At 53.7% G+C, this 57671-nt stretch carries 52 protein-coding genes (2 of these 52 cut by a window edge); 20 read left to right on the top strand and 32 right to left on the bottom strand.

Translation table 11 applies throughout. The features are described 5' to 3' along the window. On the bottom strand, positions 1-696 hold the start of the coding sequence (cueO, locus tag ACPUC7_RS17265) for a multicopper oxidase CueO (RefSeq protein WP_494923827.1). The gene continues 894 nt to the left of window position 1, outside the view; only the first 696 of its 1590 coding nucleotides appear in the window; the start codon lies at positions 694-696; its stop codon lies beyond the left edge, outside the window. Between the two features lie 177 nt (positions 697-873). Here cueO and ACPUC7_RS17260 point away from each other — a divergent pair, with 177 nt between their 5' ends. The 3 genes from ACPUC7_RS17260 (at position 874) to speD (ending at position 3005) form a co-directional block, all read left to right on the top strand. Further along, positions 874-1221 carry a YacC family pilotin-like protein gene (locus ACPUC7_RS17260; RefSeq protein ID WP_007888732.1) on the top strand — a complete coding sequence of 116 codons (348 nt, stop codon included), beginning with the start codon at positions 874-876 and terminating at the stop codon, positions 1219-1221. 105 nt (positions 1222-1326) lie between these two features. Further along, positions 1327-2190: a polyamine aminopropyltransferase gene (gene speE / locus ACPUC7_RS17255; RefSeq protein WP_494923826.1), complete on the top strand. Its 864-nt coding sequence runs from the start codon at positions 1327-1329 to the stop codon at positions 2188-2190. Between the two features lie 5 nt (positions 2191-2195). After that, positions 2196-3005, top strand: coding sequence for an adenosylmethionine decarboxylase (speD, locus tag ACPUC7_RS17250; RefSeq protein ID WP_343553230.1), 810 nt, complete (start codon positions 2196-2198; stop codon positions 3003-3005). An 81-nt stretch (positions 3006-3086) separates the two neighbouring features. Here the strand turns inward: speD and ACPUC7_RS17245 are convergent, their stop codons facing one another. The 3 genes from ACPUC7_RS17245 to dtnK are packed head-to-tail and all read right to left on the bottom strand — an operon-like array spanning position 3087 to position 6099. Next, positions 3087-3848, bottom strand: coding sequence for a DeoR/GlpR family DNA-binding transcription regulator (locus ACPUC7_RS17245; RefSeq protein WP_343553228.1), 762 nt, complete (start codon positions 3846-3848; stop codon positions 3087-3089). 6 nt (positions 3849-3854) lie between these two features. Further along, positions 3855-4835 (bottom strand): D-threonate 4-phosphate dehydrogenase, encoded by a 981-nt coding sequence (locus tag ACPUC7_RS17240; RefSeq protein ID WP_494923825.1) that lies wholly within the window; start codon positions 4833-4835, stop codon positions 3855-3857. After that, entirely contained in the window at positions 4828-6099 is a 1272-nt protein-coding gene (gene dtnK / locus ACPUC7_RS17235; RefSeq protein ID WP_494923824.1) for a D-threonate kinase, read from the bottom strand. Before dtnK ends, ACPUC7_RS17240 begins: the two co-directional genes overlap by 8 nt. Before the next feature lie 188 nt (positions 6100-6287). Here dtnK and ACPUC7_RS17230 point away from each other — a divergent pair, with 188 nt between their 5' ends. After that, positions 6288-7436, top strand: coding sequence for an iron-containing alcohol dehydrogenase (locus ACPUC7_RS17230; RefSeq protein ID WP_494923823.1), 1149 nt, complete (start codon positions 6288-6290; stop codon positions 7434-7436). A gap of 17 nt (positions 7437-7453) precedes the next feature. Further along, positions 7454-8338 (top strand): dihydrodipicolinate synthase family protein, encoded by an 885-nt coding sequence (locus tag ACPUC7_RS17225; protein WP_494923822.1) that lies wholly within the window; start codon positions 7454-7456, stop codon positions 8336-8338. A gap of 42 nt (positions 8339-8380) precedes the next feature. On the opposite strand, the gene ACPUC7_RS17220 is transcribed toward ACPUC7_RS17225, so the two are convergent. Further along, positions 8381-8524: a hypothetical protein gene (locus ACPUC7_RS17220; RefSeq protein WP_494923821.1), complete on the bottom strand. Its 144-nt coding sequence runs from the start codon at positions 8522-8524 to the stop codon at positions 8381-8383. A gap of 65 nt (positions 8525-8589) precedes the next feature. On the opposite strand from ACPUC7_RS17220, the gene ACPUC7_RS17215 reads away from it, so the two are divergent. The 4 genes from ACPUC7_RS17215 (at position 8590) to ACPUC7_RS17200 (ending at position 13352) form a co-directional block, all read left to right on the top strand. Next, on the top strand, positions 8590-9543 hold the full coding sequence (locus ACPUC7_RS17215) for a phosphoglycerate dehydrogenase (RefSeq protein WP_494923820.1): 954 nt from the start codon (positions 8590-8592) through the stop codon (positions 9541-9543). A 39-nt stretch (positions 9544-9582) separates the two neighbouring features. Continuing rightward, positions 9583-10902: an MFS transporter gene (locus ACPUC7_RS17210; protein WP_343553222.1), complete on the top strand. Its 1320-nt coding sequence runs from the start codon at positions 9583-9585 to the stop codon at positions 10900-10902. 72 nt (positions 10903-10974) lie between these two features. Then, positions 10975-12312: an MFS transporter gene (locus tag ACPUC7_RS17205; protein WP_494923887.1), complete on the top strand. Its 1338-nt coding sequence runs from the start codon at positions 10975-10977 to the stop codon at positions 12310-12312. Beyond that, complete coding sequence (locus ACPUC7_RS17200; RefSeq protein ID WP_494923819.1) at positions 12309-13352, top strand: cyclase family protein; 1044 nt, start codon at positions 12309-12311, stop codon at positions 13350-13352. The genes ACPUC7_RS17205 and ACPUC7_RS17200 overlap by 4 nt, the downstream gene beginning before the upstream one ends. A gap of 106 nt (positions 13353-13458) precedes the next feature. On the opposite strand, the gene yacL is transcribed toward ACPUC7_RS17200, so the two are convergent. The 3 genes from yacL to ACPUC7_RS17185 all read right to left on the bottom strand — a co-directional run bounded on the left by yacL (position 13459) and on the right by ACPUC7_RS17185 (position 17827). Beyond that, positions 13459-13821 (bottom strand): protein YacL, encoded by a 363-nt coding sequence (yacL, locus tag ACPUC7_RS17195; RefSeq protein WP_343553219.1) that lies wholly within the window; start codon positions 13819-13821, stop codon positions 13459-13461. A gap of 173 nt (positions 13822-13994) precedes the next feature. Further along, a complete protein-coding gene (gene acnB, locus ACPUC7_RS17190; protein WP_343553218.1) occupies positions 13995-16592 on the bottom strand; it encodes a bifunctional aconitate hydratase 2/2-methylisocitrate dehydratase in 2598 nt (865 codons plus the stop codon). Positions 16593-16831: 239 nt separating this feature from the next. Beyond that, complete coding sequence (locus tag ACPUC7_RS17185) at positions 16832-17827, bottom strand: aldo/keto reductase (protein WP_494923818.1); 996 nt, start codon at positions 17825-17827, stop codon at positions 16832-16834. Positions 17828-17925: 98 nt separating this feature from the next. Here ACPUC7_RS17185 and ACPUC7_RS17180 point away from each other — a divergent pair, with 98 nt between their 5' ends. Further along, positions 17926-18825: a LysR family transcriptional regulator gene (locus ACPUC7_RS17180; RefSeq protein WP_494923817.1), complete on the top strand. Its 900-nt coding sequence runs from the start codon at positions 17926-17928 to the stop codon at positions 18823-18825. 278 nt (positions 18826-19103) lie between these two features. Next, on the top strand, positions 19104-19250 hold the full coding sequence (locus ACPUC7_RS17175; protein WP_154154165.1) for a Hok/Gef family protein: 147 nt from the start codon (positions 19104-19106) through the stop codon (positions 19248-19250). Between the two features lie 145 nt (positions 19251-19395). Here the strand turns inward: ACPUC7_RS17175 and lpdA are convergent, their stop codons facing one another. The 4 genes from lpdA to pdhR all read right to left on the bottom strand — a co-directional run bounded on the left by lpdA (position 19396) and on the right by pdhR (position 26460). Then, positions 19396-20820 carry a dihydrolipoyl dehydrogenase gene (lpdA, locus tag ACPUC7_RS17170; protein ID WP_343553215.1) on the bottom strand — a complete coding sequence of 475 codons (1425 nt, stop codon included), beginning with the start codon at positions 20818-20820 and terminating at the stop codon, positions 19396-19398. 174 nt (positions 20821-20994) lie between these two features. Further along, the gene (gene aceF, locus ACPUC7_RS17165) at positions 20995-22887 is read right to left on the bottom strand and encodes a pyruvate dehydrogenase complex dihydrolipoyllysine-residue acetyltransferase (protein ID WP_494923816.1); all 1893 of its coding nucleotides are present in this window, start codon (positions 22885-22887) and stop codon (positions 20995-20997) included. 14 nt (positions 22888-22901) lie between these two features. Then, positions 22902-25568 (bottom strand): pyruvate dehydrogenase (acetyl-transferring), homodimeric type, encoded by a 2667-nt coding sequence (aceE, locus tag ACPUC7_RS17160; protein ID WP_494923815.1) that lies wholly within the window; start codon positions 25566-25568, stop codon positions 22902-22904. A 127-nt stretch (positions 25569-25695) separates the two neighbouring features. Then, a complete protein-coding gene (gene pdhR, locus ACPUC7_RS17155; protein WP_008108566.1) occupies positions 25696-26460 on the bottom strand; it encodes a pyruvate dehydrogenase complex transcriptional repressor PdhR in 765 nt (254 codons plus the stop codon). Positions 26461-26973: 513 nt separating this feature from the next. Here pdhR and aroP point away from each other — a divergent pair. Continuing rightward, entirely contained in the window at positions 26974-28329 is a 1356-nt protein-coding gene (aroP, locus tag ACPUC7_RS17150) for an aromatic amino acid transporter AroP (RefSeq protein WP_343554651.1), read from the top strand. A 52-nt stretch (positions 28330-28381) separates the two neighbouring features. Here the strand turns inward: aroP and ampE are convergent, their stop codons facing one another. Both ampE and ampD read right to left on the bottom strand, forming a co-directional pair. Continuing rightward, positions 28382-29236, bottom strand: coding sequence for a beta-lactamase regulator AmpE (gene ampE, locus ACPUC7_RS17145; RefSeq protein WP_494923814.1), 855 nt, complete (start codon positions 29234-29236; stop codon positions 28382-28384). Positions 29237-29252: 16 nt separating this feature from the next. After that, on the bottom strand, positions 29253-29804 hold the full coding sequence (gene ampD / locus ACPUC7_RS17140; protein ID WP_343554649.1) for a 1,6-anhydro-N-acetylmuramyl-L-alanine amidase AmpD: 552 nt from the start codon (positions 29802-29804) through the stop codon (positions 29253-29255). Positions 29805-29985: 181 nt separating this feature from the next. On the opposite strand from ampD, the gene nadC reads away from it, so the two are divergent. The 4 genes from nadC to hofC all read left to right on the top strand — a co-directional run bounded on the left by nadC (position 29986) and on the right by hofC (position 34079). Then, entirely contained in the window at positions 29986-30882 is an 897-nt protein-coding gene (nadC, locus tag ACPUC7_RS17135; protein ID WP_494923813.1) for a carboxylating nicotinate-nucleotide diphosphorylase, read from the top strand. 173 nt (positions 30883-31055) lie between these two features. Beyond that, positions 31056-31499: a prepilin peptidase-dependent pilin gene (gene ppdD / locus ACPUC7_RS17130; protein WP_494923812.1), complete on the top strand. Its 444-nt coding sequence runs from the start codon at positions 31056-31058 to the stop codon at positions 31497-31499. Next, complete coding sequence (gene gspE / locus ACPUC7_RS17125) at positions 31499-32887, top strand: type II secretion system protein GspE (protein WP_494923811.1); 1389 nt, start codon at positions 31499-31501, stop codon at positions 32885-32887. Before ppdD ends, gspE begins: the two co-directional genes overlap by 1 nt. Further along, positions 32880-34079, top strand: coding sequence for a protein transport protein HofC (gene hofC, locus ACPUC7_RS17120; protein WP_494923810.1), 1200 nt, complete (start codon positions 32880-32882; stop codon positions 34077-34079). The genes gspE and hofC overlap by 8 nt, the downstream gene beginning before the upstream one ends. A 33-nt stretch (positions 34080-34112) precedes the next feature. Here hofC and ACPUC7_RS17115 read toward each other — a convergent pair whose 3' ends face one another. Beyond that, positions 34113-35153, bottom strand: a complete 1041-nt coding sequence (locus ACPUC7_RS17115) for a GMP reductase (protein WP_343554644.1) — start codon at positions 35151-35153, stop codon at positions 34113-34115. 218 nt (positions 35154-35371) lie between these two features. Between ACPUC7_RS17115 and coaE the strand changes: the two genes are divergently transcribed. From coaE to yacG, 3 genes are read left to right on the top strand one after another with little or no spacing between them, the layout of a single operon-like run. Beyond that, the gene (gene coaE / locus ACPUC7_RS17110; protein ID WP_494923809.1) at positions 35372-35980 is read left to right on the top strand and encodes a dephospho-CoA kinase; all 609 of its coding nucleotides are present in this window, start codon (positions 35372-35374) and stop codon (positions 35978-35980) included. 4 nt (positions 35981-35984) lie between these two features. Beyond that, positions 35985-36728, top strand: a complete 744-nt coding sequence (gene zapD / locus ACPUC7_RS17105; protein ID WP_494923808.1) for a cell division protein ZapD — start codon at positions 35985-35987, stop codon at positions 36726-36728. 8 nt (positions 36729-36736) lie between these two features. After that, positions 36737-36934 (top strand): DNA gyrase inhibitor YacG, encoded by a 198-nt coding sequence (gene yacG, locus ACPUC7_RS17100; RefSeq protein ID WP_343554641.1) that lies wholly within the window; start codon positions 36737-36739, stop codon positions 36932-36934. Between the two features lie 28 nt (positions 36935-36962). On the opposite strand, the gene mutT is transcribed toward yacG, so the two are convergent. Beyond that, positions 36963-37358: an 8-oxo-dGTP diphosphatase MutT gene (mutT, locus tag ACPUC7_RS17095; RefSeq protein ID WP_494923807.1), complete on the bottom strand. Its 396-nt coding sequence runs from the start codon at positions 37356-37358 to the stop codon at positions 36963-36965. Between the two features lie 186 nt (positions 37359-37544). Here mutT and ACPUC7_RS17090 point away from each other — a divergent pair, with 186 nt between their 5' ends. Beyond that, positions 37545-37931 (top strand): winged helix-turn-helix domain-containing protein, encoded by a 387-nt coding sequence (locus ACPUC7_RS17090; protein WP_494923806.1) that lies wholly within the window; start codon positions 37545-37547, stop codon positions 37929-37931. A gap of 48 nt (positions 37932-37979) precedes the next feature. Here the strand turns inward: ACPUC7_RS17090 and secA are convergent, their stop codons facing one another. The 16 genes from secA to ftsL form a co-directional block, all read right to left on the bottom strand. Continuing rightward, a complete protein-coding gene (gene secA, locus ACPUC7_RS17085; protein WP_494923805.1) occupies positions 37980-40685 on the bottom strand; it encodes a preprotein translocase subunit SecA in 2706 nt (901 codons plus the stop codon). 76 nt (positions 40686-40761) lie between these two features. Further along, positions 40762-41262, bottom strand: a complete 501-nt coding sequence (gene secM, locus ACPUC7_RS17080; RefSeq protein ID WP_494923804.1) for a secA translation cis-regulator SecM — start codon at positions 41260-41262, stop codon at positions 40762-40764. 272 nt (positions 41263-41534) lie between these two features. Then, the gene (lpxC, locus tag ACPUC7_RS17075) at positions 41535-42452 is read right to left on the bottom strand and encodes a UDP-3-O-acyl-N-acetylglucosamine deacetylase (RefSeq protein WP_343554636.1); all 918 of its coding nucleotides are present in this window, start codon (positions 42450-42452) and stop codon (positions 41535-41537) included. 101 nt (positions 42453-42553) lie between these two features. Further along, on the bottom strand, positions 42554-43708 hold the full coding sequence (gene ftsZ, locus ACPUC7_RS17070) for a cell division protein FtsZ (protein ID WP_008108602.1): 1155 nt from the start codon (positions 43706-43708) through the stop codon (positions 42554-42556). Between the two features lie 71 nt (positions 43709-43779). Further along, positions 43780-45036, bottom strand: a complete 1257-nt coding sequence (gene ftsA, locus ACPUC7_RS17065; protein ID WP_007888634.1) for a cell division protein FtsA — start codon at positions 45034-45036, stop codon at positions 43780-43782. Beyond that, complete coding sequence (gene ftsQ / locus ACPUC7_RS17060; protein ID WP_494923803.1) at positions 45033-45872, bottom strand: cell division protein FtsQ; 840 nt, start codon at positions 45870-45872, stop codon at positions 45033-45035. The genes ftsA and ftsQ overlap by 4 nt, the downstream gene beginning before the upstream one ends. Position 45873: 1 nt before the next feature. Beyond that, complete coding sequence (locus ACPUC7_RS17055; protein WP_494923802.1) at positions 45874-46794, bottom strand: D-alanine--D-alanine ligase; 921 nt, start codon at positions 46792-46794, stop codon at positions 45874-45876. After that, complete coding sequence (murC, locus tag ACPUC7_RS17050) at positions 46787-48262, bottom strand: UDP-N-acetylmuramate--L-alanine ligase (RefSeq protein WP_343554721.1); 1476 nt, start codon at positions 48260-48262, stop codon at positions 46787-46789. Before murC ends, ACPUC7_RS17055 begins: the two co-directional genes overlap by 8 nt. A gap of 69 nt (positions 48263-48331) precedes the next feature. Next, positions 48332-49390, bottom strand: a complete 1059-nt coding sequence (gene murG, locus ACPUC7_RS17045) for an undecaprenyldiphospho-muramoylpentapeptide beta-N-acetylglucosaminyltransferase (protein WP_494923801.1) — start codon at positions 49388-49390, stop codon at positions 48332-48334. Then, positions 49387-50601, bottom strand: coding sequence for a cell division protein FtsW (gene ftsW, locus ACPUC7_RS17040; protein ID WP_494923800.1), 1215 nt, complete (start codon positions 50599-50601; stop codon positions 49387-49389). The genes murG and ftsW overlap by 4 nt, the downstream gene beginning before the upstream one ends. Beyond that, positions 50601-51917, bottom strand: a complete 1317-nt coding sequence (murD, locus tag ACPUC7_RS17035) for a UDP-N-acetylmuramoyl-L-alanine--D-glutamate ligase (protein ID WP_494923799.1) — start codon at positions 51915-51917, stop codon at positions 50601-50603. Before murD ends, ftsW begins: the two co-directional genes overlap by 1 nt. Positions 51918-51919: 2 nt before the next feature. After that, complete coding sequence (gene mraY, locus ACPUC7_RS17030) at positions 51920-53002, bottom strand: phospho-N-acetylmuramoyl-pentapeptide-transferase (protein WP_343554725.1); 1083 nt, start codon at positions 53000-53002, stop codon at positions 51920-51922. Beyond that, positions 52996-54357 carry a UDP-N-acetylmuramoyl-tripeptide--D-alanyl-D-alanine ligase gene (gene murF, locus ACPUC7_RS17025; RefSeq protein WP_494923798.1) on the bottom strand — a complete coding sequence of 454 codons (1362 nt, stop codon included), beginning with the start codon at positions 54355-54357 and terminating at the stop codon, positions 52996-52998. The genes mraY and murF overlap by 7 nt, the downstream gene beginning before the upstream one ends. After that, positions 54354-55841 (bottom strand): UDP-N-acetylmuramoyl-L-alanyl-D-glutamate--2,6-diaminopimelate ligase, encoded by a 1488-nt coding sequence (gene murE, locus ACPUC7_RS17020; RefSeq protein ID WP_494923797.1) that lies wholly within the window; start codon positions 55839-55841, stop codon positions 54354-54356. The genes murF and murE overlap by 4 nt, the downstream gene beginning before the upstream one ends. Further along, a complete protein-coding gene (locus ACPUC7_RS17015; RefSeq protein WP_494923796.1) occupies positions 55828-57594 on the bottom strand; it encodes a peptidoglycan glycosyltransferase FtsI in 1767 nt (588 codons plus the stop codon). The genes murE and ACPUC7_RS17015 overlap by 14 nt, the downstream gene beginning before the upstream one ends. 16 nt (positions 57595-57610) lie before the next feature. Further along, positions 57611-57671 carry the final stretch of a cell division protein FtsL gene (gene ftsL / locus ACPUC7_RS17010; protein ID WP_256695601.1) on the bottom strand. Its footprint extends 260 nt past the window's final position, so the window shows 61 of its 321 coding nt (coding positions 261-321); its start codon lies off the right edge, out of view — the gene reads right to left on this strand; the stop codon is at positions 57611-57613.

Below are 57671 nucleotides of genomic sequence, written 5' to 3'. Positions count from 1 at the left end.
CAGCCAGCCACGCGGCACCGCATGTTGCGGATATTGCACGCCATTGGTCAGCATCATGTCGCCAAACCAGCCGACGGCGGCGCGCATCACATCCAACTGATAATCGATTTGCGTACCGGCTTTATTTAACTGTTTGTCCTGGAAAATCAGCGGCACATCATCTTCGCCCCACTGCATCGGCAGACGTAACTGGCCGGAGGCTTGATCTTCTAACAGCACTAAACCGGCGAGGCCTTGCGCCACTTGATAACCGGTTTTGCCATGTTGATGCGGATGGAACCAGCAGGTCGCCGCCGGTTGATCGGGAGTGAAACTCACCTGACGTGATGCGCCCGGCGCGATAATGCCCTGCGGGCCGCCATCGACATCACCGGGAATTTCTAAGCCGTGCCAATGCAGCGTCGTCGCTTCCGGCAGTTGATTGTGAATATTTACCGTAACAGCTTTTTCACGCTGCAAGCGCAGCGCCGGTCCAAGCAATCCGCCGTTGTAGCCCCAAGTCGGCACCGCTTTGCCATTCCATTGGCTGCTGCCGGTCATGGCGGTGAGCGTGTATTGTCCGCGCGCATCGGGCTCTAAAATAGAGGGAATCGGCAATAAAGGACGTGCGGCGGCCATTAATGAGCGGCTCCACAGCGGCAATGCGCCTGCGGCGCTGAGTGCGGCAGTCAACTTTAGAAAATGACGACGTTGCATATTCTTATCCTTGTCGTGAATAGGGGCACAGCGTAAACCTTTACCCTGCGGGAGGGTCAAGCCCTGAAACAGAATGCGCTGATAAAAACCGGCTCAAAGGCCCAAAAGGGCAAATTTAGCGGAATAGCGGCAATATCTGTGCTAACGTCAATAAATTGTCCCTTGTTGAGAATGATTATGACGAAAAGCATCAAGATCCTGCTGTTGGCGGGACTCCTTGGCTTCTCTTCCACCAGTTTTGCCCTGAGCGAATCCGAAGCAGAAGATCTGGCTGACTTGACCGCCGTGTTCGTTTATCTGAAGAACGATTGTGGTTATCAGGATTTGCCGGATGCGCAGATTCGTAAAGCGCTGGTGTTTTTCGCCCAACAAAATCGTTGGGATTTAAGCAATTACAGCAACTACAACATGAAGTCGCTGGGTGAAGAGAGCTACAAAGATTTAAGCGGCATCGCCATCACCAACGATAAAAAGTGTAAGTCGCTGGCGCGTGATTCGCTCAGTCTGCTCGCTTACGTCAAATAGCCCCGCCTCGCTTTACTGCTGAAGATTTGACCGTGCAACCACGGTCAGTTTTCGCTATCCTTTTTTCCCCTTTTCTTATCGATGTTATTCGAGGAGAGCCGCATCATGGCGCAAAAAGAAATGTGGTGTGAAACGCTGCATGATGGATTTGGACAGTATTTCACCGTCGATAAACAGCTTTACCGTGACAAAACCACCCATCAGGATTTGGTGATTTTTGAGAATGCCGCTTTTGGTCGGGTGATGGCGCTGGATGGCGTGGTGCAAACCACCGAGCGCGATGAATTCATCTATCACGAAATGATGACGCACGTGCCGATTCTGGCGCATGGCGCAGCCAAACGCGTGCTGATTATCGGCGGCGGCGATGGCGCAATGTTGCGTGAAGTGTCGCGCCACAAAACCATCGAGCACATCACCATGGTGGAAATCGATGCAGGCGTGGTGAGCTTCTGCCGCGAGTATTTGCCGAATCACAGCGCTGGCGCGTACGACGATCCGCGTCTCAATCTGGTCATCGACGACGGCGTTAACTTCGTCAATCAAACCACTGAACGCTTCGATGTGATCATCTCCGACTGCACCGATCCGATCGGGCCCGGCGAAAGCCTGTTCACCTCAGAATTCTATGCGGGCTGCAAACAAGCGCTGAATCCCGGCGGCATTTTTGTGGCGCAAAATGGCGTCTGCTTCCTGCAACAAGATGAAGCGATTAATAGCCATCGTAAACTGAGCCACTATTTTGCTGACGTCAGCTTCTATCAGGCGGCGATTCCCACCTATTACGGCGGCATCATGACCTTTGCCTGGGCCAGCGATAACACTGTGTTGCGTCAACTGGATGCAGCCACTTTGCAGTCGCGCTTTGCCGCCGCTGGATTGCGCTGCCGTTACTATAATCCCGCTATCCACACCGGCAGCTTTGCCTTGCCGCAATATCTGCTGGATGCCTTGTCGTTGAAGGAGTGACGAAATTGCAAAAGCTAAAACTACATGGCTTCAACAACCTGACGAAAAGCCTGAGTTTTTGTATTTACGATATTTGCTACGCGAACAGCGAAGCCGAGCGCGATGGCTATATCGCCTATATTGATGAGCAATATAACGCCAATCGCCTGACCGAAATCCTCACTGAAACCTGCTCGATTATTGGCGCGAACGTGCTGAACATCGCGCGTCAGGATTATGAACCACAAGGTGCCAGCGTGACCATTTTGGTCAGCGAGGAGCCGATCAATCCGCAGGATATCGACAAATCCGAACACCCTGGCCCGCTGCCGAATTCGGTGGTGGCGCACCTCGATAAAAGCCACATTTGCGTGCATACCTATCCGGAAAGTCATCCGGAAGGTGGATTATGTACTTTTCGCGCCGATATCGAAGTCTCAACCTGCGGCGTGATTTCACCGCTGAAAGCGCTGAACTATCTCATTCACCAGCTGGAATCGGATATCGTTACCATCGATTATCGCGTGCGCGGTTTTACCCGTGATGTAAATGGCGTGAAGCACTTTATCGATCATGAGATCAATTCAGTGCAGAACTTTATGTCCGAGGATATGAAGGCGATGTACGACATGGTGGATGTAAACGTCTATCAGGAAAATATCTTCCACACCAAGATGTTGCTGAAAGAGTTCGACCTAAAATACTACCTGTTCAACACCAAGCCGGAAGAACTCAGCCCGCAAGAACATAAGCGCATTACCAATTTGCTGTGGAAAGAGATGCGCGAGATTTATTACGGCCGCAATATTCCCGCGACCGGTTTGAAGATGTCGTAATGCTGCGGGCTGTCCCTCACCCCAACCCTCTCCCATAAATGGGAGAGGGAGCAGTCCGAGCGGTTCCTACCTAATCATCAGCTAAGCCGTTAACTCCAGCCCAATACCTCGCTCGCGCAAGTCGCGGCACACCGCTTCATCCAATCGCGCATCGGTCACCACATCGGTCAAACTGTCGATCGGCGCAGCACAATACAACGACCAGGAACCGTATTTGCTGCTGTCAGCCAGCAAAATGCGACGGCGCGCATTCGCCAGCAGATCCATCTTCAATCCGGCTTTATCTTCGGTTGGCGTGGTAATGCCGCGTTCGATACTCCACGAGTTGCAGCTCACAAACGCAATATCCGGGTTGATGCTGCGCAGTAAACGACGTCCATGTTCACCAATGCACGATTGGCTGGAATCGTCGATGCGCCCACCAATGATGGTGGTTTCGATTTGCTTAAACTCGGACAAAAACAGCGCAATGTGCAGGTCGGCGGTGATCACCCGCAGCTTGAGATGGGTTAACTGGCGCGCCAGCTCCAGCATAGTGGTGCCGGCATCCAACACCACTGCATCGCCGGATTGCACATAACTGGCAGCAAACTGGGCAATCGCCTGCTTTTCTGCCAGATTGCGCTGCATCTTCTCCAGCGTCGTCGGCTGCGTGGGGATAAAGCGATTCAGCGTAACGCCGCCATGACTGCGGCTAATCACGCCTTCCTTGTCTAGCTTGATCAGATCGCGGCGGATGGTGGCCGGCGAGGCCGAAATAGCGCTCACCAGTTGTTCAACAGTGACCAAATTATGGCTCTTCAGATAGTCCATAATCTGGTCGAGACGGCTTTGTCCCTTCATATTTCCCTATGCAAGCTGCATCGCGAGTTTAATGGAGATCGCCATGCTCGCAGAGTTCGCTTTTCCTGTCCAGGCGATATCAAACGCGGTGCCGTGGTCCGCTGAAGTACGGATAAATGGCAATCCGGCGGTAATATTCACACCATCATAAAAGCCCAATAATTTCAGCGGGATGTGTCCTTGATCGTGGTACATCGCCACCACCATATCGTACTGCCCTTCCTGGCATTGCAGGAACACGGTATCCGGCGGGCACGGGCCATACACATCAATGCCCTGCTCTTTCATCACCTTGATGGCAGGCGCGACGATTGTAATCTCTTCGTCGCCAAACAAACCGTTTTCACCTGCATGTGGATTGACGCCCGCTACGGCGATACGCGGTTTGTCGAAGCCAACGCGACGCAGGAAGCTATCGGCCATGCCGATCACCGTCTGAATACGATCGCCATTCAGCGTATCAAGGAACTTACGCAGCGCGATGTGCGTGGTGACGTGAATCACTTTCAGCTTATCGGTAAACAGCACCATGGCGTAATTCTTGGTGTTAGTCAGCTGAGCCAGCAGCTCGGTGTGCCCCGGATAAATATGGCCCGCTGAGTGCAGCGCTTCTTTATTCAGTGGCGCGGTCGCTATCGCTTGCACATCGCCCGCCATCGCCAGTTCGGTAGCGCGCTTTACGCAACGCCAGGCGAGATCGCCCGCTTCTTTCTGCACCACGCCCGGCTTCAGCGCGTCGGCATCAGCCAGCGGTTCATCAATCACGTTGATAATGCCCGGCGCAAAGTGGGCATCTTTGACCTGATCCAACACGCGCAATTCGGCTTGCGGCGTGACGTTCAACGCCATCACCCGACGCAGCGTATTCGCGCAGCCGACGACGACAGCAGGCACACCGGCCAACTCGCCTTCAGCCAGCGATTTGATGATGATCTCTGGGCCTATGCCCGCCGGATCGCCCATGGTAATCGCGATAATTTTATTCACTCGACTTCTCCTCAATAAAACGAATGGCTTCTACCAGGGTGTTTTCGTCGCCAAAGCCACCTGCTTTGGTCATCACCGGCAACTGTAATTCACTGTTAAGCAGAACCCCGTGCGGCACGCAGCCAGCCACCAGGCCCTGAATCTGAAATCCGCTGGCACCGAAGGCCTGCGCGATGGCAATCGCCACGTCACCGCCGGAAAGATACAATCCGGCGGGCTGCACCTGCTGGCAAACGCGGCGGGTTAACTGCGCCAGAAACTGGCAAATCTGCTCGCCCAATGCCTGACGTGACACTTGATGCGTGAGGCAAAGCCGATCGATTTCATGGCGCTGATCGGCATGTTGCGTGGTACGCACCACGCAATGTGCGCCATCGTGCAACGCTTGCTGCATCGCCTGTGCCCAATTGTCCTGATGCGGCCAGGCCGGTTCGGCAAACAGCTGGCGGATATCAATATCGATAACGCGGATATCACGCTGGCTGGCGAGACGCGTAATCTGCTGCTGCGCGATGGCGCTCATCGAGCCAACCACCGCCAGCACCGGACGCGCCACCTTGGCTGCTAGTAATTCGCCCAGCGCATCGCTCAAACCGGACGCCCCCGCTAACAGCGGACGGGTTTCCAGCGTGGCGGCAGCGGCCATCACTAAGCCGATGTCGGCGTCATGCTCGGCATCCACCACCAGCAAACCCTGTTTAGTTGCCAGCACCTGCGCCAGTTGCTCACTGCGTACGATGGAGAGATCAAGCGTTTCACCTGGCAACGCGCTCTGCATGTGCAACCGCGTCAGGACATGACTGCTGGTAACCGGCGTTTTCGGATCGCTGGCAAACTCGGTTTCGGTCAGACGCTGCTGATTGATCCACACTTCACCGTTGTGTGTGGTGCGTCCTAACTTGGGTACAGCGGGCAGTACCAAGGCTAAATGCTTGCCGCTGGCCTGCATCGCCGCCTCGATTTCCGCGCCGGGATTACCGCGCAATGTGGAATCGATCTTCTTGAATAACCAACCATCGTTAGCAATCGCCTGATGCTGCTGTACTGCGGCGCGGGTGCGGCGTGCCGCTTCTGCGCTATCAACCGCGCGGCTGTCGGTGCTGATCACCAGTACATCTGCCGCAGTGGCGTCGTGAGGCGTAGCACTATCAAACAGCACATGCACGCGCGCCCCGGCTCGCGCCAGCCCACTGCCCGGGTCATTGGCACCGGTAAAATCATCGGCAATCACCAACACTGGCGTTTTCCATGGCTGTGAAGTCATTCTCTCTCCTCGATCGGCTGTTGCCGCGATGTGATGATTATATTCAATCATGATTGATTATATGTGAGCAAGATCAAATTAATTGAAATCAATTTGTCCTATAAATTTAGCCACTGTAGTGACAGACCTCGCACTGTTTTGAGCAAAATTAATCATTCAGTACGAAAAAACCGCGATAAGGGTAAGAGATGAATATCAATAGCACCGTGATCAGTGGCTTTCAGGCGCTGAATGACCTCAGCTATTTACTGCAAGGCAAAGAAAAAGCGTTGCTGGTAACCGATAAGAATATTGAAGGCATTCCGGCGGTAAAGGCGCTGATTACGCAGTTGCAGCAGCAGATTAGCAGCCTGAGCATCGTCAACACGGTGCCGCCAGAGCCAAGCCAGCACGATGTGGCAGCAATTGTCGCGGCGCTGCCGAGCACCGAGGTGGATTTGGTGATTGGCGTCGGCGGCGGCAGCGTGCTGGATGTCGCCAAGCTGCTCTCTATTCTGTGCGTGAATGGCGCGCCAAGCCTGGATGCGCTGCTGGCCGGTGAGAAGCCGCAAACGCGCACCACCTCGCTGCTGATCCCGACGACTGCAGGTACCGGTTCAGAAGCCACACCGAATGCGATCCTGGCGATCCCTGAGAAAGAGACCAAAGTCGGCATTATTACGCCGGTGATGCTGCCCGATTATGTAGCGCTGATACCGGAGCTGACCACCAGCATGCCACCGCACATCGCCTCTTCAACCGGCATCGATGCGCTGTGCCATTTGATCGAGTGTTTCACTGCCACCGTGTCGAATCCAGTCAGCGACAACTATGCCTTGATCGGTATGAAAAAGCTGTTTGCCAGCCTGGAAAAAACCCTCGCAGAGCCGGGTAATCTTGAGGCGCGCCTGAATATGCTGTGGGCGTCTTATTATGGCGGCGCGTCGATTGCGCATGCCGGTACGCATCTGGTGCACGCCATGTCTTATCCGCTGGGCGGTAAATATCATCTGCCACACGGCGTGGCGAATGCCATTCTGCTGGCACCGTGCATGCGCTTTGTGCGTCCTGCGGCGGTGAGTAAATTCGCTCAGGCTTACGATCTGCTGCCTGATGCCGATACCTCGCTGGATGAAGAAGCGAAATCCCACGCGCTGGTCGAGTATTTCGCCGCGCTGGTACAACGTTTGAAGCTGCCTGCCAGCCTGGAAGAGTTGGGCATCGGCCCGGATCATCTGCCGTATTTGGTGGAAGCCGCGCTCGACGTGCAGCGCCTGATGAAGAATGTGCCGATGAAAGTCAGCGCCAATGACGTGCGCGACGTCTACCTGACGCTGTTTCCGGCTTTGAATCACTAAGGATTATCGAGGACATCATGAGCAAAAAAATTCAGGGCGTATTAACCGCTATCGTCACCACCTTTGATCGCGACGGTGCGTTCAATCCGGTTACACAACGCGAGCAGATTAAGCGTCAGTTGGCGGCGGGCAACGGCATCTTCTGCGGCGGCACCAACGGTGAATTCTTCGTGCTGAACGAGCAGGAGAAACTGGCGGTGACGGAAACCTGCGTCGATGAAGTGAACGGCAGCGCACCGGTGGTGGCGCACATTGGTGAGATTTCCACGCGTGAAACCATTCGCCTGGGTCAGCAAGTGGCGAAACTCGGGGTGGATGCAGTTTCGGTGATCACGCCCTATTTCGTGCCACTCAAGCAGGAAGAGTTGATTGCGCACTATCGCGCGGTGGCCGATGCCATCGACGTACCGCTGTTCCTTTATAACATTCCGGCGCGTACCGGCAACACACTGCAACCGGAAACCGTGCGCACGCTGGCGTCACATCCGAACATCATTGGCATTAAAGACAGCGCGGGTAGCTACGAAAGCCTGAGCGGTTTTCTCAAAGCTGCCGCAGGCATGGAAAACTTCAACGTGCTGACCGGGCCCGATTCGCTGATTCACCAGGGGTTTGTTGAGGGTTGCAGCGCCTGCATTTCCGGTCTCGCCAATGTGGCACCGAAAGAGATCAACGCCATTTGGGCGCATTTCCATGCGGGTGATATTGAAGGATCACGTCAAGCGCAGGAGAACATCACTGGCCTGCGTACCGATCTGTATAGCGTCGGTTTCCCGCCAGCGACGGTGAAGAAAGCCGTTTCACTGCTGGGTTCGGATGTCGGTAACAGCCGTTATGCGGTGAGTTTTACGGCTGAAGAAGAGCAGAAGATCCGCCAGATTGTGAACCAGTATTTGCAGTAATCGGCATGTGCGCTGCCGGTTTGGTCACCATAAATGGCGGCCCTACGGCGTACGAATGCGCACATGAATGCGGGTACGAACGCGCATATGAATGCGGGTACGAACGCGCATATGAATGCGGGTGCGAACGCGCACATGAATGCGGGTGCGAACGCGCATATGAATGCGGTTTTGTAGGGTCGCCATTTATGGTGACCTGGCGTGATGCACGCGCCTATTCATTTGTTCTTATTTCAATATCGGGAAGAATCATGAAAGTCATCTGTACTTCGCCGTCATTCGCCAAATACGACGCGGCACCGGTCAATGTGCTGCAACAGCACGGTTTTGAACTGATTACGCTACCGGCCGATGCGCCGCTCAGCGCGCTGGAACCGCATCTGGCTGAAACCGTGGCAATGATCGTCGCCTTCACCGACGTCAATGAAGAACTGCTGAACAAAGCGCCGCAGTTAAAAATCGTCTGTAAGCATGGCGTGGGCGTCGACAACATCAATTTGGATGCCACACGTGCGCGCGGCATTTATGTCACCAACGTGCCGGATGCCAATAAACATGCGGTGGCGGATTTCGCTTTCGCCTTAATCCTCAATAGCGCGCGCCAAATCACTCAGGCCGCCATTGAAACCCGCGCCGGTAACTGGCCGCGTATTTTTGCCACCGATGTGTACGGCAAAACACTGGGCATCATCGGCTTGGGTAACATCGGCAAGCAAGTGGCGTTGCGCGCTAAAGGCTTCAACATGCGCGTCATCGCCTTTGATTTCTATCCCGATGAAGCCTTTGCCGCCGAACACGGCATTGAGTTTGTCACGCTGGATCAACTGACTGAAAGCAGTGACTTCATTACCTTGCATAAACCGCTGACGGATAAAACCCGCAATCTGTTTGATGCTGCGCGTATCAAACAGATGAAAAAAAGCGCCTTCCTGATCAACGCCTCACGCGGCGGCGTCGTCAACGAACAGGATCTGTATCAGGCGCTGCTGGATAACGTGATTGCCGGTGCTGCTGCCGATGTGTTTGAGCAAGAACCACTGAATGAACATCCGCTGTTCACGCTGAGCAACTTTATTCCTACTTCGCATATCGCTGGGTATACCGACGGCGCAATCAGCGCCATTGGCGAACGTTGCGTGACGCAAATTGTGCAGTGCATCAAGCAGAGCCAACGCCCGGTTAACGTCATGAACGGGCTGGAATAACCTGCCATCCCTACAAAATAGAAAGGTGAAAATAAAATTATGCAGAACACCTTACGCTCTACCCGTATCCGTTGGTGGATTGCTGGCCTGATGTGGCTGGCGATCGCCATTAACTACATTGACCGTACCGTGCTGTCGGCGGCGGCACCGCATTTGATCAAAGAACTCGATATCAATCCGGAAATGATGGGCTTCATCATGGCGGCGTTCTTCTGGTCCTACGCGCTGTTGCAGATTCCCGCGGGCTGGTTTGCCGATCGCTTCGGCCAGAAAAAAGGCCTTGGGATTGCGGTCGGTTGGTGGTCCATCGCGACGATGGCGATGGGATTGGCGACCGGCTTTAAATCGCTGTTGGCGCTGCGTCTAGCGCTGGGCGTCGGCGAAGCGGCAGCTTATCCGAGCAACGCCGGTATCACTGCGCGCTGGTTCCCGGACCGCGAACGCGCCACGGTTTCTGGCCTGTTTGATAGCGCCTCCAAATTCGGCGGTGCGGTCGCCATGCCGCTGATCGTGTTTATGATCGCCATGTTTGACTGGCGTCTGACGTTCCTCGCGATCGGTGCGCTAGGCCTGTTTTGGGTGATTGCCTGGTACTTTATCTACGCGGAAAACCCAGAAGATCATAAATCGATCAGTACCGATGAAGTGCGCTTTATCCGTGACGGTCAGGCGCAGAAACACGGCGATAAAAGCGTGCGTCCGATGAAATGGTACAAGCTGCTGCGCTATCGCAACATCTGGGCGATGTGCATCGGTTTCTTCACCATCAACTACACCTCTTACTTCTTTATCACCTGGCTGCCGACCTATCTGGTGAAAGATAAAGGCATGGATTTCCTGAAAATGGGCATGGTGGCCGCGCTACCGCTGATTTGTGGCATGGTGATTGAAGTGCTGGCCGGTTGGGCCTCGGATCGTATGGTGCATAACAAAGTGCTGTCGCTGACCGCCACGCGCAAACTGTTCCTGACTATCGGCCTGCTGATGGCGTTGTGTATCGGCTTTGCACCGTTCACCGATTCGGTGTTCATGACCGTGCTGCTGCTGTGTATCGCCAAATCCGGTACCACCGTTGCAGCATCGCAAGTGTGGGCGCTGCCGGGCGATGTGGCACCGCAAAACAGCGTGTCAATTGTCGCTGGCCTGCAAAATACCGTGTCGAATATGGGGGGCGCAGTCGGTCCCATCATTACCGGCGCGATTGTCGGTGCCACTGGCCACTTTACCTGGGCGCTGGTGTTCTCGGCCGTATTGGTGGTGATTGGTATCCTTAACTATCTGTTCCTGATGGGGAAAGTAGAACCCATCGTCGATGAGGAACAGATGCAGCATACGCATTCCGTTGTAAGTCGCGCGTAAGCGTGAAACCCCGCCGCATCATTCCGATGCGGCGTTTCCCCTACAAAACATAAAAAACAATTGGAGGCGATGATGTCGCTGAATTCCAATGGATCACCTGCTGCAATTTCGGCAAGTAAAGCGAAAGGGAAATTTCGTTTCGTCATTCTAACGGTGCTGTCAGTCGGCATCGCCATCAACTACATCGATCGCGCGGCCATGAGTGTGGCGATGCCGTTTATGAGCCAGGAACTGCACTTCTCGCCCACCGACAGCGGCTTGCTGCTCTCGGCGTTCTTCTGGAGCTATGTACTGTTTCAGCTGCCCGGCGGCTGGTTGGTGGATAAGCTCGGCCCGCGCATCACTTTTGCGCTCAGCAGCCTTGGCTGGGGTTTAGCCACCGCAGCGTGCGGCCTTGCCAGCTCGATTGCCGCGCTGGTGGGCTTCCGCTTTGTGCTGGGCGCCGTAGAGGCGCCAAGCTATCCTGCCAGTTCCTCCACCGTAACGCGTTGGTTTCCGCGTCAGGAACGCAGCTTCGCCGCCGCGACCTTTAATAACGGCAGCAAAATCGGCGGCACGTTGGCGATCCCGATCATTTCTTTCTTGATTGCCTTAGTCGGCTGGCGCATGACTTTCGTGCTCTCCGGCGTGGTTGCGATGGTGTGGGCGCTGGCTTGGTATCTGTGGTATCGCGATCCGCGTGAGCACAAATCCGTAACGCAGGAAGAAATCGAATTTATCGAAGCTAATCAGGATCCGCAAACGGGCGAGCCGATGAGTGTGCGCCAGCTGCTGGGGCAACGTACTGTGCAGGCGATGATGGCCGGTTTCTTCTGCATCAACTTCGTTTCCTACTTCTTCTTCACCTGGTTCCCGACCTATTTGGTGGAAACGTTTCATCTCTCGCTGATGAAATTCGGCCTACTCGGCATGCTGCCGGGCATTGCGGCGATTGTTGGCGGCTGGTGTGGCGGATTGTTATCGGATTTCTTGGTGCGCCGCGGTTATTCGTTGAGCGTGGCACGTAAGATTCCGCTGGTTGGCGGCATGCTGGGTAGCGCGACCATTGGTTTAGCCGCCTTTTCACCGACCGTTGGGCTGGCATTAACCGCGCTGTGTTTTGCCAACTTCGCTGCTACCTTTGCTTCGGCAGCATTGTGGGCGCTGCCTTCCGATGTGGCACCGAATCGTGCCAACGTCGCCACCATCGGTGGTATTCAGAACATGGCGGCGAATCTCGCCGGTATCATTTCGCCGATTTTGATTGGCGTGTTGATGCAATTCACCCATTCGTTCGTGATTCCGCTGGAAATCGCGGGTGTGATTGGCGTGGTCGGCGCACTGATTTACGCCTTCTGGTTGCCACGCGTGCAGCCGATGGGCGCAGAGAGTAACGCGGCGCTGGAAGGCACCTTAAGGAGAGAAGTATGAATACGCGCTGGAAAAAGCGGCCAGAGCAATCGACGTGGGGCGATTTCGGCCCGGACGATCAGTTAGGTCGGCTCAATCTGCTTACCGCCGCTAAAGTGCTGGAAGGCATCAAGGAAGTGCAAACTGGCGAAACCTTTTGCCTGAGTTTGCCGCTGGATTTGCCGGGCGGCACGGCGATGAATCCTCGTCGCCCGCCGCCACAGTTGAATGCCACGCGGCGCGGCGAGCACGCCAATATGACCTATCCGCTGTCGCGCGATAATCCCCTTTTGACGGATGTGATTTGCGACGATAGCGTCACGCTGGCGCTGCAATATTCGACGCAGTGGGACAGTTTGGCGCATATGGGGCAATGGTTTGACGTCAATGATAACGGCGAGCCGGAAATGGTGTTTTATAACGGCTACAAAGCCAATGTGGATATCGTCGGCGAAACCGATTATCGCGGCGGCTGTGGCTGCGATCACGGCACACATCTCGGCGCGAAAGCATTGGGCATTGAGCATATGGCGGCGCACGGCATGCAGGGCCGCGCGGTGATGATTGATATCAAACGCCACTTTGGCAGCGAGCGCTTTGCTTTTGGCTACCAGCATCTGCAACAGATTTTGCGCGCCGATAACATTGAGGTGCGACCAGGCGATTTCGTCTGCTTCCGCACCGGCATGGATGAAGCGATTCTGGCGATGAATGGCGAGCCGGATATGACCTTTTTGAACAGCCATTTTGCTGGTCTGGATGGCAGCGATCGCCAATTGCGCGACTGGATAGTCGAAAGCGGCGTGGTGGCGTTACTGGCCGATAATCCGGCGGTGGAGATGTTACCAGCGCGTCCGCTTAACGATGATTTTTATCCGTCGCATCCGTTGCATGATTTGTGTTTGTTTAGGTTGGGCGTGTATTTGGGTGAGCTGATGTTGCTGAGTCCGCTGGCGGATTGGCTGGCGCAGCATCAGCGCCATGCTTTCCTGCTGACCGCGCCACCATTGCGTTTGCCGGGTGCGGTAGGATCACCGACCACGCCGGTGGCGACAGTTTAGTCAATGTGCGGAAATTAACCAGGTCACCATAAATGGCGACCTTACGAAAAGCATGCCAATCCGTTGTAGGGTCGCCATTTATGGTGACCTCACAGCGCAAGTAACGTTATTTCCCAGCGAGGAATTGGCGATAGGCGGCAATCACCGCGAGAAAATCGTCGACGCCACAAAACGACAGGCTCTCTTCATCGTAGTAAGTCATGCCTTCTTCGATGCCGTCATCCTCCAACGCCAGCTGATTGGCGCGGATCATTACCTCTTCCTCATCCATCCACAGCGTGTATTCATGTCCAACACGCTGCCACTGATTAATGGTGCCTTTCACCTGCTGCGCGGCGGCTTCCACTTCATCCAGCAGGGCCAGATTATCGGCCACTTCTTCGTTGAACCAGTGCCCCACCGCTTCGTGGTCCATCGACATACGCACTTTGACCTGACCGGTCAAATCACGCAAAAATTCATACTCCATGAGTTTGCCTCTTACTGATAACGCGCCGTTTGGCAGCGTCTTCGTGCATTTTGTGCGCTGCACGCTGATTAAAGTGGGATCGCGCTCGCATTATGCCTGGAGATGCGTGCTGAAAAAAGCGCATAAAAAAAGGGACGATTCGCATCGCCCCTTTTTCTCATTCCTCGCGCCGATTAAACAGCGGTCTGGAAGATCACCGTATCCGCTTTGTCAGTGTATTGACCCAGCTGATCAAAGTTAAGGTAACGGTAAGTGTCTGCCGCGGTCTTATCTACCTGCAACATGAACTGCTGATACTCGTCCGGCGTTGGCAGTTTGCCCAACAGCGAAGCCACCGCCGCCAGCTCTGCTGATGCCAGGAAGACGTTGGCGCCGGTACCAAGACGGTTCGGGAAGTTACGGGTTGAGGTAGAAACGACCGTCGCGCCATCTGCCACACGCGCCTGGTTACCCATGCACAGTGAACAGCCCGGAATCTCGATACGCGCACCGCTCTTACCAAAGACGCTGTAATAGCCTTCTTCGGTCAACTGTGCGGCATCCATTTTGGTTGGTGGCGCAACCCACAAGCGGGTTGGCAACTGACCTTTATGCGCATCCAGCAATTTACCGGCCGCACGGAAGTGACCAATGTTGGTCATGCACGAACCGATGAACACTTCGTCGATCTTCTCGCCCTGCACGTCAGACAACCAACGCGCGTCGTCTGGATCGTTCGGTGCACAAAGAATTGGCTCTTTGATTTCTGCCAGATCGATATCGATCACCGCCGCGTACTCCGCGTCCGCATCGCCTTCCAGCAGTTGCGGATCGGCCAGCCATTTTTCCATGCCCTGAATACGACGTTCCAGCGTACGACGATCGCCGTAGCCTTCCGAGATCATCCACTTCAGCAGCACGATGTTCGAGTTGAGATACTCGATGATCGGCTCTTTATCCAGTTTGATGGTACAACCGGCAGCAGAACGCTCAGCAGAGGCATCGGTCAGTTCGAACGCCTGCTCAACTTTCAGTTTCGGCAGACCTTCAATTTCCAGCACGCGGCCAGAGAAGATGTTTTTCTTACCTTTCTTCTCAACGGTCAGCAGGCCAGCTTTGATGGCGTACAGCGGAATTGCGTGCACCAGATCGCGCAGTGTGATGCCCGGCTGCATTTCGCCTTTGAAGCGCACCAGCACTGATTCCGGCATATCCAACGGCATAACGCCAGTCGCAGCAGCAAAGGCGACCAGACCCGAACCCGCCGGGAACGAAATACCGATTGGGAAACGGGTGTGCGAGTCACCGCCAGTACCCACGGTATCCGGCAGCAGCATGCGGTTCAGCCAGCTGTGAATAACGCCATCGCCCGGACGCAGCGAAACGCCGCCACGGTTCATGATGAAGTCAGGCAGCGTGTGATGGGTGGTCACGTCAACCGGCTTTGGATACGCCGCGGTGTGACAGAATGACTGCATCACCAGATCGGCCGAGAAGCCCAAGCACGCCAGGTCTTTCAGTTCATCGCGGGTCATTGGACCGGTGGTATCCTGAGAACCAACCGAGGTCATTTTCGGTTCGCAGTAAGCGCCCGGACGGACACCTTCTACGCCGCACGCGCGACCAACCATTTTCTGCGCCAGTGAATAACCACGGCTGCTGGCTGCGACGTCTTTGGCTTGCACGAACACATCGCTGTGCGGCAGACCCAGCGATTCGCGCGCTTTGGTGGTCAAGCCACGGCCGATGATCAGTGGAATACGACCGCCCGCCCGCACTTCATCCAACAGCACGTCGGTTTTCAGTTCGAAGGTCGCCAGTACTTCATCAGTTTCGTGATTACGCACTTCGCCTTTGTACGGGTAAACGTCGATCACATCGCCCATGTTCAGACGATCAACATCCAGCTCGATTGGCAGTGCGCCAGCATCTTCCATGGTGTTGAAGAAGATCGGCGCGATTTTACCGCCCAGGCACAAACCGCCGCCCTTTTTGTTTGGCACGTATGGAATGTCATCGCCCATAAACCACAGCACCGAGTTGGTGGCAGATTTACGTGAAGAACCGGTTCCGACTACGTCACCGACGTAAGTCAGCGGGAAGCCTTTTTGTTGCAGTGCTTCGATCTGTTTGATCGGGCCAATGTTACCAGCATCGTCGGGTTCGATGCCTTCACGGGCGTTTTTCAGCATCGCCAACGCGTGCAGTGGAATATCCGGACGTGACCATGCATCCGGCGCCGGAGAGAGGTCGTCGGTGTTGGTTTCGCCGGTCACTTTGAACACGGTGGTGGTGATTTTTTCAGCCAGTTTTGGACGTTTCAGGAACCATTCGGCATCGGCCCAGGACTGGATGATTTTTTTCGCGTGTGGGTTACCCGCTTTTGATTTCTCTTCGACATCGTAGAAGTTATCGAACATCAGCAGCGTGTGAGACAGGGCTTCAGCGGCAATTGGGGCTAAGGCTTCATCATCAAGCGCTTCAATCAACGCGTGGATGTTATATCCGCCCTGCATGGTGCCCAGCAGCTCAACGGCTTTTTCGCGAGTAACCAGAGGAGAGTGGGCTTCGCCCTTAGTGACAGCTGCCAGGAAACCGGCTTTTACGTAAGCCGCTTCATCAACACCTGGTGGAACACGATTGACCAACAGGTCGGTAAGGAATTCTTCTTCACCCGCTGGCGGGTTTTTTAGCAGTTCAACCAGCGCGGCCATCTGGGAAGCATCTAACGGCTTAGGTACGATTCCCTGGGCAGCACGCTCGGCAACGTGCTTACGGTATTCTTCTAGCACGACGTTCTCCTCGCTCTCATTGTATAGCTTTCCGGTACACCCCTTGATGCTGTCAAACAGTAGGGTGAGGTGCCCGGTTCCGCGTGGGGCAGCATAGCAGCATTTCGGCTGATTGTTAATCCGTTTACAAAAAAGCAACATCCGCGCGATTTTTAGCAGCTTTCACTGGCTTATGAGCTGCGTCACATAAAAAAGCAGGCCGATTCAGCCTGCTTGTTGCATGAGCGAGGTGAAAATCTTTAACGATCGACCAGCACAAACTCGCTGTCGTTATAGCGTTCGCCGTGAATATTTTGTGCGCTGAATAGCGTATCCAGCGTCGCAACATCGGCTGCATGTAATGTTAAATCAGCCGCCGCGCAGTTCTGTTCCAGATGCGCAATCTTGCTGGCGCCAGGAATTGGCACAATAAACTGCCCTTTCGCCAGCACCCACGCTAACGCTAGCTGCGCGGCGGTGGCATCATAACCTGTAGCCATCTCAGTAAGCTGATTCACTAACTTCTGGTTATGCGCCTGCGCATCTTGCTGGAAGCGTGGCAGATAACGGCGGAAATCATCGTCAGCTAACGTGGCGGCAGCCGGGAATTTGCCGGTTAAGAAGCCGCGTCCTAACGGGCTGTAAGGCACAAAGCCCACGTTCAATTCACGACAGGTTGCCAGAATCTCCTGCTCAGGATCGCGTGACCACAATGAGTATTCGCTTTGTAACGCTGAAATCGGGTGAACCGCATGTGCACGGCGCAACGTGGCCGCAGAGACTTCAGACAAGCCGAGATACTTCACCTTCCCTTCGCGCACCAAATCGGCCATTACGCCGACCACCTCTTCGATCGGCACCGCCGGATCGAGACGATGCTGATACAACAGCTCAATGGTCTCAACACCGAGTCGCTGCAACGATCCTTCCACCGCGCGGCGAATGTGCGCCGGGTCGCTGTTTACGCCAGTAATGCGCTCCCACCCTTCGCCGTGATCGGTAATACGAAAGCCAAACTTGGTCGCCACCTTGATATCACTGCACCCTTTTATCGCTTTAGCCAGCAAGCTTTCGTTGGTGAAAGGGCCATACACTTCCGCAGTATCGAGAAAATTTACCCCGATATCGAACGCGCGTGCCAGCGTTTCCAGCGCCTGCTTTTCATCATTTTTCCCATAGGCGAAGCTCATGCCCATGCAGCCTAATCCCAGCGCCGAAACCTGTAATCCCTGATTGCCTAATTGACGTTGTTGCATTGTTTTATCCTCTTCGCTGTTGATGTTAATGTTATAAACCTCATCAATAGCCGCAACAATTGAGGCATTCTTGCCGATTTAGTGAGTAAAACTCAGCAATGAATAAATACCGCGCATCCATGCAGGAACTGGAAATGTTTGCCGCCATCGCGCAGCACTTGAGCTTTCGCAAAGCGGCGGAGGAGCGCAATGTCACGCCTTCAAGCCTGAGCCACGCCATGCGCCATTTCGAAGCGCGACTAGGCGTGCGATTGCTCAATCGCACCACGCGCAAAGTGGCGCTGACCGAAGCGGGCGAACGCTTTTTGCAACGCATTCAACCGGCGCTGGCGGACTTGTCACAAGCGGTGGATGAACTCAACGACTGGCGCAGCGATCCGCGTGGCGTACTGCGCATCAGCATGCCGCGTTCGGCCGAAGCGTTGTTCTTTGATTCGCTGATCCTGCCGTTTTTGCAGCGCTATCCTGAGATCACACTGGAGATCGATAGCAACGATTCACTGCTGGATATTGTTGAGGCTGGCTATGATGCCGGCGTGCGCTACGGCGATGTGCTGGCGCAGGATATGGTGGCCGTTCCCTTTGGTGCACCGATGCGCGCGCTGGCGGTGGCAAGCCCAGCGTTTATTGCGCAGCATGGCGTACCCGCTGTTCCCGCCGAACTGCTGCAATTTCCCTGCATTGAACGACGCTTCCCCAGCGGACGCCGTTATCGCTGGGAATTCTGGCAAGAGGGCCGCAAGCAGGAAGTGGCGGTAAAAGGTGCGCTGGTGTTGGATAACAACGAACGTATATTACAAGCGGCACTTGCCAGCATGGGCATTGCGTTTCTGCATCAAGGTACGGTTAACGATAATTTAGCGCGCGGGGAATTAGTGGAAATCCTGGCGGAATATACCCAAGTGGAAGAAGGATTCTGGCTTTATTATCCCAGCCGGAAATATCTTTCTGCGCCATTACGGCATTTTATTGATTGGCTTAAGGAAACTAAAAACTAATTAATTCTTCATTTAAAAATAAGCACTAAAACAAACCAATCGCAGAAATCATTAAATTTTAAATAATTATAAAATTAAGATGAAATAAAGAAATTAAAGCGTAGACTGCCTGCGGGCGCTTGAGGCAACTTGCTTCAAGCTGAAAAAATTGAGGTAGGTTGTGGAGAGCGGAAACCGTGCAGTTAACTTTCATTAACCGCACGGGCAAGCGAACTACCCTACACGTGAGAAATGTCAGGGTAGTCGCTTGCTCGTGCTAACGCAAGGAGTAAGTAACTATGAAGTCAATATTCAGCAAGCTGATTATCAGCGGGCTCATTCTATTAGGTTTGTGTCTGGTTAATCGCAGTTCATTATGTGAATTACGTTTTCGGATACTCACTGCTGAATTATCGGCTGTAATGGCTTACGAAGTCCGACAGTAAAACTTCATTAGCGGGAGTTCGCTCCCGCTATTCCGGCATGACTCATCAAGTAGCTCACGCGCCTTTTTTACTTGTTTATTTAAATATAACCCGTAATAAAAAACGGCTCCTTAAAGGAGCCGTTAATTTTATTCAACGCGGAAACTTATTTCTTTTTCGCTTTCGCGTTTGGCAGGTCGGTAATGCTACCTTCGAACACTTCCGCTGCCAGACCAACCGATTCATGCAGCGTTGGGTGCGCGTGAATGGTCAGTGCGATATCTTCGGCATCACAGCCCATTTCAATCGCCAGACCAATTTCACCCAGCAGCTCGCCGCCGTTGGTGCCGACAATCGCACCACCGATAACACGGTGAGTCTCTTTGTCGAAAATCAGTTTGGTCATACCGTCCGCACAATCAGAAGCGATAGCACGGCCTGAAGCTGCCCACGGGAAGGTGGAAACTTCGTAGCTGATGCCTTTCTCTTTGGCTTCTTTCTCGGTCAGACCTACCCAGGCAACCTCTGGCTCGGTGTAAGCAATCGATGGGATCACTTTCGGGTCGAAGTAGTGCTTCAGACCAGAGATCACTTCCGCCGCTACGTGGCCTTCGTGCACACCTTTGTGCGCCAGCATTGGCTGACCCACGATGTCACCGATAGCATAGATGTGCGGTACGTTGGTGCGCATCTGCTTGTCGACGCGGATGAAGCCGCGATCGTCCACTTCCACGCCCGCTTTACCGGCATCCAAACCTTTACCGTTTGGTACGCGACCAATAGCGACCAGCACCGCGTCGTAACGCTGAGCTTCAGCAGGCGCTTTTTTGCCTTCCATGGATACGTAGATACCATCGTCTTTCGCTTCAACGGCGGTGACTTTGGTTTCCAGCATCAGGTTGAATTTCTTGCTGATACGCTTGGTGAAGACTTTCACCACGTCTTTGTCAGCGGCCGGGATAACCTGGTCGAACATCTCAACCACGTCGATCTCTGAACCCAGCGCTTTGTATACGGTCGCCATTTCCAGACCGATGATACCGCCGCCCATAACCAGCAGACGCTTAGGCACTTCTTTCAGTTCCAGCGCATCGGTAGAGTCCCACACGCGCGGATCGTTGTGTGGAATGAATGGCAGTTCAATTGGACGAGAACCGGCTGCGATGATCGCGTTATCGAAGTTGATGGTGGTCGCGCCGCCTTCACCTTCAACCACCAGCGTGTTAGCACCGGTGAATTTGCCGAGGCCAGTCACAACTTTCACTTTACGACCTTTCGCCATACCCGCGAGGCCGCCAGTGAGTTGCGTAACCACTTTCTCTTTCCAGCTACGAATCTTGTTGATGTCAGTTTGCGGCTGGCCGAACACGATGCCGTGCTCTTCCAGGGCTTTTGCTTCGTCGATGACTTTCGCGACGTGCAGCAGCGCTTTTGACGGGATACAGCCTACGTTCAGACAAACACCACCGAGGGTGCTGTAACGCTCAACGATTACGGTTTCCAGACCTAAATCAGCGCAACGGAAGGCTGCAGAGTAACCTGCAGGACCTGCCCCAAGTACCACGACTTGAGTTTTAATCTCTGTACTCATCATGACCTCTTATTAGATTACCGGCGGTCAGAAGCAAGCTTTTCCCAAGCTCTGGATGCCCTATATCCACCGGGACATTTCACCGCAAGAGTTTACAGAATTGTTAATAAACTGCCAACCGCGGCAACATTGAATGCTTACAACAAGGCCGGCATTTGCCGGCCTTGATTAACTTCACATCACCAGACGGCGGATGTCGGACAGTGTGTTGTTGATGATGGTGATAAAGCGCGCACCATCAGCACCGTCGATCACGCGGTGGTCGAAGGAGAGTGAGATTGGCATCATCAGACGCGGTTCAAACTCTTTACCGTTCCACACCGGCTCCATCGCTGACTTAGAAACACCGAGAATCGCCACTTCTGGCGCATTGACGATCGGCGCAAAGTGCGTCGTGCCGAGGCCGCCAAGGCTAGAGATGGTGAAGCAACCGCCCTGCATGTCGCCAGCAGTCAGTTTGCCATCACGGGCTTTCTTCGAGATCGCCATTAATTCGCGCGACAGTTCAGTGATGCCTTTCTTGTTCACATCTTTGAACACTGGAACCACCAGACCGTTTGGCGTATCAACCGCCACACCGATGTTGATGTATTTCTTCAGCGTCAGTTTCTGTGCATCTTCAGACAGTGAACTGTTGAAGCGTGGCATCTGCTCAAGCGCAGCGGCAACGGCTTTCATGATGAACACCACTGGCGTGAATTTCACATCCAGTTTGCGTTTCTCCGCTTCGGCATTCTGCTGTTTGCGGAACGCTTCCAGATCGGTGATATCGGTTTTGTCGAAGTGCGTAACGTGTGGGATGACGACCCAGTTACGGCTCAGGTTAGCACCGGAAATTTTCTGGATGCGGCCCAGTTCCACTTCTTCGATTTCGCCGAACTTGCTGAAGTCCACTTTCGGCCAAGGCAACAGACCTGGCAGGCTTCCGCCGCTGGCCGCTGCAGCCGGTGCCGCTTCAGCGCGTTTCACCGCATCTTTCACGTAAGTCTGCACGTCTTCTTTCAGGATGCGACCTTTACGGCCGGTGCCTTTGACTTTCGCCAGGTTTACACCGAACTCGCGCGCCAGGCGACGAATCACCGGCGTCGCGTGAACGTAAGCATCGTTCTCAGCGAACTCACCTTTCGCTTCAGCTTTCGCTGGCGCTGGAGCCGCTGCTGCCGCAGGTTTAGCTGCTGCTGGAGCCGCTTCCTGTTTCGCCGCTGGAGCCGCAGCAGGCGCTGCACCTTCCACTTCGAATACCATGATTAGCGAGCCGGTATTCACTTTATCGCCGGTTGAGATTTTGATCTCTTTAACCACGCCAGCGAACGGTGCAGGCACTTCCATTGACGCTTTGTCGCCTTCAACCACGATCAGTGATTGTTCAGCAGTGACTTTGTCGCCTACTTTGACCAGCACTTCGGTAACTTCAACTTCATCACCGCCGATGTCTGGCACATTGACGTCTTTCGCGCCAGCTGCCGCAGGTGCAGCTGCTGGAGCGGCTTCCTGCTTGGCTTCTGGAGCGGCAGCAGCAGGCGCTGCGCCTTCTGCTTCGAACACCATGATCAGTGAGCCGGTATTCACTTTATCGCCGGTCGCGATCTTGATCTCTTTCACCACACCGGCAAACGGTGCAGGCACTTCCATTGAAGCTTTGTCGCCTTCAACGGTGATCAGCGATTGCTCAGCGGCAACGGTGTCGCCCACTTTGACCAGAATCTCGGTGACTTCCACTTCGTCGCCGCCGATGTCTGGCACGTTCACGTCTTTGCTGACCGCAGCCGCAGCAGGCGCCGGAGCGGCTTCTGCTTGCTTCTCAGCGGCTGGCGCAGGTGCAGCTTCTGCCGCACCTTCAGCTTCAAAGATCATGATCAGTTTGCCGGTTTCTACTTTGTCACCGGTGGCGATTTTGATCTCTTTAACCACACCCGCCTGCGGCGAAGGGACTTCCATTGAGGCTTTATCGCCTTCTACGGTGATCAGCGACTGTTCAGCTTCAACTTTGTCGCCCACCTTCACCAGAATCTCGGTGACTTCAACTTCGTCTGCCCCGATGTCCGGTACGTTAATTTCGATAGCCATTACTCTCTTACCTCTTAAGCCAGACGCGGGTTAACTTTATCGGCATCGATATTGAACTTGGTGATCGCTTCGGCCACCACTTTCTTATCGATTTCGCCGCGTTTAGCCAGCTCACCCAACGCCGCCACAACCACATAAGAAGCATCCACTTCGAAGTGATGACGCAGGTTTTCGCGGCTATCAGAACGACCGAAGCCGTCGGTGCCCAGTACGCGATAATCGCTGGCTGGCACATAGCTACGAACCTGTTCTGCGAACAACTTCATGTAGTCAGTTGATGCAACCGCTGGCGCTTCGTTCATCACCTGAGCGATGTAAGGAACGCGTGGGGTCTCGGTTGGATGCAGCATGTTCCAGCGCTCACAATCCTGGCCATCACGTGCCAGTTCGGTGAACGAGGTGACGCTGTAGACATCAGAACCGATGCCGTAGTCTTTCGCCAGGATTTCAGACGCTTCACGCACGTGACGCAAGATTGAACCTGAACCCAGCAGCTGCACTTTACCTTTGCTACCTTCCACCGTTTCCAGCTTATAGATACCCTTGCGGATACCCTCTTCCGCACCCTGCGGCATCGCAGGCATGTGGTAGTTTTCGTTCAGCGTGGTGATGTAGTAGTAGATGTTCTCTTGCGCTTCGCCGTACATACGCACCAGACCATCTTGCATGATGACCGCAACTTCGTAAGCGTATGAAGGATCGTAAGAGATACAGTTCGGGATAGTCAGCGACTGAATGTGGCTGTGACCATCTTCGTGCTGCAAGCCTTCGCCGTTCAGCGTAGTACGACCGGAAGTCCCGCCGACGAGGAAGCCGCGCGCCTGCTGGTCGCCCGCCAACCACATCAGATCGCCGATGCGCTGGAAGCCGAACATCGAGTAATAGATGTAGAACGGAATCATCGGCAGGTTGTTGGTGCTGTAAGAGGTCGCCGCAGCCAGCCAGGATGAACCTGCGCCCAGCTCGTTGATCCCTTCCTGCAGAATCTGGCCTTTTTCGTCTTCTTTATAGTAAGCAACCTGCTCGCGGTCCTGCGGGGTGTACTGCTGACCGTTCGGGCTGTAGATACCAATCTGACGGAACAGACCTTCCATACCAAAGGTACGCGCTTCATCGGCGAGGATCGGAACCAGACGATCTTTGATCGACTTGTTCTTCAGCATCACGTTCAGGGCACGCACGAAGGCGATGGTGGTTGAGATCTCTTTATTCTGCTCTTCCAACAGCGGACGGAACTCTTCCAGCGTAGGCATTTCCAGCTTCTCGCTGAACTCAGCCTGTCGCGTTGGCAGGTAGCCGCCCAACTTCTCACGCTGACCGTGCAGATAGTTGTACTCTTCCGAACCCTTCTCGAAGGTCACATATGGCAGTTCTTCAATCTTCTCATCGGCCACTGGCACATTGAAGCGATCGCGGATGTAGCGAACGCCATCCATGTTCATCTTCTTAACCTGGTGCGCGATGTTTTTACCTTCGGCAGTGTCACCCATACCATAACCTTTAATGGTATGTGCCAGAATCAGCGTAGGTTGACCTTTGGTTTCCTGCGCTTTTTTCAGTGCTGCGTAGACTTTCTTCGGATCGTGGCCGCCGCGGTTCAGGGCGAAGATCTCTTCGTCTGACCAGTCTTTCACCAGGGCTGCGGTTTCCGGATATTTACCGAAGAAGTGCTCACGCACGTACGCGCCGTTACGTGATTTGAAGGTCTGATAATCGCCGTCAACGGTTTCGTTCATCAGTTGGATCAGCTTGCCGCTGGTGTCCTGACGCAGCAGTTCATCCCAACGACCGCCCCAAATCACTTTGATCACGTTCCAGCCAGCACCGGCAAAGATGCCTTCCAGCTCGTTGATGATCTTACCGTTACCGGTGACCGGGCCATCCAGACGCTGCAAGTTACAGTTGATGATGAACACCAGGTTATCCAGCTTCTCGCGGGTTGCGATGGTGATCGCACCTTTCGATTCTGGCTCATCCATCTCGCCATCACCGAGGAAGGCATAAACGGTTTGTGCAGAGGTGTCTTTCAGACCACGGTGTTCCAGATACTTCAGGAATTTCGCCTGATAGATCGCGTTCAATGGACCCAAGCCCATTGATACGGTTGGGAACTGCCAGAAGTCCGGCATCAATTTCGGGTGCGGATAAGAAGACAGACCTTTGCCGTGGACTTCCTGACGGAAGTTGTTCATCTGCTCTTCAGTCAGACGACCTTCAAGGAAAGCACGTGAATAGATGCCTGGAGAAATGTGACCCTGGAAGTAAACCAGATCGCCGCCGTCTTTATCGCTACGCGCGCGGAAGAAGTGGTTGAAGCACACTTCATAAATGGTCGCGGAAGACTGGAAGGATGAGAGGTGACCACCCAACTCCAGATCTTTCTTCGACGCACGCAGCACCGACATGATGGCGTTCCAACGAATTGCGGAACGGATACGACGTTCAAGAGAGGTGTTGCCCGGATACTCCGGCTCATCTTCAACTGCAATAGAGTTAATGTAGTTGCTGATAGCAGAAGAACCTGCCGCAACTTTCACGCCACCTTTGCGTGCGGCACTCATTACCTGATCAATCAGATACTGCGCGCGCTCAACACCTTCTTCACGGATGACCGATTCGATCGCTTGTAGCCAATCACGAGTTTCGATCGGATCCACGTCATTCTGTAAACGTTCTGACATGGGGTGTATTCCTTATCTGTGTCTAATACGTTGAAATTATCAGGAGCCTGTCTGCTTGTGCTTTGTTTCAGATTCACAGCACAAGAAGACAGGCCCGTCGTGTTTTCCGCACGTTCGTTGCCGTGCGTTATTCCTTACGTTGCTGTAAACGACGCAGGGAGCGTTCACGACGGCTCTGCTCCCGACTTCTATCCAGCAAGATTTCCTCAATGAACGCCAGGTGACGATGAGATGCCTCGCGTGCTTGTTCTGGCTCACGAGCCACAATCGCCTCATAAATACTGGCGCGGTGACCGCTCACTTTCGCCAGCATTTCCCGGCGAGCGTAAAGCAATTCAAAATTCTGACGGACGTTCTGTTCCAGCATAGGGCCCATGGAACGCAGCAAATGAAGAAGCACCACATTATGGGCGGCTTCTGTGACAGCGATCTGATACTTCATCACTGCATCGGCTTCGGCGTCGAGATCGCCGCTGTCCTGTGCCTGCTGGATGTGAACATGGCAGTCGCGGATGCGCTGCAAATCTTCATCGGTACCCCGCAGTGCTGCGTAATAAGCAGCAACGCCTTCCAACGCGTGGCGGGTTTCCAGCAGGTCAAACTGAGATTCTGGATGTTCGGCAAGCAAGCCGACCAATGGGTCGCTCAAACTTTGCCAGAGATTTTTTTGGACGAAGGTGCCACCGCCCTGACGACGTAACAACAAGCCTTTGGCTTCCAGACTCTGAATCGCTTCGCGCAGGGATGGACGTGAGACATCAAACTGTTTCGCCAGTTCGCGCTCGGGGAGCAGTTTTTCACCCGGCTGCAGCGTCCCTTCCATAATGAGGGATTCCAGCTGCTGCTCAATCGCATCGGAGAGCTTGGGTTGGCGAATTTTACTGTAGGCCATCTTCCCTTCTTATGTGCCAAACGTCCAGAGTAAATTGGTAATACCAATTGAAAAATGGTGCCGGTAAAGTAACAAAGTATTCACCTTGTGTCTATATGGCGGCGGTCACACTTCATTAGGTGATAGCAATGGTGCCGCACTAACTCACCGGAATTTGGGTGAAAAATGTGGGCCTGCGCCAAATGTTAAAGAATTGTGTTTTTACTAAACCTTACACTGAGTTAGCTTCATGACAGCCGCATGACCATAAGTGAAAGCTATTCGTGTTTATTGTTCATTCATGGCAGAAATAACGCGAAAGGTGCGCAGTGGATGCTGCTGCTTTTTCAGTCATCTCTCAGCACAAAAAGCAAAAGCAGGTGCAAAGCGACGCGCTTATCACTATTCTGAACGCCGTGGTAGCTCATGCATGCACACAGCACGCCAGATACCGTAAAGAAAAGAATACATTAGGTAAAACAGCCTTACAGTGCGCGCACTGCAGGTGCACAATAACAACATCACGAGGTTTGTATGGAACAACAGCATGGCGACACGCTGCACCGCGGCTTAAAGAATCGCCATATTCAGCTGATTGCGCTGGGCGGAGCCGTAGGTACTGGCCTGTTTCTGGGTAGCGCATCAGTGATTAAATCGGCCGGTCCGGCCGTGATTCTGGGTTATGCGATTGCCGGTTTTATTGCCTTTCTGATTATGCGCCAACTCGGCGAAATGGTGGTTGAAGAGCCGGTTGCTGGTAGCTTCAGCCACTTTGCCTACAAGTATTGGGGCAACTTCGCTGGTTTCGCCTCGGGCTGGAACTATTGGGTACTGTATGTGCTGGTGGCGATGGCTGAATTGACCGCCGTTGGCAAGTATGTTCAGTTCTGGTGGCCCGATTTCCCGACCTGGGCAACGGCAGCCATCTTCTTTGTGCTGATCAACGCCATCAACCTGACCAACGTAAAAGTGTTTGGTGAGATGGAGTTCTGGTTCGCGATTATTAAAGTCGTCGCGGTTATCGGCATGATCCTGTTCGGCGGCTGGTTGCTGTTTAGCGGCAACGGCGGTCCACAGGCCAGCGTTAGCAATCTGTGGGACCAAGGCGGCTTCTTGCCGCACGGCATGACCGGATTGGTAATGATGATGGCGATCATTATGTTCTCGTTTGGTGGTCTGGAGCTGGTCGGTATTACAGCCGCCGAAGCCGACAATCCACAAGAGAGCATTCCAAAAGCGACCAATCAGGTGCTGTGGCGTATTCTGATTTTCTACATTGGCTCGCTGGCAGTATTGCTGTCACTGCTGCCGTGGACGCGTGTCACTGCCGATACCAGCCCGTTTGTTTTGATCTTCCATGAATTGGGCGATGCTTTCGTGGCTAACGCTTTGAACATCGTGATTCTGACGGCGGCGCTGTCGGTCTATAACAGCTGCGTGTACTGCAACAGCCGCATGCTGTTCGGCCTGGCGCAACAGGGTAACGCACCAAAAGCATTGTTGAAAGTGGACAGCCGCGGCGTGCCAGTAGCAACCATTCTGGTTTCTGCTGTAGCAACGCTGTTGTGCGTACTGATTAATTACCTGATGCCGGGTGAAGCCTTTGGTCTGCTGATGGCGCTGGTGGTTTCTGCCTTGGTCATCAACTGGGCGATGATCAGCCTGGCGCACCTGAAGTTCCGTAAGAAGAAAGACCAGCAAGGTGTTACCACGCGCTTCAAAGCGGTGCTCTATCCGTTGGGTAACTGGATTTGCCTGGTGTTCCTGGCGGGTGTGTTAGTGATTATGTTGATGACGCCTGGCATGGCGATTTCGGTATGGTTGATTCCGGTTTGGCTGGTGATTCTGGCTATCGGTTACACCATCAAAAACAAACTGCAAAAAGCTTAATCAGCTCTCTGCCCGGCACACTGCTGCCGGGCAGATTCTCTTCACTTCTCACTCACACTAACGTGCCGTAAATCGTCAACAGCGCAACCACCACCACGATCACCAACGAGATGCGTTTGGCCAATGCCACGGCAACGCGCGGTGTTTCTACTTTATCCATATGCGGATCGCGCGCCAGTGAGAACTGCGCCAGGCTAGTCAGCACCTGATATTGCGAGCGATGAATATCGCCCAATGCGGCAAACCATGCTGGTAATGCACGCTCACCGTGACCGAGCAACGCGTATGCCACGCCAGCCAGGCGCACCGGAATCCAGTCAAGAATATGCAACAGCCGATCAACGCCAGACTGCGAACGTTGCAGCGGCGAATGATGTTTCGCTAGCCAGCTCTGCCAGGCGCGCAAAAATGCATATCCCACCAGCAGCACCGGACCGTACGGCCCACCGACCACAAACCAAAACAGCGGCGCCAGATAGAAACGGAAATTAATCCATATCAGTGCATTTTGCAGTTCACGCAAAAACTCACGTTCGCTGCACTCCACTGGCACGCCGTGAATCAGCGTCAGTTCGGCGGCCATTGCTTGGTGTGCTTCATGGTCATCATGGCTGGCGGCCTTGAGATAGCGGTGGTAATGCAGCCGCACCGAACCGGCACCAATGCACAACAATCCCACCACAATCCAGAACAGTAATTGTGCCACGCCAAACAAAATGCCTTTCAGGCTCCAGACGATGAGCCAAACAATCAGCATGGCGGCCAATGTCATCACCAGCGTACGCAATAGTGAAAAGCGCTGACGATTGCGGAACAGTGGCTCCAGTCGGTGATCCAATTGCCAGTGCTCGCCCAATTTAAAAAGGCGTTCCCAACCTAGAACTAATAACAAGCTAAACAACGTCATACCTGCTCCTGCTGTATCAGGGATTCTCCTGCTTGATAGACTCTTTATAGCGCACCCAGTCGAAACAGGGGCCCGGATCGGTTTTACGATCGGGCGCTATATCGCTATGGCCGGTGATGCGCGCAGGCGTCAACGGATAATGCTGTAGCAGCAACTGCGTGACCTGCTGCAAAGTGACGTATTGTGCATCGGTAAAGGGCAGCGTATCGGTGCCTTCCAGCTCAATGCCCATCGAAAAATCGTTGCAGCCTTCACGCCCTTCAAACTGCGATACACCCGCATGCCAGGCACGCTGATCAAAAGAGACGTATTGCACCAGTTCACCGTCACGGCGGATTAAACAGTGCGCTGCAACGCGCAAATGGGCGATATCGGCAAAATAGGGATGCGCATCAGCGGGTAACGTACCGGTAAACAACCGATCAATCCACGGCCCGCCAAATTCACCCGGCGGCAAACTGATGTTATGAATAATCAACAGCGAAGGCACTTCATCATTTGGACGTTGATTAAAGTGCGGTGAAGGTACTTTACGCGCGCTGGTAATCCAGCCCTGTTCCAGTTTCATGCTGTTAAATCCTAAGCAAAATCAGGCTGAGAATAGCATGATTCAAACGCGATACTTGCGACTTAATGCGCCAACCCCACCAAGTTAAGGATACTAAACATTTCATCGCTACTAACTGGCAATAGCCGATAATTCAGGCTAAGGTGAGCGCACAAAATCTTGTCTTGTGGAGTGGTAAACCATGGCATCGCGTCGTTACGATCCCGATCATCGCCGTCAGGAACTGATTAAACGTATTGAGCAGGATATCCCCGAAGCCGTTGCCCGCGCGCTTCAGGAAGATTTAGGCGGTGAGGTGGATGCCGATCGCGACATCACTGCACAGCTGTTACCGGCAGAAAAACAGGCGGTGGCAAAAGTCATTACGCGTGAAGCCGGTGTTTTTTGTGGTAAACGCTGGGTGCAGGAAGTGTTTATCCAATTAGGCAATAAAGTGCACATCACCTGGCATGTTGAAGATGGCCAAATATTGGAGGTTGATCAGCTGCTGTTTGAGCTGGCAGGCCCGGCGCGTTTGCTACTGACGGCCGAACGAACCGCTCTCAACTTCGTGCAAACCCTCTCGGGCGTGGCAACTGAAGTCAGTCGTTATGTTGCTTTGCTGCAAGGCAGTGAAACTCAACTGCTTGATACGCGTAAAACCCTGCCAGGCCTGCGCACCGCATTGAAATATGCCGTGCTGTGCGGCGGCGGTAGCAATCACCGCTTAGGTTTATCCGACGCCTTCCTGATTAAAGAAAACCACATTATTGCCAGCGGCTCGGTTCGCAAGGCCGTGGAGAAAGCGTTGTGGCTGTCGCCTGATGTACCGGTCGAAGTAGAAGTGGAAACGCTGGCGGAGTTGCAAGATGCAATTGATGCGGGGGCTGACATCATCATGCTGGATAACTTCAGCTTCGAGATGATGCATCAAGCGGTCGCTTTGACTGCTAAGCGCGCGCTACTGGAAGTCTCTGGCAATGTCACTGAAACCACACTGCCGCAAATCGCTCAAACCGGCGTTGACTATGTCTCAGTCGGCGCGCTGACCAAACATGTCCGCGCGTTGGATTTGTCGATGCGTTTCCGCGAAATCTGATCCCTCACCGCCGCTCTAGCGCGGCGGTTTTGCGACATACCTTCCAATCTTCTGCTGTTTTCTCTGCAATCCTGACGATTCTCTTCGAGGCATTTTCCAACCTCGTTCTAAGCTGACTTCCGCTTTCCCTCGGCCTTTTCTACCGTAGCGGCTCCACAACAAGGAGTTTCACTATGGAAAGACAACGCGGTTTTACCCTGATTGAACTGATGATCGTCATTGGCATCGTCGCCATTCTTAGCGCCATCGGCCTACCGGCTTATCAAAACTATCTGCAACGTGCAGCGCTGACCGACATGCTGCAAACCATGGTGTCGTACAAAACTGCGGTTGAGCTCTGCGCCATTGAACGAGGCGGCCCCACTCAGTGTCAGGCAGGACAACGCGGCATTCCTGTGGCTAAAGGTTCACGCTACGTGGCAACGCTCAACGTGGTTAACGGCGCGATTAATCTAACCGGACAAGAAAGCCTCGTCGGTTTGACGGTGGAAATGCTGCCCGTCTGGAGCGCGACCGATGGCACATTGAGCTGGCAACGAAGTTGCACCAGCGACAACAGTAGCTTGCGCGATAGTTGTCTTGAGCAGTTCCGTTTTGCTGACAAGGATGCCAACTAATGGAAAACTCCAACACGGCATTGCAGGCGCTTTGCACACGCTATCAGGCGGTGATCTTACATCACGATGCCACACAGCTGCGAGTGGCGGTGGCTGACGCGCCCGATCCACTGCTGCTGGAAGCACTGCAATTCGCCAGTCAGTGTAAGGTCGAGGTTGAGTGCTGGCCGGCAGCACGCCTTGAGCAATTACTGCACGAACCCGATGCTGCAAGCGCGCCGCGTGAACATGCCAGTGCAGAATCGGCGATTAATGCCGTTGATCAAATATTGCGGCAAGCGATCCAGCGCCGCGCGTCGGATGCGCATTTTGAGCCGCAGCGACATGGAATACGCATACGGCTGCGCGTTGATGGTGTACTGCAAAAGTTGCCCCAACCAGTCGAAGCGCAACCTGCCGCTATCCTGGCACGCCTGAAAATTCTTGGCGGATTGGACATCGCCGAGCGTCGGTTGCCGCAGGACGGGCAATTCACGCTGGAAATCGATGGCAAACTGGCGGCCTTTCGTCTTTCGACCCTGCCGATTAGCCAGGGCGAAAAAGCTGTAGTGCGATTGCTGCAAAGTGAAAATAGTGCAATTACGCTCGATAAACTCGGCATGCCCGCGGCGCAACTGCGATTGCTAAAAAACGCACTGGCAAAACCGCAGGGTTTGATTCTGGTCACCGGGCCCACCGGCAGTGGTAAAACGTTCACGCTTTATAGCGGATTGAGCGCGCTCAATGTGCCCGAGAAGAACGTGTGCAGCGTGGAAGATCCGGTTGAGATCCCTTTGGATGGCATCAATCAAACGCAGATCCAACCACGTAGCGGACTTGATTTTAATCGCGTGCTTCGAGCGCTACTAAGACAAGATCCCGACGTCATTATGGTGGGTGAAATTCGTGATGCCGAAACCGCCAGCATTGCGGTGAAAGCCGCACAAACCGGCCATTTGGTGCTTTCTACGCTGCACACCAACTCCACCGCCGAAACACTGACGCGTTTGCGTCAAATGGACATTCCCGGTTATCTGCTTGGGCCAGCTTTGCAGTTGGTTGTAGCCCAGCGATTGGTGAGAAGATTATGTGTGCATTGCCGCCAGCCTGGGCAAGCTATCGCCCACCTTCCCAGCGAACTATGGCCAGGCACGCTGCAAACCTGGCGGGCGCCGGGGTGCGATCACTGCTTCTCCGGCTATTACGGTCGGCTGGCGCTGTTTGAAGTGCTGCCAGTCACCAGCAAATTGCAAAATGCCATTTCAGCCGATATGCCGCTGGAGCATTTGTTGACGCTCGCCAATGAACAGGGCATGAAAACGCTGCTGGCTGCGGGATTAGAAGCAGTCAGTCGCGGTGACACTTCTTTTGAAGAGATGCAGCGCGTAGTGGGGTTGGGCGATGGCTAATCTGTATCATTTTCAATGGCAGGCGCTGGATACCATGGGCGTATTGCAAAGCGGCGAATCGCTCAACGCCAATCAGGATGCGCTACTCAACCAGCTATCCGATCGTGGCATGTTGCCGGTAAGTTGGCAGCGCGGTAAATGCTGGCGCGCGCGTGACTGGAAATGGCAGCAGAAGATTGACCTGGTGAGACAACTGGCGACATTGCTGAAAGCCGGTTTGCCGCTGGCTGAAAGTTTGATATTGCTGGCGGAAGGCCATCCGCATGCAGGTTGGCGAGTTTTGCTCAAAGGTTTGCAGCGACGTGTCATTGCGGGCGAGCCATTCTCACAGGCTTTGCAGGAGTGGCCGCAAATCTTCCCGCCGCTGTTTCCGGCATTGATGCAGGTCGGTGAGTTAACCGGTCAGCTTGATGAATGCTGCCGCCAACTGGCTCAGCAGCAAAGTAAACAGCAGCATTTACGGCAGAAGGTGGTAAAAGCACTGCGCTATCCGCTATTTATTCTGCTGGTAGCATTGGCGGTAAGTGCGGGCATGCTGCTGTTTGTGCTACCGGAATTTGTCTCGGTCTATGCCAGCTTTGATGCGCCACTACCGGCGTTTACTGCCGCTGTAATGTCGTTGTCAGAGCTCCTGCAAAAAGCCGCCCTGCCATTGTCGTTAGTCAGCGCTGTTTTACTGTCAGTTGCACAACAGGCTTATCAACGATCGGTAGCATGGCAAAAACGCGCCCATCAATGGATGCTGCGCTTGCCGTTGCTATCACCATTGTGGCGTGGCGGTCAGCTCAGCCAAATTTACGCCATTCTACAACTCACGCAGCAATCCGGTTTAACTTTGTTGCAGAGTTTGCAGGCGGTTGAAGTTACCCTGGCTTCACGTCTCTGGCGTGATGCCATCATCCAATTGCAGCAGCATATTGCGGCGGGCGCACCACTGTATCAGGCATTACAACAGCACCTGCTTTTTACGCCACTGTGCGCGCAGTTAATCAGAGTGGGGGAAGAAGCCGGTGCGCTGGATGTAATGCTCGCGCGTTTGGCGGAATGGCATGAAGCGCAGACATTATCACGCGCCGATGCATTGGCGGCCTCGCTTGAACCGATGATGATGGTAGTGATTGGTGGCATTGTCGGCACATTAGTGGTTGCCATGTATCTGCCGGTATTTGGTTTGGGGGATGCCATTCGTTAACGGGCGCGCTGGATGCGCGCCCGCTTTATCTCATCAACGCGTAAAGACGCGGTTCTCTTGCTCGGCAACGCGGATAAAGGTCGTGCGTTTAGTCAGTTCTTTAAGACGCTCCGCACCAACATAAGTACAGGCGGAACGTAGGCCACCGAGGATATCTTTCACGGTATCTTCAACCGGGCCGCGCAAGGGTAAGCGGACTGTTTTACCTTCCGCTGCACGATATTGGGCTACACCGCCAACATGACGCTTCATGGCGGATTCTGAACTCATGCCGTAGAACAGCATAAATTGCTCGCCCTGCTCTTCAACGATGGTTCCCTCGCACTCATCATGTGCTGCTAGCATGCCGCCAAGCATCACGAAATCAGCGCCGCCGCCGAACGCTTTGGCGATATCGCCCGGCACCGAACAACCGCCGTCGCTGACAATTTGTCCGCCCAGGCCATGTGCCGCATCAGCGCACTCAATGACAGCAGACAGTTGTGGATAACCCACGCCGGTTTTTACACGCGTAGTGCACACTGAGCCAGGGCCAATGCCCACTTTGACGATATCCGCACCCGACAAAATCAGCTCTTCGACCATTTCACCGGTAACGACATTACCAGCGCAGATTGTTTTGCCAGGGAAGCTTTCACGGACGCGCAGCAAGAACTGTACAAAGTGCTCAGAATAGCCGTTGGCAACGTCGATGCAGATGAAGTTGAGTTGCGGCGATAACGCCAGAATAGCTGATAATTTGGTGAAATCGGATTCAGATGTGCCGGATGAGACCATCACATGTTTCAACACATTAGCTGGAACGCGCTGCACAAAGGCTTGCCAGGCTTCCACGCTGTAATGTTTGTGTACGGCGGTCAGCACATTAAAACCGGCTAACGCTTCTGCCATGGTGAAGGTGCCGACGGTATCCATGTTGGCGGCAATAACCGGTATGCCGCTCCAGCTTAGGCCTGAATGTTTGAAGGTGAAAGTACGCTCCAGCTCAACCTCGGAACGGCTTTTCAACGTGGAACGTTTAGGGCGGATCAAAACATCTTTAAAGCCCAATTTTAAATCTTCTTCAATACGCATAGCTGATTGTCCTGGTTAGTGACGACGAACCGCAGTTCGGGTAGCGCTCACGGCTCCAGTGTCGTTATCATACGCGCCATTCGTTCCGCGACAAGACTGCGAATTTCACTTTATTTAAGCTACAATCCCTTAAATTTAGCTGAGAAAACTGATTGTGATCACGCTCTCATCTTGCTGCGGTTAACGTCCGCTCACGATATAAATTTTGCGAGAACGCTATGCCTTATACCGTTGCGCTCACCGGTGGCATCGGCAGTGGAAAAACCACCATTGCCAATTCCTTCGCAGCGCTAGGCGTTGATATCATTGACGCCGACGTCATTGCCAGAGAAGTGGTTGAACCTGGAACTCCCGCGTTAAAAGCGATTGTTCAACGTCATGGAGAATCCATTTTAACGGCGGAAGGCACGCTCTATCGTGCGCGTCTGCGTGAAATTATTTTCCAGCAGCCGCAAGAGAAGAACTGGCTCAATCAACTGCTTCATCCACTCATTAACGCCCGCACCCAACAATTAAAGTTACTGGCAACCTCACCTTACGTACTTTGGGTGGTGCCGCTTTTAGTTGAAAATGGGCTGCAACATCAAGCCGATCGCGTGCTGGTGGTGGATGTCGAAGCAGATACACAATTGAAACGCACCCAACAGCGTGATGGCGTCTCATTGAGCCAGGCGAAAAATATTCTTGCCGCACAGGCCAGCCGTGAACAACGTTTGGCCTGTGCGGATGACATCATTGATAACAGCGGTACGCCGGAGCAGGCTTTATCGCACGTTGCTGAACTCCACCAGCGCTATCTCCGCCTGGCAGCAACAGGAAAGGAATAACATCATGAGTACAGTTGTTCTGTTTGAACACCCTTTGAATGAGAAGATGCGCACTTGGTTGCGCGTCGAGTATTTGTTAGAACAGCTGCATGCGACCGTGCCGGTTAACGGTTCAGTATCGGCACTAGCGGTGTTCCGCATCCTCAGCGATTTGCTGGATATTTTTGAACGCGGTGATATGCGCACCGAATTGTTGAAAGAGCACGAGCGTCAACAGCAAAAATTACGTGCATGGATGGATGTGCCTGGCGTAGATGAATTGCGCGTTAACAATTTACGCCAACAGTTGAAGCAACATTCCAGCGAATTAATGGCTGCACCACGTATGGGCCAACAACTGCGCGAAGATCGTTTGGTGGCATTGGTGCGTCAGCGTTTGAGTATTCCCGGCGGCTGTTGCAGCTTTGATTTGCCAAGCCTGCATATCTGGTTACATCAGGAACAACCAGTGCGTGATCTTCAGGTCAATGGCTGGCTGGAATCGTTGAATCCTTTGCGTAATAGCTTAACAATGATCCTCGATTTAGTGCGCCAATCAGGTGTGTTCCGCCACCAAACCAGCCTCAATGGTTTTTATCAGGACAATGCTGAAGGCTCAGATTTGCTGCGCCTGCAGTTAACGCTGGAAGATGCGTTGTATCCGCAAGTATCAGGTCACAAAAGTCGCTATGCGATTCGTTTTCTGCCGCTCGATAGCGAACGAGGCGAAGTACCCGCCCGACTGAATTTTGAATTAGCTTGTTGTTAGAGGATGTTATGCCGGAAGAAATTATTACCGTACCCTGCCCCAATTGCCGCCGCGATGTGATTTGGGATGAGTTAAGCCCATGGCGACCATTTTGCAGTAAGCGCTGTCAGTTGATTGATTTGGGTGAATGGGCCGCAGAAGAAAAACGTATTCCGAGCAGCGGCGACCAGAATGACAGTGATGACTGGAGCGAAGAGCAACAGTAATCAATTAAGGGGCGCGCAGCCCCTTAATTTAAATCTCGCCTGCCACTAAGCGGCTTATCAACGGATGATTAGCGGGTGGAAACTCATCAGCCACCAAATCCTGCTGCTCAACCCAACGTTGCGGTTGCCCTTCGCGGCCGTAAGGCTCACCGTTCCAGCCTTCAACCAGGAAGAAATGTAGGGTGACGCGCAGGTCGTCATAGCTATGATCGGCCAAGCCAATTGCCGTAGCAGCGGTTACCTCTATTCCGGTTTCTTCCATTAACTCGCGTTTGAGCGCCTGCTCGGCAGTTTCGTTTTGTTCAATTTTTCCGCCAGGAAACTCCCATTTATTCGCCATGTAGGAGCTTGCCGCACGCTGGGCAAGAAAGATTTGACGATGTGAGTTACGAATAATGCCCACCGCCACCTGCAGGTGTTTCATAAGCCAGATTCCGCTTTTAATAAATGAGCGCTGAGTGTAAATCAGACGCTTAACGATGTTAACCATCGAAATGGACGCGACGTCATCTGCTGCACAAACCTCGTCGATTAAGACATGTCGTAATGATCGCAACCGGGCATGTTGGGAATACTCGCAGCCACTTTCTTCTGCCAAACCTAATTAGCTATGGAATTCAACGAAACAACGTTTCTGGCGAAAAATACGCAAGAACAAATGCATGCGCTGCGCCATTTGGTCTTTCACGACATTCTGACATTAGACAGCGCGCAAAATACCTTAACCTGGTGGCCAGAACACAAAATCATCCCGTTAAACGAAGCACAAAAACGCTTTCTATCCTGCTTGTTGCTGCGCATCACCTCAAAACGTCAGATCATTGCCACGGTGTGGAATGAAAGTTATCCGAGCATCAGCGATAACAATTATCACCAGCTGTTATTTCAAAGCCGTGCCCTGTTTAAACGTTTTGGTTTGCCGGATGGCCTGTTGGTGACGCTGCCTTATCACGGCGTCCGTTTAAACGAAGAGAAACTGATGGCAATCACGCGCTGAATTCTGGCGCGCTGCAAAGAAAAAGGAGCCCGAAGGCTCCTTAGTTCATCAGGCCAGACGGCCGTGACACTGTTTGTATTTTTTGCCGGAACCGCATGGGCAAAGGTCATTACGACCCACTTTACGTTCTCCACCTTGCGCAGCTAACGCTTCAGCGGCTGCTGTTGCATCATCGACGTGGCTCAGTCGCTGCTGTTGTGCTAAACGCTCGGCTTCTTCACGACGCTGCTGCTCCATCGCTTCAACTTCTTCTGGCATGCGTACCTGAACCTTGCTCAGCGTACTGATCACTTCGTATTTCAACGACTCCAGCATCGAAGCAAACATCGCAAAGGATTCACGCTTGTACTCCTGCTTAGGATCTTTCTGCGCATAACCACGTAAATGGATGCCTTGACGCAGGTAATCCATTGCCGCCAGATGCTCTTTCCACAATGAATCCAGCGTTTGCAGCATCACGCCTTTCTCGAAGTTACGCATCATTTCTGCGCCAACCACTTCTTCTTTCGCTGCATAGCTCTCCGCCGCGTGGCTCATAATGCGTTCGCGCAGCGTCTCTTCATGCAGATCAGGCTCTTTATCCAGCCATTCAGCGATTGGCAGATTCAGATCGAAGTCATTACGCAGACGCTCTTCCAGACCGGCAACGTCCCACATTTCCTCCAGCGATTGCGGCGGAATGTAGGTATCGATAGTGGTTTTATAGACGTCTTCACGAATGCTGTTGATGGTTTCTGACACGTCAGACACATCCAGCAGTTCGTTACGTTGGCTGTAGATAGCGCGACGTTGATCGTTCGCCACATCATCATATTCCAGCAGCTGTTTACGAATATCAAAGTTACGGCTTTCGACTTTACGCTGGGCGTTGGCAATCGCTTTGGTCACCCAAGGATGCTCAATCGCTTCGCCTGGCTTCATACCCAGTTTACGCATCATGTTAGAGACGCGATCCGACGCAAAGATACGCATCAACGCATCTTCCATCGAAAGATAGAAACGGGATGAACCGGCATCACCCTGACGGCCCGCACGACCACGCAGCTGGTTATCGATACGACGAGATTCGTGACGCTCCGTACCAATAATGTGCAAACCACCCGCTGCCAGCACCGCGTCATGACGCAGTTTCCACGCCTCTTTCATGGCCTGAATCTGCTCTTCGCTTGGCTCATCCATCGCGGCAAGCTCAGCCTGCCAGCTACCACCCAACACGATATCGGTACCACGACCGGCCATGTTGGTAGCGATTGTCACCGCAGCAGGTTGACCCGCTTGCGCAACAATATCTGCTTCACTGGCGTGGAATTTCGCGTTCAGTACGCTGTGTTTGATGCCTGCACGCGTCAGTTCATTCGAGACCACTTCCGATTTTTCAATCGAAATTGTACCTACCAATACTGGCTGGCCGTTGGCGGTGCAAGCGCGGATATCTTCGATGATCGCGTCAATCTTCTCTTTCTCGGTCATGTAGACCAAGTCAGCCATATCTTTACGCACCATCGGACGGTTAGTAGGTACCACGATAGTGTCGAGTTTGTAGATGGAGCTAAACTCGAACGCTTCGGTATCTGCGGTACCGGTCATGCCGGCCAGTTTTTCATAGATGCGGAAGTAGTTCTGGAAGGTAATGGAAGCCAGCGTTTGGTTTTCGTTCTGGATTTCCACGCCTTCTTTCGCTTCAACCGCCTGGTGCAAACCATCTGACCAGCGACGGCCTTGCATGGTACGACCGGTGTGCTCATCGACGATGACGACTTCACCCTCTTTAACGATGTAATCCACATCACGGGTAAAGAGTGCATGCGCGCGCAATGCGGCGGTTACGTGATGCATCAGCATGATGTTGGTTGGTGAGTAGAGCGACTCGCCTTCTTCCATGATGCCTTGGCTGACCAGCAGCTCTTCGACTTTAACCAAGCCGCGCTCGCTCATGTGTGCCTGGCGCGCTTTCTCATCGACCCAGAAATCGCCTTCGCCCTGGAAGGTGTCAGAGTCTTCTTTATCCTGACGAACCAGATGCGGGATGATCTTGTTAACTTTGGTATACAGCTCAGAGCTATCTTCCGCCGGACCCGAAATGATCAACGGGGTACGCGCTTCATCGATCAGGATTGAGTCGACCTCATCCACCAACGCATAGTGCAGTTTACGCTGTACACGCTCTTCAGGGCTGAACGCCATGTTGTCACGCAGGTAGTCAAAGCCGTATTCGTTGTTGGTACCATAAGTGATATCTGCAGCGTAGGCTGCACGCTTCGCCACGGCTGGCATGTTCGGCAAGTTGATGCCAATGGTCAAACCGAGGAATTCAAACAGCGCACGGTTGTTTTCGGCGTCACGTTGCGCCAAATAGTCGTTGACGGTAACAACGTGCACGCCTTTACCACTCAACGCGTTGAGGTAAGCCGGTAACGTTGCAGTCAGCGTTTTACCTTCACCGGTACGCATCTCTGCGATGCAACGCTCGTTTAACACCATGCCGCCAATCAGCTGCACATCAAAGTGGCGCATACCAAATACGCGCTTACTTGCCTCACGTACAGTGGCAAAAGCTTCAGGAATCAGACTTTCAAGGCTTTCGCCTTTTTTTAGGCGCTCACGGAAAAGATCGGTTTTTGCTTTCAGTTCATCATCGGAGAGCTTTACGAAATCCGGCTCCATCTTGTTGATGATGTCGACGACTTTACGCATACGACGCAGAGTACGATCATTGCTGCTGCCAAATACTTTGGTTAACAATTTGATTAACATGATAAATTTTTCTCAATTCAGCCGTGATCTCACGGACTGCGAAATCTAAAACAGGATGCGGAAAAAACGTTAGCAGTTAAGCGTTGAAAGGTCCGGCACGAATGCCGTGAATAGCGGCCTGCCAATCAGCAGAAGAATGGATTTGCGTTTGATGATGTTGCAGGCTTTGCTGCGGCTCAACCTCAGTCAGAGACTGTGCCGGTGAGGTCAAAAGTGCCTGAAGCGAACCAATCAGCGCCAGCTTTTGCGCTGCTAACGGGGCTGCCTGGCTGGCTTCCGCCTGCACTGGTGGCGTCATGCTAAAGGAGAGATGACGAATAACCGTGCGGATCGCATGCTGGTGCCAATAATCGACGTTAACATTAGGTCGACGCGCGCTTTCTTGCAGGCGAATCAGATGATCGAAGTGAACAACATTGCCGACAAACAGACTGCTGATTGGCGAATCGGTCGCCGTGGGCTCAGAGCTTTGCGCGCACGCAGGCAAGCCAAAACTGGCCGCTACCATCCCCAACAGGAGATGAGGCCAGAAATAGCGTCTGCCTAATTGTCGCCAGCGTGAGAAAATCCCGATCACAATCCGTCCACAATGCATTGAAAAAAGGTGTAAGCCGTTGCAGTAATTTGCAATACCCAGCTTATATGAGCGCAAGATGATAGCACTTATGTAGTGCTTCGACACCAGCGATTAAAGGGCTTACGGCGGATTTCACGTTTTTTTGTACAGGGTTTCGCCAGTCACGACAGCGAAATGAGATCGATTTTGCAGGATTAAATGCGAGGCAATAAAAAACGACAGGTTCCACTGACCGGAGAGGGTGTCAGCGAAACCTGCCATTTACGTCTGGATTATGCCAGAACTAAATTTGGTGCTTTGAATGCCAGCGGCAGTTCAGCTTCGTCTTCGAAGGTTGCCCATTCCCAGGCTTCCTGCTGTGCCAGAACCGCTTGCAGCAACTTGTTGTTCAAGGCATGACCTGATTTAAACGCAGTAAATGCGCCAATCACATTGTGGCCACACATGAACAAGTCACCGATCGCATCCAGCATTTTGTGACGAACAAACTCATCTTCAAAGCGCAGACCGTCTTCGTTTAATACGCGGAAGTCATCGAGGCCAATCGCACAATCTAAACTACCGCCCAGGCACAGGCCTTTAGACTGCAGATATTCGATTTCACGCATAAAGCCAAAAGTACGCGCACGGCTGATTTGACGAACAAATCCTTCAGCCGAGAAGTTAAGCTGATAACGCTGCGAGCTTGAGTCGATCGCTGGATGTTTGAAGTCGATAGTGAAGTCGAGTGAGAAACCGTTATACGGTTTGATCTCAGCCCACTTGTCGCCATCTTCTACACGCACCGTTTTCTTCACACGCACGAATTTCTTCGCGCTGTTCAGCTCTTCGATGCCTGCATCCATCAGCAGATAGACAAAAGGTGCGGCACTGCCGTCCATAATCGGGATTTCCGGCGCATCAACTTCAACAATAATGTTGTCGATGCCCAAGCCCGCCAATGCAGCGTTCAAGTGTTCAACTGTAGAAATACGCACGCCTTCATCATTCACCAGGCAAGTACTTAGCATGGTGTCGCGCACATATTTTGCATCAGCCGGGAAATCAACCGGTGGATTCAAGTCAGTGCGACGATAGATGACCCCGGTATTAGCCGACGCAGGGCGTAAAGTCAGCGTAACTTTCTTGCCGGTATGTAAACCGACACCAGTCGCCTGAACGATACGTTTTAATGTCCTTTGTTTGATCATCGCTTTATCTCGCAATATTACCCTTCCGACCGCCAGTATAAATTACCGGCGGGCGAATACTTTAGCACAAAGAGCGGAGAATCCCAATTCTCAGGATATTCTTAGTCCGCCTGCTTACGCAGGAAGGCTGGAATGTCCAAATAATCAGGTTCTTTGCTAGATGCTGCCGGTTGGTCATTGACCACTTTAGCCGCAGGTTTCTGCTCTTGCGGCAACGGCGCCATGCCGTGCTGCTGATAGCGATGATCCATCACTGGCTGAGTCGCTGGCTTGTTGGTGACCAAGGTAATTTCTGGGCGCTTATCCATGCCGATACCGGTCGCAACCACGGTGACACGCAGTTCGTCGTTCATCTCTGGATCCAGAGAAGTACCGATTACCACGGTAGCGTTGTCAGACGCGAAGGCGCGGATAGTGTTACCCACGGTTTCGAACTCATCCAGACGCAAGTCGAAGCCCGCAGTGATGTTGACCAACACGCCGCGCGCGCCAGACAGATCGATATCTTCCAACAGTGGAGAAGAGATCGCCATTTCTGCTGCTTCTTCTGCACGGTCTTCACCGCATGCCACGCCTGAACCCATCATGGCGTAACCCATTTCTGACATCACGGTACGTACGTCCGCGAAGTCAACGTTCATCAAGCCCGGACGGGTGATCAGTTCAGCGATACCCTGCACCGCGCCTTTCAGCACGTCGTTAGCCGCGCCGAACGCATCTAACAGAGAAATACCACGACCCAGCACCTTCAACAGCTTGTCGTTTGGAATAGTGATCAATGAATCGACATGCTTAGACAACTCAGCGATACCCTGCTCAGCAAAAGCCATACGCTTTTTGCCTTCGAAGTTGAATGGCTTAGTCACCACCGCTACGGTCAGGATACCCAAATCTTTGGCCACTTCAGCAACCACTGGTGCTGCACCGGTACCGGTACCGCCGCCCATGCCTGCTGCGATAAACACCATGTCTGCACCATCCAGCGCAGCACGCAGTGCTTCGCGATCCTCTTCTGCAGAGTTACGGCCCACTTCTGGGTTCGCACCTGCACCGAGACCTTTAGTGATGTTGGTCCCGATTTGGATCGTCTGGCCGACCGCTGTCTTACGCAACGCTTGCGCGTCGGTATTCACAGCGAAGAATTCCACACCTTCGATACGCTCGCGTACCATGTGCTCTACGGCGTTGCCACCGCCACCGCCGACGCCGATGACTTTAATCACCGCGTCATTGGTTAATTCCATAGGTTCAAACATGATTTCTCTCCGTTATGTGCCTGTCGCCTGGAGATCATAAACATTGCCAGCATGATCTCCTTTTTCAAAAATTAAAACTCTTTCTTCAGCCAACTGTTGATTCGTTTAAACCAATTGCCCACTGAAGCACGTTTTTCCGTTTCCGCATCACCGTTCATGTGTGACTCTTTGCCATAATGCAGCAGGCCAACTGCCGTCGAGTAATACGGCTCCTGTGCATAATCCGTCAGGCCGGTGATGTTAAGTGGCTGTCCAATGCGCACTTGTGTGTGGAACACACGTTGTGCGCAGGCTGCCAAACCTTCAATCTGCGCCGCACCACCGGTCAGCACGATACCGGCCGCCAGATGGTGTTTCACGCCTTGCTGGCGCAGCTGCTCCTGTAATTGCAGAATCTCGTCGTTGACCAGATTCAACAGTTCGGTGTAACGCGGCTCAATGACTTCAGCCAGCGTTTGACGCTGCAGGCTACGAGGTGGACGTCCACCTACGCTCGGCACTTCGACGTTTTCGTCTTTGCCGACAATCGAGCCCAATGCACAACCATGACGCACTTTAATCGCTTCGGCGTCGGTTGGCGGCGTACCAAATGCATACGCGATATCGCTGGTCACCACATTCCCAGCATACGGGATCACTTTGGTATGACGCAGCGCGCCGCCGGTATACACGGCGATATCCATTGTACCGCCACCGATATCAACAACACAGACTCCCAGCTCACGTTCATCTTCAGTCAAGACTGAAAAACTGGATGCCAGTCCGGCAAAAATCAGTTGGTCAACTTTCAGGCCACAACGTTCAACGGCTTTAACAATATTTTTCGCCATGTCGTTGTGGCAGGTGATCAAATGCACTTTCGCCTGCATACGCACGCCAGAAAGTCCCACCGGATTTTTAATGCCTTCCTGATAATCGATGGCATATTCCTGAGGAATAACATGCAGGATACGATGTTCATCGCGTACGCGAACGGATTTCGCCGTATGCACTACGTTCTCTACATCATCCTGAGTCACTTCCTCTTCCGAAATCGGAACCATCCCGATTTCGTTCTGGCAACTGATATGTTTGCCCGATAATGCAAGGTAGACCGATGAAATCTGGCAGTCTGCCATCAATTCAGCTTGGTCGATGGCGCGTTGTACGCATTTCACCACCGACTCAAGATCGTTTACCCCGCCTTTATCCATGCCGCGAGACGGGCAACTGCCCACCCCAATAATATTGACCATACCATCGGGCAGAATTTCCCCAACCAGGGCGGACACCTTCGCGGTGCCAATTTCGAGTCCTACTACCAGTTTTCTGTCCGTTGCCTTGATCATTGTGGTTTAGCCTGTGCCTGGTTCTGTTGCTGATTACTGTCCTGTGGCTCTATCGGTGCTGCTGCCCAGCCTACTGCGGCGCCAGAGTCGTAACGCAAATCAACATAAGTAATGCGTTTATTTTGACTCTGGCCCTGCTGCTGCAGATCCGGATAAAGCTCAATAAAACGGTTCAGACGCTTCATGGTGTCGCTACGTCCCAGCTCAATGCGCACATCATCACTGGTCACCAACTGCCATGAGCGCCGCGCCGTCATTGACGCGACCTTCAGGGTAAACTTGTTAGCCTTAAGCACATCACTCATGGTGTGATAGCCGGCTAACACCTCATTTTCACTGCCTTCCGGGCCATACAACATTGGCAAAGTTTCTTTGCCAACATGGCTAGCCGGAACGCTGAAGGAGACGCCATCGGCGTCCACCATGTGCGAGTCGTTCCAACGTGCCACAGGAACGTACTCCACCAAATTTATCTTCAGCTCATCAGGCCACTGCTTACGCACACTGACCTGCTTAATCCAGGGTAGGCGCTCAATCTGCTGCTGGAGGATATCCACGTTTTGCGACATGAACGTCCCCGGCGCGCCGAGCGACAAAATAGCCTGGCGAATATCATCGTGCGTGGTGTAGTGGGTTTGCCCGGTCACCACCAGCTTCGAAAGCGGCAAGCGCGACGCGTCATTCATCCACTTCAGCACCACGAGGCCGCCGGCCACCATGACGCCCACCACCATCAGCAGGAACACGATGCCAAACAGTCGCGCACCGTTGCTGCGCCCGGAACTCGCACGTTCCTGGGGCTCATTCTTGCGTACACGTATCGCCGCCTGAGACATATCAGTCAGCCAGCTCCAAAATACGCGCCACCAGCTGCGGGAAACTGTATCCCGCCTGCTTCGCCGCCATTGGCACCAGGCTATGGCTGGTCATGCCCGGCGAGGTGTTCACTTCCAGCAACTGGAAATTACCGTCGCCATCCGCCATCACATCCACACGGCCCCAGCCGCTGCAACCCAATGCGCGCCAGGCTGCCCAGACTAATTTCTGCAATTCTGCTTCCTTCTCCGCGCTCAATCCGCTCGGGCAGAAGTATTCAGTATCGTCAGAAATGTATTTAGCTTCATAGTCATAGAACTCGCTGGCGGTTTTTATTCTGATTGAAGGCAGAATTTGCTCGCCTACGATGCCGACTGTGTACTCTGCACCGCTAAGAAATGCTTCAATCAGCACGTCATCATCATGACGAAACGCCTCTTCCAGCGCAGCAGGTAACGCATCAGCGTGATTAACGCGACTGATGCCTACGCTTGAGCCTTCGCAGCTTGGCTTAACGAACAGCGGCAAACCCAAAGCTTCAATGGATGCGATAGTTTCAGCATCCAAACCCTGCTCATGCTGCTGGCGCGTCAGCCAGACAAATTTGCCAGAAGGTAATCCCCTGCCCTGCCACAACAATTTGCTGCGCAGTTTATCCATGGTGATAGCGGAAGCCATCACGCCGCTTCCGGTATAAGGCAGTTGCAGGAATTCGAGCACCGCTTGCAAGGTGCCGTCTTCACCGCCACGACCGTGCAAAGCAATAAAGGCTTTGGCAAAACCTTGCTGTTTCAGTTCGAGTACCGAGACATCGCGCGTATCGACGGCATGGGCATCAATGCCCATTTCACGCAGTCCGGCCAGCACTGCAGTGCCAGACATCAACGAAACTTCGCGTTCAGCTGAGGTGCCGCCCAGTAATACCACCACTTTCTCAGTCATGGCGCGCCTCCGTCTTTACCGCAGGCTGCAACTGGTTATCGGCCAACTTACGCGCAATTTTTCCGATGTTGCCTGCGCCTTGCACGATCACCAGATCATCACCGGATAGCAGCGGCGCCAGGGCATCAGGCAGTGCGTCATGCTCAGAAACCAAAATCGGATCAACCTTGCCGCGATTACGAATTGCGCGGCACAGAGAACGGCTGTCCGCTCCCGGAATTGCGGCTTCGCCCGCCGGATAGACATCCAGCATCAGCAAAACATCAACCTGCGACAGCACATTGGCGAAATCATCAAACAGGTCGCGGGTACGCGTATAACGATGCGGCTGGAACACCATCACCAGCTTCTTGTCCGGCCAACCGGCACGCGCGGCTTTGATGGTGACATCCACTTCGGTCGGATGATGTCCATAATCGTCCACCAACATCGCGCTGCCTGCATTGCCGTTGACCGCAGCAGTATCAAACTCGCCGAGCACATCGAAACGGCGCCCAGTGCCCTGGAAGCTCTCCAGCGCAGCCAAAATCGCGTTATCTTCAATACCTTCTTCGCTGGCAACTGCCACTGCTGCTGCCGCGTTTAACGCGTTATGACGACCCGGCGCGTTCAAGGTTACTTTGAGCACCGGCTTATCCTGACGGATCAAGGTGAAGTGCCCTTGCGCGCCACGCTGCTCGTAATTTTCAATGCGCACATCCGCGTCATCGCTAAAACCGTAGGTGGTCACCTGGCGACCAACGCGCGGAATCAGATCACGGATCACCGCATCATCAACACACATCACTGCACGACCGTAGAATGGCAAGTTGTGCAGGAAGTTGATGAAGGTCTGCTTCAGGTTCTCGAAATCGCCCTGATAGGTATCCATATGATCGGCTTCGATGTTCGTGACAATCGCCACCATCGGTTGCAGATGCAGGAATGACGCATCGCTTTCATCCGCTTCCGCGATCAGGTAACGGCTGCTGCCGAGGCGCGCATGCGTTCCCGCCGCTTTAACCAGGCCACCATTGACGAAGGTTGGATCCATGCCGCCTTCGGCATAAATGCTGGTGACCATCGCGGTAGTGGTGGTTTTACCGTGGGTACCCGCAACCGCGATGCCGTGACGAAAACGCATCAGTTCAGCCAACATCTCAGCGCGACGAATCACCGGAATACGCTGCTCACGCGCAGCGACCAGTTCAGGGTTATCCTGCGCGACCGCCGTCGATACCACCACCACGCTCGCGTCGGTGACGTTTTCCGGGCGATGATTGAAGTAAATCGTGGCGCCCAGCGAGGCCAGATGCTGTGTTACCGGGTTCGGTGCCAGATCAGATCCGCTAATGTGATAACCTTCGTTCGCCAACACTTCGGCAATACCGCCCATGCCAGCACCACCGATGCCGACAAAGTGAATGTGCCGGACGCGACGCATCTCGGGCACAATAGAACGCAGTTTTGCCAATTGTTGTGTATTCATCTGTTTCAATTACCTGTTTTTCCCGTTTGTGCCGTTTTAGGGCACAGGCCAAATCAACTGGCCGATTAACTATTTCGCGACGCGCGCCACTTCTTTGGCAACCCGATCGGTTGCATCGGGGATCGCCACCTGACGGGCTTTTTCAGCCATCGCCAACAAGGTGCCACGATCCCAGTTACGCAGCGTGTCCGCTACCACAGCTGCGGTGAACTGCGGCTGCTCGAAAATTTTGGCTGCGCCCGCTTTTTCCAGCGGCAATGCATTCCAGTACTGCTGACGATCTTTGTGCTGAAACGGCACAAAAATCGCCGGTAAACCTGCGGCAGCCACTTCGCTGACCGTTAATGCACCGGAACGACACACCACCACATCCGCCCACGCATAGGCTTCGGCCATGTCATCAATAAACTCGGTGACTTTGTGCTGCGGCTGCCCGGCATCACGATACGCCTGCTGCACGATGTCTAATCCACCTTTGCCAGTTTGGTGCCACAACGTAATCGCTTCGCCCAACTCAGCGGCCACTTGCGGCAATGTCTGGTTGAGGATGCGCGCGCCCTGACTGCCACCAACGACCAGCACGCGAATCGGGCCAGTACGGCCACTCAATCGCTCCGCCGGCAATGGCAGCGCTAATACATCAGTGCGCACCGGATTACCCACCACTTCAGCGGTTGGGAATGCGCCCGGAAACGCCTGCATCACTTTAGTGGCAATTTTCGCCAACCACTTGTTGGTCAATCCAGCGATGCCATTCTGCTCATGCAGCACCACCGGAATACCGCAGCTCCACGCGGCTAAACCGCCCGGTCCCGACACGTAACCACCCATGCCCAGCACCACATCCGGTTGCCAGTGTTTCATGATGCGACGCGCCTGACGCCACGCATTAAAGATGCGTACTGGTGCCAGCAACTGCGCTTTTACGCCTTTACCGCGCAAGCCGCTGATGCGGATAAAATCAATCTCGATGCCATTTTTTGGCACTAAATCCGCTTCCATACGGTCAGCGGTTCCCAGCCAGCGTACCTGCCAACCTTCTTCCATCAGGTGATGGGCAACGGCCAGACCGGGGAACACATGTCCGCCAGTACCGCCTGCCATGACCATCAGCCGTTTGCCACTCATCGAACACCTCGGGTAAACGCCTGCGCTTTCGCCAGACGCGTTTCGTAATCTATGCGCAATAAAAACACGATGGCGGTCGACATGATGATCAGACTCGAACCACCGTAACTGATCAGCGGTAGCGTCAGACCTTTGGTCGGCAGCATACCCGCCGCCGCACCAACGTTAACCAGCGCCTGGAAGCTAAACCACACGCCAATTGAGCAAGCGAGGAAGCCAGAAAAGCGCTGATCGATCTCCAGAGCACGGCGACCAATCGACATCGCGCGAAAAGCGACGAAGAATACCATCAACAGCGCCAAAACCACACCGACATAACCCAACTCTTCACCGATGATCGAGAAGATAAAGTCGGTATGTGCTTCCGGCAGATATTCCAGTTTTTGTACCGAATTACCTAAGCCCTGGCCCCAGAACTCGCCGCGACCAAACGCCATCAAAGACTGCGTCAGCTGATAGCCACTGCCGAACGGATCTTCCCACGGGTTCCAGAAAGAGGTCACACGGCGCATACGGTACGGTTCCGCGATAATCAGCAGCACCACGGCAAAAATACCTGAGCCGATGATGGCTAGGAACTGCCACATCTTCGCGCCCGCGAGGAATAGCATCGCCAACGTCGTAACGAACAGCACTACCACGGTTCCGAGGTCCGGTTGCGCTAGCAGCAACACCGCCAGCACCACCATGACGCCCATTGGCTTACAGAAGCCCCAAAAGTTGTTGCGCACTTCGTCCACTTTGCGCACCAGATAACTGGCGAGGTAGCAGAACAGCGTCAGCTTTGAGAGCTCTGCCGGCTGAATTCGCAGCGGGCCAAGCGCAATCCAGCGCGATGCACCGTTTACCGAGCTACCCACCACCAACACGATCAGCAACATAACGACTGAAACCATCAGCATCACGTTGCTGTACCGCTGCCAGAAATCCATCGGGATGCGCAATGTCACCAGCGCCATACCGAATGCCAGGGCGATATAGAAGGCATCACGCTTAGCAAAGTAGAACGGATCTTCGTTGAGACGTTGCCCAACCGGCATTGACGCAGACGTCACCATCACAAAACCGATTAACGCCAAACCAAAGGTCAGCCACAGCAATGTGCGATCGTACAGCACCACTGGCGCGTCTTCGTTGTCACGCGCACCCATCACCCAATCGCGTAAACGCACTGAAAGATAGCTCGCAATACCAGAACCCGGAATGCGCATCAGCTCAACTCCTTCGCCAGTTGCGCGAACTGATCGCCACGCTGTTCAAAGTTACGGAACTGATCAAGGCTGGCGCAGGCTGGCGACAACAGCACCATATCGCCGGGTTTCACCTGTGCAGCAATTTGCGTCATCGCCTGCTGCAGAGTTTCCGTGCGAGTTGCAATTTCCGGACGCAGCGCGGCAAGTGCATCGCCATCGCGGCCAAAACAAAACAGCTTAACGTTATCGCCCTGCAGATAACGCGCCAGCGGGCTGAAATCAGCCGCTTTACCATCGCCACCCAGCAGCAGCCACAGCGTGCCTTTCACCTGCAAACCATTGAGCGCCGCTTCAGTGCTGCCCACATTGGTGGCTTTCGAATCGTTAATCCAGCGTACGCCGTTGGCTTCATGTACCAGTTGGAAACGGTGCGCGAGGCCAGTAAAAGTGGTTAACGCTTTGAGGCTGGAAGCGCGCGGAATATTCACCGCATCGGCTAATGCCAGCGCCGCCAATGCGTTGGTGTAATTGTGCAGACCAACCAACGTCATCTCATCGGTATTCAGGACTTTCTCGCCCTTCGCACGCAGCCAAGTGCTGCCCTGCTGCTGATTGAGGTGGTAATCGCCCAAGTTGATGCCAAAACTGACGCAACGTTGATCAACACCGCGCACTGGCATCGTCATGCCGTCGTCTGCATTCACCACGCAGAGGCTAGCGTTTTCATAAATACGCAATTTTGCCGCACGGTATTGCTGCATGCCGAGCGGATAGCGATCCATATGATCCTCAGTCAGATTGAGGATCGTTGCGGCAGCTGCTTTCAAGCTGTGCGTGGTCTCCAACTGGAAGCTGGAAAGCTCCAACACGTAAAGTTGTGCTGGGGATTTCAGCAGCGTCAACGCAGGCAAACCAATGTTGCCGCCAACGCCCACCTGCCAACCTGCGGCGCGCGCCATTTCACCCACCAGCGTGGTGACCGTGCTTTTGCCGTTAGAACCGGTAATCGCCACAATCGGTGCCTGCGCTTCGCGACAGAACAATTCGATATCGCCGACGATTTCGATGCCAGCATCCGCAGCTTCACTTAATGCCGGATGAGCCAAGGCGATGCCAGGACTGGCGATAATCAGATCTGCTGCCAGCAACCAATCGCTGTTGATACCACCAACATAGCGCTCCACCGACTCTGGTAACTTGTCCAGACCCGGCGGTGAGACACGGGTATCCATCACGCGCGGCGTAACGCCTTGCGCGAGGAAGAAATCAACACAGGACAGGCCAGTGATGCCTAATCCAATGATGACGACTTTTCTGCCCCGATAGTCAGCCATGATTAACGTACCTTCAGCGTTGCCAGGCCAATCAGCACCAGCATCAGCGAAATAATCCAGAAGCGCACGATCACGCGCGGCTCTGGCCAGCCTTTCAATTCATAGTGGTGATGGATCGGCGCCATGCGGAAAATACGTTGCCCGCGCAGCTTGAACGATCCCACCTGCAAAATAACTGACAGCGTTTCAACCACGAATACGCCGCCCATGATCAACAGCAAGAACTCCTGACGCAGCAGTACCGCGATGGTGCCAAGCGCGCCGCCCAACGCCAATGAGCCAACATCGCCCATGAACACTTGCGCTGGATAGGTGTTGAACCACAAGAATCCGAGACCGGCCCCCACAATTGCGGTGCAGACAATCACTAATTCACCGGCGTGGCGCAGATAAGGAATGTGCAAATATTCAGCAAATTTGACGTTACCGGTCGCCCACGCCACCAGTGCAAAGCCGGCAGCGACGAATACGGTTGGCATGATGGCCAGGCCATCAAGGCCGTCGGTTAAGTTAACCGCGTTGCCGGTACCGACGATGACGAAGTACGCCAGCACCACATAGAACAAGCCGAGCTGCGGCATGATGTCTTTAAAGAATGGCACCACCAATTGCGTGGCTGGTGTGTCTTTACCGGCGATGAACAAGGCGAAAGCAACAGCCAGCGAAATCACTGACATCCAGAAATATTTCCAGCGCGCGATCAGGCCTTTGGTGTCTTTGCGCACCACTTTGCGATAGTCATCAACGAAGCCGATCACGCCAAAACCGACCAGCACCACCAATACGCACCAGACGTAAGGGTTGGATGGATATGCCCACATCAGCACCGAAATGGTGATTGAGGTGAGGATCATTACGCCGCCCATGGTTGGCGTGCCGCGTTTGCTGAAGTGTGATTCAGGACCGTCGTTACGCACCACTTGGCCAATCTGCAACTTTTGCAGCCAGGCAATCAGGCGCGGGCCCATCCACAGAGAAATAAACAAAGCGGTCAGCAGGCTGACAATGGCGCGAAACGTCAGATATGAGAAGACGTTAAAGCCGGAATAAAATGCGACCAGATGTTCGGCCAGCCAGACTAGCATGTTCCTTTCTCCTGTAAGCTCTGTACTACCTGCTCCATGGCGGCACTACGCGAACCTTTAACCAAAATAGTGATGTCCTGATGTTCGGACAGCAATGTGCGTAAACGTTCAGTCAGCGCGGTTTTAGTGGCGAAATGCTCGCCTTTGCCGCTGTTTTCGCCGATCAGTTGGCTGAGAGTGCCGGTACTTAATACGCAATCAATTCCCGCGGTTTTCGCTGCATCACCAACCTGACGATGACACTGCTCAGCTTCATCGCCTAATTCAGCCATATCGCCCACCACCATCACGCGGAAGCCCGGCATATCGCCCAGCACTTGTGCCGCAGCCGTCATCGAACCGACGTTGGCGTTGTAGCTGTCATCCAGCAGTAATTGGTTTGCATTCAGGCGAATAGGGAACAAACGGCCAGGAACCGGCTGCAAGGTTTTAAGGCCGCTTTGAATCGCGGTCAGCGGCGCATCGACTGAAAGCGCCAGCGCGGCGGCCGCTAATGCGTTAGCGATGTTGTGACGGCCCGGCAACGGCAATTCAACCGCGATATCGCCACGCGGCGTATGCAGCGTAAACAGCGTGGCATCTGCACGCAGCACAATTTCACTGGCACGGAATTCGGCATCCGCCATCGGCTGCGGCGAGAAGCGCCACAGCGTTTTATCGACAAATTGGCTTTGCCAGTTGGCAATATCGTTGCTGTCGGCATTGATGATCGCCGTTCCATGTACCGGCAAGCCGCCAAAGATCTCCCCTTTGGCTTTTGCTACACCAGCCAGCGAACCAAAGCCTTCCAGATGCGCAGCGGCCAGGTTATTAACCAATGCGGTTTCTGGACGCACCAAATCGGTGGTGTAAGCGATTTCGCCTTGATGGTTAGCACCCAGCTCAATCACCGCGTAGGCATGCTCTTTCGTCAGGCGCAGCAGAGTCATCGGCACGCCGAAATCATTGTTCAGGTTGCCCGCGGTATACAGCGTTTCACCACACTGGCGCAGAATCGCGGCAGTCATCTCTTTGACCGAGGTTTTACCGGATGATCCGGTTAGCGCCACGACGCGTGCTTTCGCTTGCTGGCGCACCCACGCGGCGAGCTGGCCGAATGCAATGCGTGTATCAGCAACCACGACTTGCGGCACCGAAACGGTCAGCAACTTGCTGACCAGCAACGCCTGTGCACCGTTAGCAATCGCATCGTTAGCAAAGTCGTGGGCGTCAAAGCGCTCACCAACGATTGCCACAAACAGGCTACCGGCAGAAACTTTGCGCGTATCGGTGGTGACGTCGGCGATGGTTAAATCCGCGCCGTGCAATTGACCTGCGCTGATATCCGCCAGTGTTTGTAGAGTGATTGGAATCATGCCATCACCCCCAATAAACGGGCGACGGTATCGCGGTCGGAATAATCCAGACGGCGGTTGCCGATGATTTGGTAATCTTCGTGCCCTTTACCCGCCACCAGAACGATGTCATCAGCAGCGGCTTGCATTACAGCGTTAGTGACTGCTTGCGCACGTCCAGAAACCACGCGCGCACGCCCTGGATCAAGCAGACCGGTGAGAATGTCATTCACGATCGACATCGGTTCTTCGCTGCGTGGGTTGTCATCGGTGATTACCACGATGTCGGCGAACTGCTCAGCAATCGCACCCATCAATGGACGTTTACCTTTATCGCGATCGCCACCGCAGCCAAATACGCACCACAGTCGACCTTTGCAGTGCAGACGCGCCGCTTCCAGCGCTTTTTCCAGTGCATCTGGCGTATGCGCGTAATCAACCACGACCGTTGGTTTTCCTTCCGCCGTGAACACTTCCATACGACCGCAAACCGGCTGCAGCTGCGAAGCGGTCGCCACCAGCGATTCAAGTGGATAATCCAGCGTTAACAAGGTTGCCAGCGCCAACAGTAAGTTGCTGACGTTGAATGCCCCCATCAGGCGACTATCAAACTCACCGTCGCCCCAGCTGGAACTGAATTGGATATGCGCGCCGCCGTCGTGATAGTTCACCGCTGTGGCTTTGAGCCAGCGACCACGACAACCCGCCTGCAAATTGTTTTCCATGGTGACCGCGACGGCATCTGGCAGATTCGCCAACCAGCGACGGCCCACTTCGTCATCGGCATTGATGATCGCTTCGCCAATCTGATGCTCAGAGAACAGCAGCCATTTGGCGGATTCATAGCCCTGCATATCGCCGTGATAATCAAGATGATCGCGGCTGAGGTTAGTGAATACCGCTGCGGCAAACGGCAAAGCAGCAACGCGATGCTGCACCAGACCGTGCGAGGAAACTTCCATTGCCGTGAGCGTTGCGCCCTGCTCGACCAAATCATTCAGCACATGCTGAACATCCACGGCCGAGCCGGTGGTATTTTCGGTTGCGACTAACTGTCCATATAAGCCGTTGCCTACGGTGCCCATTACGGCACCGGTTTCACCCAGCAAATTGGCCCACTGCGCCATCAACTGCGTGGTGGTGGTTTTACCGTTAGTGCCGGTCACACCAATTAACTTTAATTTTTCAGCGGGCTGGTGATAAAAACGTCCAGCCAGTGCAGAGAGACGCTGCTGCAACTGCGCCAAATAGATAACCGGGACGCCGTGCATCTCGCGGATATCACCATCGCTGGCTTCGCCTTCGGCTTCGGCAATCACTGCCGCCACGCCTTGGGCAATCGCCTGCGGGATAAAACGACGTCCATCAGCATGATGGCCCGCCACGGCGATAAACAGATCGCCAGCAGCCGCAGCGCGGCTATCCAGTGTCATGTCACGGAGTGGACGTGCCGGCGCACCCGGCACCCACGGGGCCAGTAAATCGCGCAGGTTACGATCTGTCACTTGGATCCTCACTTCTATTCTTCACCAATTCGTTTTTATCAACTGTTGGCAGCGCATCAGGTTCGATGTTCATGGTGCGCAGCACGCCGCCCATGATTGCGCCAAACACCGGTGCAGAAACCGCACCACCATAATATTTACCGGCTTGTGGATCGTTGATCACCACTACCAGCGCAAAACGAGGGCGACTGGCAGGGGCTACGCCTGCGGTGTAAGCAATGTATTTATTAACGTAACGGCCATCCGGTCCAACCTTCTTGGCGGTACCGGTTTTAATGGCAATGCGATACCCCTTGATGGCCGCTTTAACACCGCCGCCGCCGGGTAAGGCCACGCTTTCCATCATGTGCATCACCGTTCTCACCAGGTCTTCCTGGAAAACGCGTTCACCCGCCACTGGCGGGTCAACTTTGGTGATCGACAGCGGGCGATTGATGCCGTAGCTGCCAATGGTTGCGTAGACACGCGCTAACTGTAACGGCGTTACCATTAGCCCGTAGCCGAAAGAGAAGGTGGCCCTCTCTATGTCAGACCACCGTTGTTTTTGAGGGTATAAGCCACTACTTTCCCCGACCAGCCCCAAATTGGTCGGTTTACCCAATCCAAAGCGCGCGTAAGTATCTACTAACGCAGAGGAGGGCATCGCTAACGCCAAACGTGAAACACCGACGTTACTCGACTTCTGTAGAACCCCGGTAAGGGTCAATTCGTTATAGCGCGCCACGTCTTTGATCTCATGACCATTAACGCGGTACGGCACGGTATTCAGGACACTATTCTCTTTCACCACTCCGCGTTGCAATGCCGTCATCACCACCATCGGTTTCACAGTTGAACCCGGTTCGAAGATGTCGGTAATTGCGCGGTTACGCATCACGTCTTTCGGCGTGTTGCTGAGGTTATTCGGGTTGTAAGCTGGACTGTTCGCCATCGCCAGCACTTCGCCGGTGTTCACATCCACCAACACGGCGGTGCCGGATTCCGCCTTGTTAAAGGCCACGGCATTATTCAGTTCGCGATACACCAGCGCTTGCAGACGTTCATCAATGCTCAACGTCAGGTTATGCGCGGCGCGACTGTCAACTGAGGAGATATCTTCAATCACGCGTCCGTTACGATCTTTACGCACCGTACGCTCACCCGGCGCACCGGTCAGCCATTTATCGAAGCTCTTTTCAATGCCTTCAATGCCCTGGCCATCAATGTTGGTAAAACCAATCAGATGTGCGGTGACCTGGCCTGCCGGATAGTAACGGCGTGACTCTTCACGCAAGTAAATGCCCGGCAATTTGAGTTTTTTCACATACTCGCCAATCGCTGGATTGACCTGACGCGCCAGATAGACAAAACGCCCTTTCGGGTTGGCATTGATGCGCGCCGCCAGTTGATCCAACGGAATTGATAAGGCATCCGACAGCGCTTTCCAGCGGCTATCCAGCGAAACGCCTCCATGTTCGGTCAGCTCTTTTGGATCAGCCCAGATGGCATTAACCGGTACACTCACTGCTAATGGACGTCCCGCGCGATCGCTGATCATACCGCGCGCCGTAGGCACTGCCTGCACACGCAGTGAACGCAGATCGCCCTCTTTAACCAGCTTGTCGGGGTTGATTACTTGCAGCCACGCCACGCGCGACAACAGTCCGCCCAGCGCCAAAAGAATGCAACCGCACAGCAACGCAAAACGCCAGCTTATAAAGCTGGCCTTATCTTCTGGTTTTTTTAACTTCAGCGTTTTGCCTGCGCCACTCATTGAGTTATGCGATTCCTTATTTCTGCACCACAATATTTTCCTGTGAAGGATCAACATGCTGCATTTGCAGTTTATCG

It is taken from the genome of Pantoea sp. CFCC18179 (genome assembly GCF_059412405.1).
Note: the sequence above shows the minus strand (reverse complement) of the source record. Positions and strands in the feature narration are given on the sequence as shown.

Excerpts from the sequence above, each read along its gene's own strand:
- ppdD (WP_494923812.1), top strand. The coding sequence starts at position 31,056 with ATGGAAAGACAACGCGGTTTTACCCTGATTGAACTGATGATCGTCATT.
- speE (WP_494923826.1), top strand. The coding sequence starts at position 1,327 with ATGGCGCAAAAAGAAATGTGGTGTGAAACGCTGCATGATGGATTTGGA.
- pdhR (WP_008108566.1), bottom strand. The coding sequence starts at position 26,460 with ATGGCCTACAGTAAAATTCGCCAACCCAAGCTCTCCGATGCGATTGAG.
- dtnK (WP_494923824.1), bottom strand. The coding sequence starts at position 6,099 with ATGACTTCACAGCCATGGAAAACGCCAGTGTTGGTGATTGCCGATGAT.
- ACPUC7_RS17185 (WP_494923818.1), bottom strand. The coding sequence starts at position 17,827 with ATGCAACAACGTCAATTAGGCAATCAGGGATTACAGGTTTCGGCGCTG.
- ftsW (WP_494923800.1), bottom strand. The coding sequence starts at position 50,601 with ATGCGCATTCCGGGTTCTGGTATTGCGAGCTATCTTTCAGTGCGTTTA.
- gspE (WP_494923811.1), top strand. The coding sequence starts at position 31,499 with ATGGAAAACTCCAACACGGCATTGCAGGCGCTTTGCACACGCTATCAG.
- ACPUC7_RS17200 (WP_494923819.1), top strand. The coding sequence starts at position 12,309 with ATGAATACGCGCTGGAAAAAGCGGCCAGAGCAATCGACGTGGGGCGAT.
- ACPUC7_RS17205 (WP_494923887.1), top strand. The coding sequence starts at position 10,975 with ATGTCGCTGAATTCCAATGGATCACCTGCTGCAATTTCGGCAAGTAAA.
- ACPUC7_RS17115 (WP_343554644.1), bottom strand. The coding sequence starts at position 35,153 with ATGCGTATTGAAGAAGATTTAAAATTGGGCTTTAAAGATGTTTTGATC.
- yacL (WP_343553219.1), bottom strand. The coding sequence starts at position 13,821 with ATGGAGTATGAATTTTTGCGTGATTTGACCGGTCAGGTCAAAGTGCGT.
- zapD (WP_494923808.1), top strand. The coding sequence starts at position 35,985 with ATGAGTACAGTTGTTCTGTTTGAACACCCTTTGAATGAGAAGATGCGC.
- ACPUC7_RS17245 (WP_343553228.1), bottom strand. The coding sequence starts at position 3,848 with ATGAAGGGACAAAGCCGTCTCGACCAGATTATGGACTATCTGAAGAGC.
- aceF (WP_494923816.1), bottom strand. The coding sequence starts at position 22,887 with ATGGCTATCGAAATTAACGTACCGGACATCGGGGCAGACGAAGTTGAA.
- ACPUC7_RS17055 (WP_494923802.1), bottom strand. The coding sequence starts at position 46,794 with ATGACTGAGAAAGTGGTGGTATTACTGGGCGGCACCTCAGCTGAACGC.
- mutT (WP_494923807.1), bottom strand. The coding sequence starts at position 37,358 with ATGAAACACCTGCAGGTGGCGGTGGGCATTATTCGTAACTCACATCGT.
- ftsA (WP_007888634.1), bottom strand. The coding sequence starts at position 45,036 with ATGATCAAGGCAACGGACAGAAAACTGGTAGTAGGACTCGAAATTGGC.
- lpxC (WP_343554636.1), bottom strand. The coding sequence starts at position 42,452 with ATGATCAAACAAAGGACATTAAAACGTATCGTTCAGGCGACTGGTGTC.
- ACPUC7_RS17015 (WP_494923796.1), bottom strand. The coding sequence starts at position 57,594 with ATGAGTGGCGCAGGCAAAACGCTGAAGTTAAAAAAACCAGAAGATAAG.
- murD (WP_494923799.1), bottom strand. The coding sequence starts at position 51,917 with ATGGCTGACTATCGGGGCAGAAAAGTCGTCATCATTGGATTAGGCATC.
- lpdA (WP_343553215.1), bottom strand. The coding sequence starts at position 20,820 with ATGAGTACAGAGATTAAAACTCAAGTCGTGGTACTTGGGGCAGGTCCT.
- ACPUC7_RS17230 (WP_494923823.1), top strand. The coding sequence starts at position 6,288 with ATGAATATCAATAGCACCGTGATCAGTGGCTTTCAGGCGCTGAATGAC.
- ftsQ (WP_494923803.1), bottom strand. The coding sequence starts at position 45,872 with ATGTCTCAGGCGGCGATACGTGTACGCAAGAATGAGCCCCAGGAACGT.
- secA (WP_494923805.1), bottom strand. The coding sequence starts at position 40,685 with ATGTTAATCAAATTGTTAACCAAAGTATTTGGCAGCAGCAATGATCGT.
- ACPUC7_RS17210 (WP_343553222.1), top strand. The coding sequence starts at position 9,583 with ATGCAGAACACCTTACGCTCTACCCGTATCCGTTGGTGGATTGCTGGC.
- ACPUC7_RS17175 (WP_154154165.1), top strand. The coding sequence starts at position 19,104 with ATGAAGTCAATATTCAGCAAGCTGATTATCAGCGGGCTCATTCTATTA.
- aroP (WP_343554651.1), top strand. The coding sequence starts at position 26,974 with ATGGAACAACAGCATGGCGACACGCTGCACCGCGGCTTAAAGAATCGC.
- ACPUC7_RS17215 (WP_494923820.1), top strand. The coding sequence starts at position 8,590 with ATGAAAGTCATCTGTACTTCGCCGTCATTCGCCAAATACGACGCGGCA.
- ampE (WP_494923814.1), bottom strand. The coding sequence starts at position 29,236 with ATGACGTTGTTTAGCTTGTTATTAGTTCTAGGTTGGGAACGCCTTTTT.
- ACPUC7_RS17180 (WP_494923817.1), top strand. The coding sequence starts at position 17,926 with ATGAATAAATACCGCGCATCCATGCAGGAACTGGAAATGTTTGCCGCC.
- murC (WP_343554721.1), bottom strand. The coding sequence starts at position 48,262 with ATGAATACACAACAATTGGCAAAACTGCGTTCTATTGTGCCCGAGATG.
- nadC (WP_494923813.1), top strand. The coding sequence starts at position 29,986 with ATGGCATCGCGTCGTTACGATCCCGATCATCGCCGTCAGGAACTGATT.
- yacG (WP_343554641.1), top strand. The coding sequence starts at position 36,737 with ATGCCGGAAGAAATTATTACCGTACCCTGCCCCAATTGCCGCCGCGAT.
- hofC (WP_494923810.1), top strand. The coding sequence starts at position 32,880 with ATGGCTAATCTGTATCATTTTCAATGGCAGGCGCTGGATACCATGGGC.
- ampD (WP_343554649.1), bottom strand. The coding sequence starts at position 29,804 with ATGAAACTGGAACAGGGCTGGATTACCAGCGCGCGTAAAGTACCTTCA.
- ACPUC7_RS17225 (WP_494923822.1), top strand. The coding sequence starts at position 7,454 with ATGAGCAAAAAAATTCAGGGCGTATTAACCGCTATCGTCACCACCTTT.
- mraY (WP_343554725.1), bottom strand. The coding sequence starts at position 53,002 with ATGCTAGTCTGGCTGGCCGAACATCTGGTCGCATTTTATTCCGGCTTT.
- ACPUC7_RS17090 (WP_494923806.1), top strand. The coding sequence starts at position 37,545 with ATGGAATTCAACGAAACAACGTTTCTGGCGAAAAATACGCAAGAACAA.
- murF (WP_494923798.1), bottom strand. The coding sequence starts at position 54,357 with ATGATTCCAATCACTCTACAAACACTGGCGGATATCAGCGCAGGTCAA.
- ftsZ (WP_008108602.1), bottom strand. The coding sequence starts at position 43,708 with ATGTTTGAACCTATGGAATTAACCAATGACGCGGTGATTAAAGTCATC.
- murG (WP_494923801.1), bottom strand. The coding sequence starts at position 49,390 with ATGAGTGGCAAACGGCTGATGGTCATGGCAGGCGGTACTGGCGGACAT.
- coaE (WP_494923809.1), top strand. The coding sequence starts at position 35,372 with ATGCCTTATACCGTTGCGCTCACCGGTGGCATCGGCAGTGGAAAAACC.
- ACPUC7_RS17220 (WP_494923821.1), bottom strand. The coding sequence starts at position 8,524 with ATGGCGACCCTACAAAACCGCATTCATATGCGCGTTCGCACCCGCATT.
- ACPUC7_RS17260 (WP_007888732.1), top strand. The coding sequence starts at position 874 with ATGACGAAAAGCATCAAGATCCTGCTGTTGGCGGGACTCCTTGGCTTC.
- aceE (WP_494923815.1), bottom strand. The coding sequence starts at position 25,568 with ATGTCAGAACGTTTACAGAATGACGTGGATCCGATCGAAACTCGTGAT.